Origin of the sequence: Gordonia sp. VNK1 (assembly GCF_040049135.1) — a bacterium.
Classification (GTDB): Bacteria; Actinomycetota; Actinomycetes; order Mycobacteriales; family Mycobacteriaceae; genus Gordonia; species Gordonia oleivorans.
In genome coordinates, this window is record NZ_JBDZDJ010000011.1 from 1 (window position 1) to 57,671 (window position 57,671).

Annotated in this window: 53 protein-coding genes and 1 pseudogene (1 of these 54 running past the window's edge); 33 read left to right on the forward strand and 21 right to left on the reverse strand. The window is 67.4% G+C overall.

All coding sequences use genetic code 11. The features are described from left to right. The first annotated feature begins 565 nt into the window (after positions 1-565). Positions 566-1,612 (forward strand): YdcF family protein, encoded by a 1,047-nt coding sequence (locus ABLE94_RS14810; protein ID WP_348805637.1) that lies wholly within the window; start codon positions 566-568, stop codon positions 1,610-1,612. A gap of 112 nt (positions 1,613-1,724) precedes the next feature. Here the strand turns inward: ABLE94_RS14810 and ABLE94_RS14815 are convergent, their stop codons facing one another. Then, positions 1,725-2,843: an NDMA-dependent alcohol dehydrogenase gene (locus ABLE94_RS14815; protein WP_348805636.1), complete on the reverse strand. Its 1,119-nt coding sequence runs from the start codon at positions 2,841-2,843 to the stop codon at positions 1,725-1,727. Between the two features lie 34 nt (positions 2,844-2,877). Beyond that, positions 2,878-4,371, reverse strand: coding sequence for an aldehyde dehydrogenase family protein (locus ABLE94_RS14820; RefSeq protein ID WP_348805635.1), 1,494 nt, complete (start codon positions 4,369-4,371; stop codon positions 2,878-2,880). A 252-nt stretch (positions 4,372-4,623) separates the two neighbouring features. Between ABLE94_RS14820 and ABLE94_RS14825 the strand changes: the two genes are divergently transcribed. Beyond that, on the forward strand, positions 4,624-5,730 hold the full coding sequence (locus tag ABLE94_RS14825) for an HPP family protein (protein ID WP_348809123.1): 1,107 nt from the start codon (positions 4,624-4,626) through the stop codon (positions 5,728-5,730). Positions 5,731-5,775: 45 nt separating this feature from the next. Here ABLE94_RS14825 and ABLE94_RS14830 read toward each other — a convergent pair. Then, positions 5,776-7,389, reverse strand: a pseudogene (locus tag ABLE94_RS14830) (sigma-54-dependent Fis family transcriptional regulator); the annotation flags it as partial. A 194-nt stretch (positions 7,390-7,583) separates the two neighbouring features. On the opposite strand from ABLE94_RS14830, the gene ABLE94_RS14835 reads away from it, so the two are divergent. Further along, positions 7,584-8,618, forward strand: coding sequence for a linear amide C-N hydrolase (locus ABLE94_RS14835; RefSeq protein ID WP_348805633.1), 1,035 nt, complete (start codon positions 7,584-7,586; stop codon positions 8,616-8,618). Between the two features lie 8 nt (positions 8,619-8,626). On the opposite strand, the gene ABLE94_RS14840 is transcribed toward ABLE94_RS14835, so the two are convergent. Genes ABLE94_RS14840 through ABLE94_RS14850 form a run of 3 tightly spaced genes read right to left on the reverse strand, consistent with a single transcriptional unit; the run spans position 8,627 to position 11,659 of the window. Continuing rightward, positions 8,627-9,148, reverse strand: coding sequence for an Rv2253 family sensor-like surface protein (locus ABLE94_RS14840; RefSeq protein ID WP_348809124.1), 522 nt, complete (start codon positions 9,146-9,148; stop codon positions 8,627-8,629). Between the two features lie 57 nt (positions 9,149-9,205). Then, on the reverse strand, positions 9,206-9,817 hold the full coding sequence (locus ABLE94_RS14845; protein WP_348809125.1) for a Pr6Pr family membrane protein: 612 nt from the start codon (positions 9,815-9,817) through the stop codon (positions 9,206-9,208). Between the two features lie 42 nt (positions 9,818-9,859). Beyond that, positions 9,860-11,659: a serine/threonine-protein kinase gene (locus ABLE94_RS14850; RefSeq protein WP_348805630.1), complete on the reverse strand. Its 1,800-nt coding sequence runs from the start codon at positions 11,657-11,659 to the stop codon at positions 9,860-9,862. A 153-nt stretch (positions 11,660-11,812) separates the two neighbouring features. Between ABLE94_RS14850 and ABLE94_RS14855 the strand changes: the two genes are divergently transcribed. The 7 genes from ABLE94_RS14855 (at position 11,813) to tuf (ending at position 20,150) form a co-directional block, all read left to right on the forward strand. Beyond that, the gene (locus ABLE94_RS14855; protein ID WP_348805629.1) at positions 11,813-12,694 is read left to right on the forward strand and encodes an exodeoxyribonuclease III; all 882 of its coding nucleotides are present in this window, start codon (positions 11,813-11,815) and stop codon (positions 12,692-12,694) included. 93 nt (positions 12,695-12,787) lie between these two features. Then, on the forward strand, positions 12,788-14,662 hold the full coding sequence (locus ABLE94_RS14860; RefSeq protein WP_348809126.1) for a pyruvate kinase: 1,875 nt from the start codon (positions 12,788-12,790) through the stop codon (positions 14,660-14,662). Between the two features lie 70 nt (positions 14,663-14,732). Then, positions 14,733-15,317, forward strand: a complete 585-nt coding sequence (locus ABLE94_RS14865; RefSeq protein WP_348809127.1) for a hypothetical protein — start codon at positions 14,733-14,735, stop codon at positions 15,315-15,317. Between the two features lie 476 nt (positions 15,318-15,793). Continuing rightward, entirely contained in the window at positions 15,794-16,165 is a 372-nt protein-coding gene (gene rpsL, locus ABLE94_RS14870) for a 30S ribosomal protein S12 (protein WP_348805624.1), read from the forward strand. Between the two features lie 6 nt (positions 16,166-16,171). After that, positions 16,172-16,642, forward strand: coding sequence for a 30S ribosomal protein S7 (gene rpsG / locus ABLE94_RS14875; protein WP_348805623.1), 471 nt, complete (start codon positions 16,172-16,174; stop codon positions 16,640-16,642). 88 nt (positions 16,643-16,730) lie between these two features. Further along, entirely contained in the window at positions 16,731-18,836 is a 2,106-nt protein-coding gene (fusA, locus tag ABLE94_RS14880; RefSeq protein WP_348805622.1) for an elongation factor G, read from the forward strand. 123 nt (positions 18,837-18,959) lie between these two features. Next, positions 18,960-20,150 (forward strand): elongation factor Tu, encoded by a 1,191-nt coding sequence (gene tuf, locus ABLE94_RS14885; RefSeq protein WP_348805621.1) that lies wholly within the window; start codon positions 18,960-18,962, stop codon positions 20,148-20,150. Between the two features lie 191 nt (positions 20,151-20,341). Here tuf and ABLE94_RS14890 read toward each other — a convergent pair whose 3' ends face one another. From ABLE94_RS14890 to ABLE94_RS14905, 4 genes are all read right to left on the reverse strand, one after another. Further along, positions 20,342-21,208: a CDP-diacylglycerol diphosphatase gene (locus ABLE94_RS14890; protein WP_348809128.1), complete on the reverse strand. Its 867-nt coding sequence runs from the start codon at positions 21,206-21,208 to the stop codon at positions 20,342-20,344. Positions 21,209-21,319: 111 nt separating this feature from the next. After that, the gene (locus tag ABLE94_RS14895; protein ID WP_348805618.1) at positions 21,320-21,682 is read right to left on the reverse strand and encodes an SCO6045 C-terminal-like domain-containing protein; all 363 of its coding nucleotides are present in this window, start codon (positions 21,680-21,682) and stop codon (positions 21,320-21,322) included. Next, a complete protein-coding gene (locus tag ABLE94_RS14900; RefSeq protein ID WP_348805651.1) occupies positions 21,679-22,515 on the reverse strand; it encodes an MbnB/TglH/ChrH family RiPP precursor modification enzyme in 837 nt (278 codons plus the stop codon). Before ABLE94_RS14900 ends, ABLE94_RS14895 begins: the two co-directional genes overlap by 4 nt. A gap of 16 nt (positions 22,516-22,531) precedes the next feature. Beyond that, positions 22,532-23,512: a TIGR04222 domain-containing membrane protein gene (locus ABLE94_RS14905; RefSeq protein ID WP_348809129.1), complete on the reverse strand. Its 981-nt coding sequence runs from the start codon at positions 23,510-23,512 to the stop codon at positions 22,532-22,534. 426 nt (positions 23,513-23,938) lie between these two features. Here ABLE94_RS14905 and ABLE94_RS14910 point away from each other — a divergent pair, with 426 nt between their 5' ends. Both ABLE94_RS14910 and ABLE94_RS14915 read left to right on the forward strand, forming a co-directional pair. Beyond that, complete coding sequence (locus ABLE94_RS14910) at positions 23,939-24,826, forward strand: SHOCT domain-containing protein (protein WP_348809130.1); 888 nt, start codon at positions 23,939-23,941, stop codon at positions 24,824-24,826. Positions 24,827-25,044: 218 nt separating this feature from the next. Continuing rightward, entirely contained in the window at positions 25,045-25,926 is an 882-nt protein-coding gene (locus ABLE94_RS14915) for an alpha/beta hydrolase (RefSeq protein WP_348809182.1), read from the forward strand. A gap of 144 nt (positions 25,927-26,070) precedes the next feature. Here ABLE94_RS14915 and ABLE94_RS14920 read toward each other — a convergent pair whose 3' ends face one another. After that, positions 26,071-26,334 carry a response regulator transcription factor gene (locus tag ABLE94_RS14920; protein ID WP_348809183.1) on the reverse strand — a complete coding sequence of 88 codons (264 nt, stop codon included), beginning with the start codon at positions 26,332-26,334 and terminating at the stop codon, positions 26,071-26,073. Positions 26,335-26,598: 264 nt separating this feature from the next. Between ABLE94_RS14920 and ABLE94_RS14925 the strand changes: the two genes are divergently transcribed. The 3 genes from ABLE94_RS14925 to ABLE94_RS14935 are packed head-to-tail and all read left to right on the forward strand — an operon-like array spanning position 26,599 to position 31,200. After that, positions 26,599-29,142: an nSTAND1 domain-containing NTPase gene (locus ABLE94_RS14925; RefSeq protein ID WP_348809131.1), complete on the forward strand. Its 2,544-nt coding sequence runs from the start codon at positions 26,599-26,601 to the stop codon at positions 29,140-29,142. A 13-nt stretch (positions 29,143-29,155) separates the two neighbouring features. Further along, the gene (locus ABLE94_RS14930) at positions 29,156-30,385 is read left to right on the forward strand and encodes a WD40 repeat domain-containing protein (protein ID WP_348809132.1); all 1,230 of its coding nucleotides are present in this window, start codon (positions 29,156-29,158) and stop codon (positions 30,383-30,385) included. Positions 30,386-30,429: 44 nt separating this feature from the next. Beyond that, complete coding sequence (locus ABLE94_RS14935) at positions 30,430-31,200, forward strand: alpha/beta fold hydrolase (RefSeq protein ID WP_348805611.1); 771 nt, start codon at positions 30,430-30,432, stop codon at positions 31,198-31,200. Positions 31,201-31,482: 282 nt separating this feature from the next. Here the strand turns inward: ABLE94_RS14935 and ABLE94_RS14940 are convergent, their stop codons facing one another. After that, a complete protein-coding gene (locus ABLE94_RS14940; protein ID WP_348805609.1) occupies positions 31,483-32,415 on the reverse strand; it encodes an oxygenase MpaB family protein in 933 nt (310 codons plus the stop codon). Positions 32,416-32,509: 94 nt separating this feature from the next. Between ABLE94_RS14940 and ABLE94_RS14945 the strand changes: the two genes are divergently transcribed. The 4 genes from ABLE94_RS14945 (at position 32,510) to ABLE94_RS14960 (ending at position 36,494) form a co-directional block, all read left to right on the forward strand. Further along, a complete protein-coding gene (locus tag ABLE94_RS14945) occupies positions 32,510-33,529 on the forward strand; it encodes an o-succinylbenzoate synthase (RefSeq protein ID WP_348805648.1) in 1,020 nt (339 codons plus the stop codon). 73 nt (positions 33,530-33,602) lie between these two features. Further along, positions 33,603-34,955, forward strand: coding sequence for a cytochrome P450 (locus ABLE94_RS14950; RefSeq protein ID WP_348809133.1), 1,353 nt, complete (start codon positions 33,603-33,605; stop codon positions 34,953-34,955). Positions 34,956-34,957: 2 nt separating this feature from the next. After that, the gene (locus ABLE94_RS14955; protein WP_348809134.1) at positions 34,958-35,572 is read left to right on the forward strand and encodes a TetR/AcrR family transcriptional regulator; all 615 of its coding nucleotides are present in this window, start codon (positions 34,958-34,960) and stop codon (positions 35,570-35,572) included. Positions 35,573-35,633: 61 nt separating this feature from the next. Then, positions 35,634-36,494, forward strand: a complete 861-nt coding sequence (locus ABLE94_RS14960) for an SDR family oxidoreductase (RefSeq protein WP_348809135.1) — start codon at positions 35,634-35,636, stop codon at positions 36,492-36,494. 10 nt (positions 36,495-36,504) lie between these two features. Here the strand turns inward: ABLE94_RS14960 and ABLE94_RS14965 are convergent, their stop codons facing one another. Both ABLE94_RS14965 and ABLE94_RS14970 read right to left on the reverse strand, forming a co-directional pair. Continuing rightward, positions 36,505-37,389: a universal stress protein gene (locus tag ABLE94_RS14965; protein WP_348809136.1), complete on the reverse strand. Its 885-nt coding sequence runs from the start codon at positions 37,387-37,389 to the stop codon at positions 36,505-36,507. Then, the gene (locus tag ABLE94_RS14970; protein WP_348809137.1) at positions 37,386-38,843 is read right to left on the reverse strand and encodes an amino acid permease; all 1,458 of its coding nucleotides are present in this window, start codon (positions 38,841-38,843) and stop codon (positions 37,386-37,388) included. The genes ABLE94_RS14965 and ABLE94_RS14970 overlap by 4 nt, the downstream gene beginning before the upstream one ends. Positions 38,844-39,016: 173 nt before the next feature. Between ABLE94_RS14970 and ABLE94_RS14975 the strand changes: the two genes are divergently transcribed. The 6 genes from ABLE94_RS14975 to ABLE94_RS15000 all read left to right on the forward strand — a co-directional run bounded on the left by ABLE94_RS14975 (position 39,017) and on the right by ABLE94_RS15000 (position 43,284). Further along, positions 39,017-39,589 (forward strand): Rv1363c family protein, encoded by a 573-nt coding sequence (locus ABLE94_RS14975; RefSeq protein ID WP_348809138.1) that lies wholly within the window; start codon positions 39,017-39,019, stop codon positions 39,587-39,589. Continuing rightward, positions 39,586-40,104 (forward strand): hypothetical protein, encoded by a 519-nt coding sequence (locus ABLE94_RS14980; RefSeq protein WP_348809139.1) that lies wholly within the window; start codon positions 39,586-39,588, stop codon positions 40,102-40,104. Before ABLE94_RS14975 ends, ABLE94_RS14980 begins: the two co-directional genes overlap by 4 nt. Next, a complete protein-coding gene (locus ABLE94_RS14985) occupies positions 40,101-40,727 on the forward strand; it encodes a hypothetical protein (RefSeq protein WP_348805598.1) in 627 nt (208 codons plus the stop codon). The genes ABLE94_RS14980 and ABLE94_RS14985 overlap by 4 nt, the downstream gene beginning before the upstream one ends. Before the next feature lie 68 nt (positions 40,728-40,795). After that, on the forward strand, positions 40,796-41,308 hold the full coding sequence (locus tag ABLE94_RS14990; RefSeq protein WP_348805596.1) for a hypothetical protein: 513 nt from the start codon (positions 40,796-40,798) through the stop codon (positions 41,306-41,308). Between the two features lie 58 nt (positions 41,309-41,366). After that, positions 41,367-42,560, forward strand: coding sequence for an NAD(P)/FAD-dependent oxidoreductase (locus ABLE94_RS14995; protein WP_348809140.1), 1,194 nt, complete (start codon positions 41,367-41,369; stop codon positions 42,558-42,560). Beyond that, positions 42,544-43,284, forward strand: a complete 741-nt coding sequence (locus ABLE94_RS15000; protein ID WP_425476208.1) for a DNA alkylation repair protein — start codon at positions 42,544-42,546, stop codon at positions 43,282-43,284. The genes ABLE94_RS14995 and ABLE94_RS15000 overlap by 17 nt, the downstream gene beginning before the upstream one ends. Positions 43,285-43,410: 126 nt before the next feature. Here the strand turns inward: ABLE94_RS15000 and ABLE94_RS15005 are convergent, their stop codons facing one another. From ABLE94_RS15005 to mftR, 4 genes are all read right to left on the reverse strand, one after another. Further along, positions 43,411-44,766, reverse strand: coding sequence for a ClC family H(+)/Cl(-) exchange transporter (locus ABLE94_RS15005; protein WP_348809141.1), 1,356 nt, complete (start codon positions 44,764-44,766; stop codon positions 43,411-43,413). Positions 44,767-44,834: 68 nt separating this feature from the next. Beyond that, on the reverse strand, positions 44,835-45,212 hold the full coding sequence (locus ABLE94_RS15010) for a DoxX family protein (RefSeq protein WP_348809142.1): 378 nt from the start codon (positions 45,210-45,212) through the stop codon (positions 44,835-44,837). Positions 45,213-45,215: 3 nt separating this feature from the next. Then, entirely contained in the window at positions 45,216-46,271 is a 1,056-nt protein-coding gene (locus tag ABLE94_RS15015) for a 2Fe-2S iron-sulfur cluster-binding protein (protein WP_348809143.1), read from the reverse strand. Between the two features lie 143 nt (positions 46,272-46,414). Beyond that, positions 46,415-47,011 carry a mycofactocin system transcriptional regulator MftR gene (gene mftR / locus ABLE94_RS15020; RefSeq protein WP_348809144.1) on the reverse strand — a complete coding sequence of 199 codons (597 nt, stop codon included), beginning with the start codon at positions 47,009-47,011 and terminating at the stop codon, positions 46,415-46,417. A 155-nt stretch (positions 47,012-47,166) separates the two neighbouring features. Here mftR and mftA point away from each other — a divergent pair, with 155 nt between their 5' ends. From mftA to mftD, 4 genes are all read left to right on the forward strand, one after another. Continuing rightward, positions 47,167-47,289 carry a mycofactocin precursor MftA gene (mftA, locus tag ABLE94_RS15025; RefSeq protein WP_348805587.1) on the forward strand — a complete coding sequence of 41 codons (123 nt, stop codon included), beginning with the start codon at positions 47,167-47,169 and terminating at the stop codon, positions 47,287-47,289. Next, on the forward strand, positions 47,289-47,660 hold the full coding sequence (gene mftB / locus ABLE94_RS15030) for a mycofactocin biosynthesis chaperone MftB (protein WP_348805586.1): 372 nt from the start codon (positions 47,289-47,291) through the stop codon (positions 47,658-47,660). Before mftA ends, mftB begins: the two co-directional genes overlap by 1 nt. A gap of 54 nt (positions 47,661-47,714) precedes the next feature. Then, positions 47,715-48,992, forward strand: a complete 1,278-nt coding sequence (gene mftC / locus ABLE94_RS15035; RefSeq protein ID WP_348805585.1) for a mycofactocin radical SAM maturase — start codon at positions 47,715-47,717, stop codon at positions 48,990-48,992. A gap of 91 nt (positions 48,993-49,083) precedes the next feature. Then, entirely contained in the window at positions 49,084-50,286 is a 1,203-nt protein-coding gene (gene mftD, locus ABLE94_RS15040) for a pre-mycofactocin synthase MftD (protein ID WP_348805584.1), read from the forward strand. Positions 50,287-50,453: 167 nt separating this feature from the next. Here the strand turns inward: mftD and ABLE94_RS15045 are convergent, their stop codons facing one another. The 3 genes from ABLE94_RS15045 to ABLE94_RS15055 all read right to left on the reverse strand — a co-directional run bounded on the left by ABLE94_RS15045 (position 50,454) and on the right by ABLE94_RS15055 (position 53,178). Then, positions 50,454-50,783, reverse strand: a complete 330-nt coding sequence (locus ABLE94_RS15045; RefSeq protein WP_348805583.1) for a hypothetical protein — start codon at positions 50,781-50,783, stop codon at positions 50,454-50,456. 419 nt (positions 50,784-51,202) lie between these two features. Then, positions 51,203-52,018, reverse strand: a complete 816-nt coding sequence (locus ABLE94_RS15050) for a mycofactocin-coupled SDR family oxidoreductase (protein WP_348809145.1) — start codon at positions 52,016-52,018, stop codon at positions 51,203-51,205. A gap of 47 nt (positions 52,019-52,065) precedes the next feature. Then, positions 52,066-53,178 (reverse strand): CaiB/BaiF CoA transferase family protein, encoded by a 1,113-nt coding sequence (locus ABLE94_RS15055; RefSeq protein WP_348805581.1) that lies wholly within the window; start codon positions 53,176-53,178, stop codon positions 52,066-52,068. A gap of 171 nt (positions 53,179-53,349) precedes the next feature. Between ABLE94_RS15055 and mftE the strand changes: the two genes are divergently transcribed. The 4 genes from mftE to ABLE94_RS15075 form a co-directional block, all read left to right on the forward strand. Further along, a complete protein-coding gene (gene mftE, locus ABLE94_RS15060; protein ID WP_348805580.1) occupies positions 53,350-54,063 on the forward strand; it encodes a mycofactocin biosynthesis peptidyl-dipeptidase MftE in 714 nt (237 codons plus the stop codon). Then, a complete protein-coding gene (gene mftF / locus ABLE94_RS15065; protein WP_348809146.1) occupies positions 54,060-55,514 on the forward strand; it encodes a mycofactocin biosynthesis glycosyltransferase MftF in 1,455 nt (484 codons plus the stop codon). Before mftE ends, mftF begins: the two co-directional genes overlap by 4 nt. A 10-nt stretch (positions 55,515-55,524) precedes the next feature. After that, complete coding sequence (gene mftG, locus ABLE94_RS15070) at positions 55,525-56,847, forward strand: mycofactocin system GMC family oxidoreductase MftG (protein ID WP_348805578.1); 1,323 nt, start codon at positions 55,525-55,527, stop codon at positions 56,845-56,847. Between the two features lie 229 nt (positions 56,848-57,076). Further along, positions 57,077-57,671 carry the 5' end (the start) of an HNH endonuclease signature motif containing protein gene (locus ABLE94_RS15075; protein ID WP_348809147.1) on the forward strand. 1,034 nt of this gene lie beyond the right edge of the window, so the window shows 595 of its 1,629 coding nt (coding positions 1-595); the start codon lies at positions 57,077-57,079; its stop codon lies beyond the right edge, outside the window.

Genomic DNA, 57,671 nt, shown 5'->3' on the forward strand with positions numbered 1-57,671 from the left:
ACTTTTTGCATCCTCGTGGGTGAGGCTGCCGGTGGTGAAGTCGAGTTCCGACAACAAGTCGATGGTGATGTCAAGTTCCCCCGATGTCATGTACACCACAATACGCCTCGTTGGCGGTCGGCGCAAGGGTTAGTTTTCTGAATCCTGTTGCTGTGCATAACGTTTGGTCTGTGGATGACTTGTTGTCGGCGGGATTTTCTTGTCGGTGGGGTGTGGTATGGGGCGGCGAGTTTCGTGGGAGGTGTTGTGGTGGTGGGGGTTCCAGCGTCATGTTGCGAGGTCTCGACTCGACCCTCCGCTATCGCTCCGGGTCGGCTCGACCGGCGGATTGGGGTCGGTTCGACCGGCGGGATGAGGTCCCTCGACCGGCGGGTTGGGGTCGGTTCGACTGGCGGGTTGGGGCCGCCTCAACCGTAATCTGAGCGCTGTCAGTGAGATACCAGGCGCTGTCAACGCGCGGTCGGGCGCTGTCACAGAGCGCGAGGCGCTGTCCACGGCCCCGGGCGCAGTGGGTGGCGGGCCGAGCGCGTTCGGGGAAGGAGTGGGTGCTGGCACACTGGTCGACGTGGATGTCCTTGCTGTGGTGTGTGTTCTTCTGCTGGTGATCGGCGGCCTTCTCGCGTGGCGCGAACCCCGTCGACTGCTGCCCGCGGTGTTCTTGGCGTCTGGTATGGCGGTCCTGGTGGCGGACGTGAGTCTTGACCTCATCTCAGGAACGTCGACTCTGACGGCTGCGTGGTTTCTGCTCGGTGCCGGGATGGTGGCGTTGCTCGCTGTCGCCGCGCTCGGTCTTGCGTTGATCGTCAACGGAGTTCGGCTGATCGGTCGCGAGGGTTTCGGCGTGACGATGTCGCTGTCGGCTGCTCTGGGGACTGTTCTGGTCGGCTACGCCGTATCGGTCGTCGTCGGCGTCATCGCCGGATGGAGTGACTCTTCCTCGAGCAACACGATTCTGCTGATCCTGCTGGCCCTTGCCTTACCGGCCGGCTACCTCGGCTTCGTGTTCGCCATCGTCGTGGGCTGGTCGTATCTCTACGTACGGTGGGGTGCGATCCGTGCGCGGCGGGAGTCGGTGGACGCCATCGTGGTCCTGGGTGCCGGACTGAAGAACGGCACCACCGTCGGTCCACTGCTGGGTGCGCGACTGGACCGCGCGCTCGAGGTGGCGCGGCGCTCACGCGAGCTGGGTGCCGACCCCGTCATCGTCAGTTCGGGTGGACGTGGATCGGATGAGGCGCGCTCCGAGGCGTCGGCGATGACGGAGTACCTGGCCGAGCGGGGTATGCCTGCCGACAGGCTGCTCAGCGAGGACCGTTCGACCGATACCGCAGAGAATCTGCGATTCTCGGCACAGATGCTGGTCGGCAACGACATTCGTGGAACCGCTGCGGTGGTGACGAACGACTACCACGTGTTCCGTGCGGCCACCATGATGAGAGAGGCCGGTATTCGTGGTTTCGGCACCGGCGCACCGACGGCACCCTACTTCATGCCGAATGCCGAGATCCGCGAGTACGTTGCGATCCTGCGTGATCACCGGTGGGTGACCGCGGGTGCCCTGGTGCTCCTCTCGATTCCGTTGGTGCTCGTGCTCGTTGGTCTGATCGCCTGAACGGAAAGTCGGGCGCTGTCAACGAGCAACCGGGCGCTGTCAACGTGCGCATGGAACGGCCCGGGTACGACGGCGGGGCGGCGCGTCGTACCCGGGCCGGGTCTGGGGTCGATCAGCTGTCGTGGATGATGACGCCGCGAATGTTCTTGCCGTCGCGGAGATCCTGATAGCCCTCGTTGACCTGGTCGAGCGTGTAGGTCTGGGTGATCAGTTCATCGAGCTTGAGCTGTCCGGCGTCGTAGAGGCGCAGCAGTTTGACGATGTCGTACTGCGGGTTGGCCGAGCCGAACAGCGAGCCCTTGATGGTCTTCTGGTTCAGCGTGAGGTCGGTTCCCGAAACGTGCACGGTGAGCTTCGTCGGGTCGGCGAGGCCGGTGATGACGACGGTGCCGCCCTTGCCGACCACCGCGGTCGCGCTCTGCACGACCTGCTCGTCGACGGTGCCGACGAGAATCAAGGCCTGATCGGCACCCTGACCCCAGGTGAGTTCGTTGACCTTCGCGGCGGCCTCGTCGGCGTCGGCGAAGGCGTGCGTGGCGCCGAACTTGATCGCGGTATCCCGCTTGAGGGCAACCGGATCGACGACCACGACGTACTTGGCGCCTGCCGATACCGCACCCTGCACGGCGTTGATACCGAGTCCGCCGATGCCGTAGATCACCACGGTGTCACCGGCGCGCACGCCGCCGGCGTAGACCGAGGTGCCCCAACCGGACGGCACGCCGCAACCGACCAGCACGGCCTTGTCCAGCGGCAGCCAGTCGTCGACCTTCACCACCGAATGCTGGCTGATGGTGGCCCGCTCGGAGAATGTGCCGAGCATGCACATCGCGCCGAAATCATCTCCACCGGAATGGAATCGGAACGAGCCGTCGGGCATTGAACCTTCCAGGATGGTGGCGCCCATGTCGCAGAGGTTCTGGCGGCCGGTCGAGCAGTATCGGCAGGTGCCGCAGTTCGGGATGAAGCTGCAGACGACGTGATCGCCGACCTTGACCTTGGTGACGCCGGGTCCGATGGCCTCGATGATGCCGGAGCCCTCATGTCCGCCGACGATGGGATAGCGCGGCGGGAGGTCACCGTCGGTGAGGTGCAGGTCGGAATGGCAGAGACCGGCCGCGGTGTACTTGATCAGGACCTCGCCTTCGCGGGGTTCGTCGAGATCGAGTTCGACGAGTTCGAACGGCTTGCCGGGTCCGGTGAGGACGGCGGCCTTGGTGGTGAGCGTCATGGATGACTCCTTCGTTGGAGGGTGAAAGGGGTTGTCAGAGTGCGATGTTGACGGCTTTTGTCTGGGTGTAGAGGTCGATCGCGGACGAGCCGAGTTCGCGTCCCCACCCGGACTGCTTGTAGCCGCCGAACGGCATCGCGGTGTCGAAGCCGTTGTACTGGTTGACCCACACCGAGCCGGCCTTGATCTGCCGTGCCGTCTTGTGGGCCTTCGACAGGTCCTGGGTCCAGATACCCGCGGCCAGACCGTAGATCGAGTCGTTGGCCGCGGCGGCCACACCGGTGTCGGCGTCGAACGGCATCGCCGCGACGACCGGACCGAAGATCTCCTCCTCGACGATCGAGAAGTGGGGTTCGACGTCGACGAAGACGGTCGGTTCGATGAAGAAACCCTCATCGCCCCAACGCTTTCCGCCGGTCAGGGCGCGGGCGCCGTCGGCCAGGCCGGCCGAGAGGTAGCCGGATACGCGGTCGAACTGTTCCTGGCTGACCAGCGGGCCGAGTTCGGTGGACGGGTCGAGTCCGGGTCCGATCTTCGCCTGCGAGGCGGCCTCGGCGACGGCGGCGGTGAAGTCGTCGAAGATGGGGCGTTCGACGAACAGCCGGGTGCCGGCCACACAGCACTGCCCGTGGTTGAACATCCAGGCGGCCACCGATCCGGCGACGGCCTTCTCGAAGTCGGCGTCGGCGAAGACGATGTTGGGGCTCTTGCCGCCGAGTTCCAGCGACACCTTCTTGAGGTTGCCCTTGGCGGCGTCGACGATCTTCTTGCCGACCTCGGTCGATCCGGTGAAGGCGATCTTGTCGACGTCGTCGTGCGCCGACAGCGCCGCGCCGGCGTCGCCGAATCCGGTCACGATGTTGACGACCCCGGGCGGGAATCCGGCCTCCTGGAAGACCTCGCCGAGCAGCAGTGCCGTGAGCGGGGTCTGCTCGGCCGGCTTGAGGATGACGGTGTTGCCCGCGGCGAGCGCCGGAGCCAGCTTGAACGCGGCCATCAACAACGGGAAGTTCCACGGCACGATCAGGCCGCACACGCCGACCGGCTCACGCAGGGTGTACGCGTGGAACTCGCCGCCGGGCACGAAGGGCATCGACACGTCGACGGTGGAACCGGTGATCTTGGTGGCCAGACCGGCGTTGTAGCGGAAGATGTCGGCCGACCAGGCGGTGTCGACGGCGGTGGCGATGGTCGCGGCCTTGCCGTTGTCGAGGGCCTCGAGCTGACCGAACTCCGCGGCCCGTTCGGTGAGGATGTCACCGACGCGCCACAGCAGCCGCTCGCGTTCGTTGGGCTTCATCCGCGACCACGGTCCGTCGAACGCCTCGCGCGCCGCGCGGACCGCACGGTCGACGTCCGCGGGTCCGCCGTGGGCGACCGAGGTGATGGTGCGGCCGTTGGCCGGATCGATCGTCTCGAAGGTCTGCCCCGACTCGGCCCACACCCACTCACCCCCGATCAGCATCTGACGGTCGGTGGAGATGAAATCCCGAACGCGGGGGAGAAGTTCGGTGGCGACGGCGGTCATGTGGCCTCCTGCTCGAAGCGGACGATCAGTGATCTGGGTCATAGATGCGGACCCGCTTCTATTTCTGCCATCGCATGAGTCCGTCGGCGTGTGCAGAAACTGAACACCCCGGGTGAACAGCACGTCGGTCGATCCCCGTCGCCGACACCTCCCGTGCGGCCGCCGATGGCCGCCTCGTTAGCGTGAGACAGCCCCGAACCGCACACGCGAGGAGATCTCATGTCCCGAACGACTCGACGGGATGAGCGATTCATGAATCGCGTGCTGCGCGGATTGGGGCCCGCCAGTACGGCCGGATCGGTGCGGGAGGCACTGCGAGCCGGTGTCGGCGCCGTGCTCGGCCTCACCGTCGTCGGCGCCGTACTGGTGACCTCCGGCGTCTCCCCGACACTCGGGTTCTTTCTGATCGCACCCTTCGGTGCGACGACCGTGCTGGTCTTCGCGGCACCGAACAGCCCGCTCGCGCAACCGTGGCCGACGGTGGTGGGCAGCTCCCTGTCGGCGCTGGTCGGGGTGGCGATCACCCTGCTGATCGACCCGGTGGTGCCGAGGGTGGCGCTGGCGGTGGGCCTGGCCATCGCGGTGATGATCGTGTGCCGCGCGGTCCATCCGCCGGCCGGGGCGGTGGCGATGAGTGCGGCCCTGGCGCCGGACACGATCCACCAGATCGGATACGAATTCGCCCTGGCGCCGGTGGCTCTCGGCTGTGGACTGCTGGTGGTGGTCGCCGCGGTCTACGGCCGGCTGACCGGCCGCCCCTATCCGTTCCGCCAGTTCGATCCGGTCCACGAATCCGACGAACGCGTCGGCCTCGACGAAGGCGATCTCACCGAGATCCTCGAGCGCTACCAGCAGTCGTTGAACCTCAGCGTCGCCGATCTGGCCCGACTCGTCGGGGCGGCCGAACAGCGGGCCGCCGGGCATCTCGCCGAACCCGTGCACGCTGCCGACGTGATGTCGCGCGACCTGGTGACCGTCGCACCGGAGTCGCCGCACTCCGAACTCGCCGAACTGTTCCGCACGCACCGGTTCACCTCGCTGCCGGTGGTGCGCGCAGACGGCACCTTCGCCGGCGTCGTCTTCCAGATCGACCTCATCGAATCCGTCGGTCTCGACCCGCGCCGGACCGGATCAGCGTTGCCCCCGCGCCGACGCGGTGGCCTCGTCACCGCCGCCGACGTCATGACGACTCACCTGCCGGTGGTCACCGCCGACACGCCGATCGCCGCGCTGCTGCCGCAGTTGTCCGATCACGGGGCGGATGCGGTGCCCGTCGTCGACGGTGACGAGATCGTCGGCATCGTGACCCAGACCGATCTGATCTCGGTGCTCGCCCGCCAGGCGATCGGCAACGGGTAGGCGAGCACCGGGGCGCGCCCAGATCCCGAGGGAGCGCATCCGGGCGTAGAGGGTGGTGCGGCTGATCCCGAGTTCCTTTGCCGCCCTGACCTTGTTGTGCTCACACCGCTCCAGTGCCGCGATGATCGCCTGGCGTTCGGCCTGTTCCAATCCGGCCAGATGGGAAGCGCGACTGATGGTTCGGTATCCCCGCGGCAGGTCGTTGAGTTCGACGGTGCGTGCCGACCGGGCGTGGCAGGCGGCCACCGCCTCGCCGAGAACGGTCACCAGTTCGGTCAGGTTGCCGGGCCACTCCTGGCACAGCAGCGCGTCGGTGGCGGCGCTGGACAGTGTGGTCCCCGGCGCGAGATCGGTGACCATCCCCGACGCGAGGGAGCCGAGTTCGGCGGTGCGTTGCCGCAGCGGTGGCAGCTCGATCCGTCGTGGACATTGGCCGAGCAATGCCGCCGCACCCGCGCCGATCTGCGAGGCGGGCCCGGCCACGACGACGATCGGCGTGAGTGCCCGCCCGACGGCGTGGCGTAGCAGCGACAACGAGCGGTCATCGAGCAACTCTGCACCATCGATGACCAGCGCGGTCCGACGTTCTCGTGCGCGGGCCAGCAGAACCGTGACATCGGGTGCCGCCCCCTCGATGAGCGACTCGGCGATATCGACGACGACCGGTGCGGACGAACCGCCGCCGAGTTCGGTTGCCACCGCGACCGCCTCGGTGCTGCGCCCCGTGCCGGGTTCCCCGGTGACCGCGACGGCGCCGCTCGTGTGCGGGCGGGTGTGCGTGACCCGGGTGGGCGCGTCACCGGCGAGATGCGGCCGCAGGAAGAACAGGGCCGCGCCGCGGGTTCCGGGCACCGGTTCGACCAGGATGTCGACGGCGGTACCGGCGCTCAACGTCAGCGACAGGCTCGTCTCGTGCAGCGCCGGATCCGCCAGAACCGCCCGCAACGCGCCGATGTCGGCGGCCGAGAGTAGCTCGGCGGCAAGGGTGTTGGTGAGTTGCAGGTCGTCGCCGAGGGCCGCGACGGCGATGTCGCGGCGCGGGGCGGCGCGCTGAAATGCATCGAGCACCCGGCGCTGATGGGCGCGGGACCGGTCCAGCAGGCGGTCGGCGATATCGGCGACGATGCCGGTCACGAATGGAACGGCGAGCGGGTTGGCCTTCTCGTTGACCTCGGTCATGCACAGGCTGCCGACGAGGCGTCGGGTCGCCGGATGGATGATCGGCTGACCGAAACAGCTGAGCCGTTTGAACTTCTCCAGATAGTGCTCGGAGCCGTTGATCATCACGCCGCGGCGGATCTCGGCGGGGGTGCCGAGTGCGGTGGTGCCGACCGATGATTCGGCGAACGGCACCCCGTGGGCCGCACCGGCATCGTCGAGCACCCGCTCGATCGTCGAGCCGGCGGTGACCCGGGAGATCATCCGGCACTCGTGGTCGACGAGCAACAGCGACATCTCGCTACCGGCGATCCGTCCCGCGGCCTCGTCGAGGACCGGTCGGGCCGCGTCGAGCAGCGGATCGGCCGAGGAGATGTCGACCGGGGCGGGCAGTGCATCGTTGTCGGGACGGATCCCGGACATGGCCGAACGGCGCCACGATGCGGCGATGACCTGACGTCGTGGGGCGTGCGTGAATCCGGTGGGTGTGTCGATGGTCACACGATGGCACAGATCCGGTGGTCGGCGAAAGTCTGCACACGGAGCCGAGGCCGTTCTTGTGCCGACATGTCACGAACCTGTGCCCAGTTCCCGGTGAGCCGCACGGCGCGACCCGGCATCCGGTGTGTAATCGAATCCGGCGTCCGCTCGGCCGGACACGAGATGCCAAGCAGAACGACGATGGGAGCACGCGGATGTGCACAGGAATCAGGGTCACCGCCACGAACGGGGACATCTTCTTCGGGCGGACGATGGATCTGGACATTCCGATGTTCGGGACGCCGGCCGGGATGCCCGCCGAACTCGACAACCTGGTCACGATCTCGACGTTCCCGGCCAACACCGAGATGCAGAGCCCACTGACGTCGTGGACCAGCAAGTACGCCACCATGGGGACGGGTGTCAAAGGCACGACCGTCCTCTTCGACGGCATCAACGAGAAGGGACTGGCCGGTGACCTCCAGGTCCTGATGGAGTGCACGAAGGCGTCGGCCGACGACATCGCGGCGCGCGGCCAGACCGGCGTCCTCGGTGAGGAATTCGTCAGCTTCATCCTCTCCCAGTACGCCAGCGTGGCGGAGATCCGGGAGGACTACGCGAAGTTCGCGCTCCTCGACCAGCCGTTCGAGGCCTTCGGTCAGAAGATCACCTTCCCGTTGCACTTCAGCTTCGTCGACACCACCGGCGACGGGATCGTGCTCGAGCCGGTCGACGACGGAGCGTTGAAGATCTACGACTACGCGGGCGTCATGACCAACAGTCCCGAATACGACTGGCACCTGGTCAACGTCCGCAACTACCTCGGCCTGTCGAACCTCGACCCCTCGACCGCCACGAAACTGCCCAACGGCTACGAACTGCAGCCCATCGAAGGTGGTACCGGCTTCGGGATGTTCGGTCTGCCCGGCGATTACACGTCACCGTCGCGGATGGTGCGCGCCCTGAACCTCTCCGCCTACCTCAAGCCGTTCGGGCGGGAGAAGGGAATCTCCCAGCTGTACGCCGCCTTCCGCACCGTGATCATTCCGCCCGGACTCGAGCACAAGGGCGACATCAACTCGTGGAGCGACTACTCGCGGTACTGGGCCGGGTACGACCTCGCCGAGCGGACCGTGTTCGTCCAGACCGGGGAGGGCCTGGCCATCACGTCCAAGAAGCTCGATACCTCGGTGACCAGCCCTACGTTTGATGCCATCGACACCTCGGACTACGTGCACACCGTGCACTGAGTTCCCGGTCAGCTGACCCTCACGGCGGTCATGTTCCAGGCGACGGTCCCGTTGCATGGTCCGCCGCTGATGGTCGTCGTCCAGCGGCCGGTCATGCTGGTGGCCGATTGCGGGGTGAAGTATTGCGTCGAGCGTGCGGGCTTCCACACCTTGGCGGCACCGGGCTGGTAGCAGTCCCACTGCCAGGAGAAGTCGCGTTGCCAGCGGGAGCCGGTCCACCGGTACGACGGCGGCCAGGGCACCGTCGGATTCGACGATGCCGGTCCGCTGGTCACCTTCGCGGTGCACCCGAACCACGAGCATGACGTCGACAACGTGTAGGTCGCCGAGAAGTCGGGTTCGGCCTGGCGGGCCGCGAGGCTGGTTCCCGTCTTGCCGGACGCCAGCGAGGTGATCTTCCAGGTGCCGGTCCAGTTCGGTGTGGCGGCGTCGGCGGCCGGGGGCGGCACCGCGAGGGCGAGGAGCGCTGCGGTGGCGATGGCGACGAGGAGCGAAAGCGCGCCGCGGTGAGACCGAATCGAAATGGACATGTGATGAGTATCACACTTTATGAACCGCAATACTCGATATTGTGACGGGTTGTGCCGTCACCAGGGGGAACGCCGGGTGCCCAACCAGAACACCGCGAACGACAACCCGGCCATGCCCACGAACACGATCACCATCGACAGCGTCATCGACAGGTAGCCCTGCGTACGCGGGTCGATGAACGGATACGGATACCAGTCGACGAAGGGCCCGCGGGTCAGTGTGTACACGCCGTAGACGAGGGGAACGAGCAGCCACGTCCACCAACTGTGATCGGGGAGGCGACGCGGCCGGATCACCGCCCAGTCGACGAGGAGAAGTACCGGTAGCAGGCGGTGCAGGACGTCGTTGATCCAGTCGATGTCGAGGTTGACGTCGATGTCGGACAACAAGAGGGCGTAGACGATCCCGGTGATGACCATCGCGGTGGTGACCGCACCGCGAATCCATTGCCATGCAGCGGAATCCGGGGCGGCCAGGGCGCCGACGGCCAGCACGATCACGGCCGCGACATTCGACAGCACCGTGAAGTAACTGAAGTAGTTGGCGAGACTGAAACCGGGCACGTCGGCCTGCTGGACCGGCAGGATGATGAGCGCGGCGGCGCCGAGTCCGGCCGCGGCCAGACGGAGCAGACGAACCCACCAGAGTTGCTCGGAGACACGGGACATGGCGTCGATCCTGCCATGGGTGAGGGCGGGATCCGCGTCGCCTCAGCGTCGCGCGCCGTGCCGCGCCGAGCGCCGCATCACCCCGGCCGCAATCGCCGCGAGGGCCGCGACACCGGCCGCGCCGCCGACGATCCACAGTCCGGGTCCGACGGTTGTGGTGTCCAGCCACTGCGAATACGGCGCGATGTCCGGATCGGTCGAGGCGACCGCGGCCCACGGGTCGCCGACCGCCCGTGCGGTGACGAAGCCCGCCACCGCTGCGACGACCACGCTCGCGATGGAGCCGAACAGGGAGATCGGCCGCACGCAGATCATCACCGCGGTCACGACCAGTGCTGCCCCGCAGATGGCGGTGATCATGCCGGGTGCGGCGTAGTTGGCGGTGGCCAGCTCGTCGAGGTTGCCCGCGCTGTCGCCGACGGTCGCCGCGCCGTGTCCGGAGATCGCGTAGCTGCGGCGTAGCCCGGCCTGGTCGGTGAAGGCGACGCTCACCCACACGAGCCGACTCGCGACGATCATCGCCACACCGGCCAGCGCGACGATCGCGGCGAATACGATCGCGGCGACCGAAGAGCCCGCCGATGACGGGGTGGTCGGGGCCGGTGCATCGGGGACGGCGGGTGTCGGAGCGCTCGGGTTGCTCGACGCGGCGACGGTGTGGGCGTGCGCCGGGTCGCGGCGTGCGTCGGTCAGGGCGCTGTAGGCCTGCGAGGGACCCGACCCCGGACCGGTGCCGAAGGCGCGTGTGGTGCGTTGCGGCGGAATGGGAGTCACCGGCCAGGGCGGGCGCACCGGAGGTCGCGGTGGGCGGTCCGCCGCACGCCGGGTGGGGTCGGGGGTTGACGGACGACCGGCGGCGAACCCGGCCGCGTCGGTGACCGGGAAGGACTCCGGGTGCCGCGGCGCACGGGACCGGTACGGGCCCGGGATCGGTTGTGTGCGTGACCGATTCGCCGGCATGACCGGGTCCGTCGGTGGGGTGGGTGCCAGTGCCGTCGCCGCGGTCTGCGGGTCGGGAACGGCGAGCACCGAGGTGAATTCGTCGGCGAGAGTTCGGCAGTCGGGATAGCGGCCGGCGGGGTCCTTGGCCAGCGCCGTGGCGAACACCTGGTCGAAGGCGGCGAGTTCCGGATGTGTGTCGGCGATGCGTGGAATGGGTTGGCTCACATGGGCGAGCATCAGCGCCGGAATCGATCCGGCCGTGAATGGTGGTGTCCCGGTGAGGAGTTGGTAGGCGGTGCACGCGAGGGAGTACTGGTCGGAGCGGTCGGTGGCGGGAGCGCCCTCGATGATCTCCGGCGCGCAATAGGACAGCGTGCCCACCACCGCATTCGACGCGGTCAGTGAGGTTCCCGGCGAATTCGCCAGTTTCGCGATGCCGAAGTCGAGGACGACGACCCGGTCGATGACGCCGTCGGCGGTGCGGGTGAGCATGATGTTGGCGGGTTTGATGTCGCGGTGGACCACCCCGTGACCGTGTGCGTAGTCCAGGGCGTCGGCCACCCGGGTGACCACCTCGCCGACCTCCGGTGGGGTCAGATCAGCGGTGGTCAGATCGTCGCCGTCGATGTAGCTCATCGAGAACCACGGGGTGTCCTCGGCGATGCCGAAATCGTGGATGGTGATGATGGCCGGATGTTCGAGTGTCGCGGTGGTGCGGGCCTCGTTGGTGAATCGGCGGGCGAATTCCTCGTTGCCGGCTCCGGCCAGCGAGATCACCTTGAGGGCCTGCCGGCGCAGCAGATGCGGGTGTTCGACGAGGTACACCTGCCCCATTCCGCCCGCACCCAAGGTGGAGATGACGGTGTATCCGGCGAAGGTCGATCCGGCCCGCAGTGTCATGGCCACGCCCCTGGCTGTTCGGTGATGGTGGCGTCGGTGTTGGTGGCGTCTGGCCAACCATGGCACATCGCCGATGGCGATGCCATCGACATTCATCTGTTTGACACCGCTCCGGAAACGGCCCGGTCGACACGCTCTACTACCGTGGTGCGCATGCGTGTGGCCACCTGGAACGTGAACTCGGTCAAGCAACGGATCCCGCGGCTGCTGCCGTGGCTCGACGAACGCGCACCCGACGTGGTGTGCCTGCAGGAGACGAAGCTCTCTGACGACGTCTTCGATACCGTCCTCGGACCCGAATTCACCGATCGCGGTTACGAATTCGCGCACGTCGGGCAGGGGCAGTGGAACGGCGTGGCGATCCTGTCGCGGGTCGGTCTCGAGGACGTGCGACGCGGTTTCGACGGTGCCCCCGGCTACCCGGATCCCGGCTCGGCGCCCGAGGCCCGTGCGGTGTCGGCGGTCTGCGGGGGGGTGCGCATCTACTCCCTCTACGTGCCCAACGGCCGCGAACCCGATTCCGATCACTACCACTACAAGCTCGCATGGCTGGCCAGGCTGCGTGCCGTCGTCGGCCCGGAGGCGGCCGGATCGATGCTGTGCGGCGACATCAACATCGCGCCCGCCGACGCCGACGTCTACGACCCCCGGGCGTATGAGGGCCACACCCACGTCACCGTGCCGGAGCGGTCGGCGCTGGCCGATCTCGAGGCGGTCGGCCTCACCGACGTGATCCGCGCGCGCTGGCCGCACGACCGCGTCTTCAGCTACTGGGATTACCGCGCCGGGATGTTCCACAAGGACCTCGGCATGCGGATCGACCTCATCCTCGCCGGCGCCGACACCTCCGGCCGGGTCGCGGCGGCCTGGGTCGACCGCGCGGCCCGCAAGGGCACCAAACCCAGCGACCACGCGCCGGTCATCGTCGATCTCGACGACGCACCCGACGGCGACATCGGTCCGATGGTGCCGCCGCCGTCGAATCCGGCCAAGCGGGGCGCGTCGAAGGTGAAGTTGCCGCAGTCGAAGGACTGACGATCGCCGGAACGGGCCATCGTCGACGCGGTCGCACCAAGAGTTCATCGTCGCCGGATGGCCGGGTTCTCCGCTGGTCAGTACCCTCGCGGCATGACAGTGCGTGAGGGCAGCGACACGACGCCGGACGTCGTTTCCGATGGCGGGGCGCGGCGGCGCGAGTTGGCCCGGCTGCGCGATCGGCTCACCGCGCTTCACCACGACGCGAAAGCCGCCGAAGTGGCTGCCGCCGAATCGATCTCGGCGGTGCATCCGTCCCATCGGGAGAGTGCGGCCAACATCGTGCACTACTGCGCGCTGCGGGCCCACGATCTGCGCGATCTGCAGTTGGACCTGTCGGCCCAGGGCCTGTCGTCGCTGGGGCGGATGGAAGCCGGAGTGCTGCGGAATCTCGACGCGATCATCCGCATCCTCGACGACGCGCTGGGCGATTCGGGCCCGGCCGCCGGCGATCCCGAGCCGGGCGAAGGTCATCCGCTCGCCGAGAACGCGGTGACCCTGCTCGGCCCGTCGCCGGCCCGTCGTCCGACGCGCATCATGGTGACGATGCCGTCGGAGGCCGCGGCCGACGTCGACATCGCGGCGCGGTGCGCGGCCGCCGGAATGGACCTGGCCCGCATCAACTGCGCCCACGACGACCCGGCCGCCTGGCGGTCGATGGCCGCCCACGTGCGCGCCGCGCGCGCCGACATCCGGGTGGCGATGGACCTGGCCGGACCCAAGCTGCGCACCGGGCCCATCGCCGCGGGACCGCAGGTGCTCAAGGTGCGTCCGACGCGCAATCTGCTGGGCGAGGTCCTGGTGCCGGCCCGGGTGTGGGTCGGCGACGCGCCCATCCGGTCGGAGGTACGTGACGCGGTCCCGATCGGTGATCCGGCCTGGCTGGCGGCGCGGTCGGTCGATGACGAGGTGCGACTCATCGACGCCCGCGGCCGGCGCCGGGTGCTGCGGGTCCTGGAGATCACCTCGAGCGGCGTGCTGCTGGGCACCGATCGCACCATGTACCTGACCCCGGGACTGAGACTGTGGTCCGGCGACGGACCGACGACGCAGATCGGGGCGTTGCCCGCGGCGCCGCAGGCCCTGCGGGTCTTCGCCGGCGACACCATCACCCTGACCGCCGATCTGACGCCGGTGACGCCCACCGACGACGGACACCACCGGCTCGGCTGCACCTTGCCGGAGGTGTTCGCGTCGGTGCGCGAGGGGGATCGGATCTTTTTCGACGACGGCAAGATCGGCGGCCTCGTCTCGTCGATCTCGGGTGTCTCGTCGATCTCGGGTGCCTCGGCGCCGGGGGAGGCCGCCGAGATCGTCGTCGAGGTGACGCGTGCCGGACTGAGTGGGACCAAACTGCGCGAGGCCAAGGGAATCAACCTGCCCGACACCGAGCTGCCGACCACCGCCCTGACCGCCGACGATCTCGACGCGCTGACCACCGTCGTCGACATCGCCGACCTGGTGAACCTGTCCTTCGTGCGCAGCGCCGACGACGTCGCCGACATGCAGACGCATCTGGCCGAGCTCGACGCCGACGATCTCGGCCTCGTGGTCAAGATCGAGACGATGGCGTGCGTCAAGGCCCTGCCGTCGGTGCTGCTGCAACTGCTGCGCACCCGGCGGGTGGGCGTGATGATCGCGCGCGGCGACCTGGCCGTGGAGGCCGGTTTCGAGCGGCTCGCCGAGGTGCAGGAGGAGATCCTCTGGTTGTGTGAGGCGGCGCATGTGCCGGTCATCTGGGCCACCGAGGTGCTCGATCATCTCGCCGACACCGGATTGCCCACCCGCGCCGAGATCACCGACGCCGCCACCGGCAATCGGGCCGAATGCGTGATGCTCAACAAGGGGCCGCACATCGTCGAGGCGATCGGGTCGCTGGACCGGATTCTGTCCCGGATGACCCGTCACATCGACAAGAAGCGACCGCTGCTCAGGCGGATGTCGGCGTGGGCGCCGCGGGTCGACTGAACCCGGCCTCGATCGCGAAAGTATCGGTGCGCAGCGCCGTGGTTCCCGCGGCGTGTCACCATTGCCAACTATGCCGAACAGACAACGGCCCGTGCCCGCGTGGTACGGCGTCCTGACCGAACGTCGGGGAGGGCCGCTGTTACCGCGACGAGCGGCGTCGCGGCTGTCGGCCTACGTCTACGGCAACATCCTGGTGTTGGCCGCGGTGGTGCTCGCCTCGTCATCGACCATCGACGAGGGGCACGCTCCGCTGATCGTCCTCGGGACCGGCGTGACCACCTACATCGCGCACGTCTTCGCCGATCTGCTGGCGCACGCGAACGTCCCGGAGGCGCACGAGGAGGAACACGGCGGCGAGTTGAGCCGGGAACAGGTTCGCGGGCTGGCCGTCGACGAACTGCGCGACGCGGTGCCGATCATGTCCTCGGCGGTGTGGCCGGCGATCGCGCTCACCCTCGGCTATCACGAGTTCATTCCCACCGAGGCGGCCCAACTGATCGCCGGGGCGATCGTGGTGGCGCGCATCGCGTCGGTCCCGATCGTCACCGAGCGGGTGCGGGGTAATCAGCTCGACGCCCGCGTGGTGGGCGCCGGGCTCATCGCCGCCGTGGTGGCCGCCGTGATCGTGCTGCTCAAGACGCTGATCGGGCATTGATCATGCGGGATTGCCGCGGGCCCCGACGACGTTGTGTGTGGTCAACAGATCACCTGCCGATCATCTCGGGTTCTCTCCCGGTTGGTTCCCCGGATCCGATTTTTGACCTGTGCAAACCCGATCGGTAGAGTGGATCGTCGGTGCCTGGCGTACGTCGGGCCAGTCCGTGTGCCCTGCCGACGGAGCCGTGACGGTGATGTCGGACAGCGTGTCCCATGGGTACTCCCACCATGTGATGGGGTCACCGGGCTGACAAGCGAGACCGCTGTCGGGTGTCTGACACGCCCGACCTCGGGGTAGCGATAACTGTACTGACCAGGGCGAAAGCCTTGGTGGGGCGAGTTGTGGAGGTCGTCGAAAACCTGGTTTCGGCCGGTTTCGGGGACTTGCCCGGAGCACCAACCACGACGACAACGAAATGAAGCCGACCGCGCTTGTCGCGGCCGGATGTGCCGACAAAGGAAGAACTGAGCTCAGTGCCAACAATCAATCAGCTGGTCCGCAAGGGCCGTCATGACAAGGCTGCGAAGAAGAAGACCGCAGCCCTCAAGGGGAGCCCGCAGCGTCGCGGCGTGTGCACCCGCGTCTACACCACCACCCCGAAGAAGCCGAACTCCGCTCTCCGTAAGGTCGCCCGTGTGCGCCTGACGAGTGCCGTCGAGGTCACCGCGTACATCCCGGGTGAGGGTCACAACCTGCAGGAGCACTCGATGGTGCTCGTGCGTGGAGGCCGTGTGAAGGACCTGCCGGGTGTGCGTTACCGCATCATCCGCGGCTCGCTGGACACCCAGGGTGTCAAGGACCGCAAGCAGGCCCGCAGCCGCTACGGCGCAAAGAAGGGGAACTGATAAGTCATGCCACGTAAAGGCCCCGCACCCAAGCGTCCCCTGATCAACGACCCCGTCTACGGATCGCCGCTGGTCACCCAGCTGGTCAACAAGATCCTGCTGGACGGCAAGAAGTCGACCGCCGAGCGCATCGTCTACGGTGCCCTCGAGCAGGCCCGCGACAAGACCGGCACCGATCCGGTCATCACCCTCAAGCGTGCCCTCGACAACGTCAAGCCGACCCTCGAGGTCAAGAGCCGCCGCGTCGGTGGCGCCACCTACCAGGTGCCGGTCGAGGTCAAGCCCGGCCGCGCCAACACCCTGGCGCTGCGCTGGCTGGTGACCTTCAGTCGGCAGCGTCGCGAGAAGACCATGGTCGAGCGTCTCGCCAACGAGTTGCTCGACGCCTCCAACGGTCTCGGCGCCTCGGTGAAGCGCCGCGAGGACACCCACAAGATGGCCGAGGCCAACCGGGCGTTCGCGCACTACCGCTGGTGACCCCCCGCTGCGCGTGATCGCGGAACCACCACGATCACGCGCGGCGTAAGCCCGCAAGTCTCAACAGCAATTCCCGAAGGGAAACCAAGTGGCACAGGAAGTGCTCAGCGACCTGAAGAAGGTCCGCAACATCGGCATCATGGCCCACATCGATGCCGGTAAGACCACCGCGACCGAGCGAATCCTCTACTACACCGGTGTCAACTACAAGATCGGTGAAACCCACGACGGTGCCTCGACCACCGACTGGATGGAGCAGGAGAAGGAGCGGGGTATCACCATCACCTCCGCTGCGGTGACCTGTTTCTGGAACAAGAACCAGATCAACATCATCGACACCCCCGGCCACGTCGACTTCACCGTCGAGGTGGAGCGCAGCCTGCGCGTGCTCGACGGTGCCGTTGCCGTGTTCGACGGCAAGGAGGGCGTCGAGCCCCAGTCCGAGCAGGTGTGGCGGCAGGCCGAGAAGTACGACGTCCCGCGTATCTGCTTCGTCAACAAGATGGACAAGCTGGGCGCGGACTTCTTCTTCACGGTCAAGACGATCGAGGATCGTCTCGGTGCCAAGCCGCTGGTTCTGCAGCTGCCGATCGGCGCCGAGGACAACTTCGACGGCGTCGTCGACCTGATCGAGCAGAAGGCGATCACCTGGCGTGGCACCGTCGAGATCGGCGCTGCCCCGACCATCGAGGAGATCCCGGCGGATCTGGTCGATCAGGCCGCCGAGTACCGCGAGAAGCTGCTCGAGACCGTCGCCGAGAGCGATGAGGCGCTGCTGGAGAAGTACTTCGGTGGCGAGGAACTCTCCGCCGAGGAGATCAAGGGCGCCATCCGCAAGCTCACCATCGCGCGTGAGTTCTACCCGGTCATCTGCGGTTCGGCCTTCAAGAACAAGGGCGTGCAGCCGATGCTGGACGCGATCATCGACTACCTGCCGTCCCCGCTGGACGTGCCGAGCGTCGAGGGTCACGCGGTGGGCAACGAGGAGGAGATCCTCTCCCGCAAGCCCAGCGCGGATGAGCCGTTCTCGGCTCTGGCGTTCAAGATCGCCGCTCACCCGTTCTTCGGCAAGCTGACCTTCGTGCGTGTGTACTCCGGTCACATCAGCGCGGGCACCCAGGTGCTCAACGCCACCAAGGGCAAGAAGGAACGCATCGGCAAGCTCTTCCAGATGCATGCCAACAAGGAGAACCCGGTCGACGAGGCCTGGGCCGGACACATCTACGCGATGATCGGGCTCAAGGACACCACCACCGGTGACACCCTGTGCGATCCGAGCGCGCCGATCGTGCTCGAGTCGATGAGCTTCCCGGACCCGGTCATCAACGTCTCCATCGAGCCGAAGACCAAGTCCGACCAGGAGAAGCTCGGCACCGCGATCCAGAAGCTCGCCGAAGAGGATCCGACGTTCTCGGTGAAGCTGGACGAGGAGACCGGCCAGACCGTCATCGGCGGTATGGGCGAGCTGCACCTCGACATCCTTGTCGACCGCATGAAGCGGGAGTTCAAGGTGGAGGCCAACGTGGGCAAGCCCCAGGTGGCCTACCGTGAGACGATCCGTCGTCCGGTCGAGAAGCACGAGTACACCCACAAGAAGCAGACCGGTGGTTCCGGCCAGTTCGCGAAGGTCATCATCAAGCTCGAGCCCCTGGTGGACGCCGAGGACGGTGCGACCTACGAGTTCGAGAACGCCGTGACCGGTGGTCGCGTCCCGCGCGAGTACATCCCGTCGGTGGATGCCGGTGCGCAGGACGCCATGCAGTACGGCGTGCTCGCCGGCTATCCGCTGGTGAACCTCAAGGTGACGCTGCTCGACGGTCAGTACCACGACGTCGACTCGTCGGAAATGGCCTTCAAGATCGCCGGTGCGCAGGCTCTCAAGGAGGCTGCCAAGATCGCGAACCCGGTGATCCTGGAACCGATCATGGCCGTCGAGGTCACGACGCCCGAGGATTACATGGGTGACGTGATCGGCGACCTGAACTCCCGCCGTGGCCAGATCCAGGCCATGGAGGAGCGCAGTGGTGCCCGTGTCGTCAAGGCGCAGGTTCCGCTGTCGGAGATGTTCGGCTACATCGGCGACCTCCGGTCGCGGACCCAGGGCCGGGCAAACTACTCCATGGTGTTCGACTCCTACGCCGAGGTTCCGGCGAACGTGTCGAAGGAAATCATCGCGAAGGCCACCGGCGAGTAATTCACTCGCCCAAGGGCTTTCACGACGCACTCCCTGGCCTTTCGGCGGGGCGGGCGAGAAAACCAAAGAAAAATCCCCTGCTGGGATCCGCCCAGCAGGCAACAAGTCCAGGAGGACAATCAAGTGGCGAAGGCGAAGTTCGAGCGGACCAAGCCGCACGTGAACATCGGCACCATCGGTCACGTCGACCACGGCAAGACCACCCTGACCGCGGCGATCACCAAGGTCCTGCACGACAAGTTCCCGGAGCTCAACAAGAGCTTCGCGTTCGATCAGATCGACAAGGCTCCCGAAGAGAAGGCTCGTGGTATCACGATCAACATCTCGCACGTGGAGTACGAGACCGAGAAGCGTCACTACGCTCACGTCGACGCCCCGGGTCACGCGGACTACATCAAGAACATGATCACCGGTGCGGCTCAGATGGACGGCGCGATTCTCGTGGTCGCCGCCACCGACGGTCCGATGCCGCAGACTCGTGAGCACGTGCTGCTGGCCCGCCAGGTCGGTGTGCCCTACATCCTGGTCGCCCTGAACAAGGCCGACATGGTCGACGACGAAGAGATCATCGAACTCGTCGAGATGGAGGTCCGCGAACTGCTGGCCGCCCAGGAGTTCGACGAGGAAGCCCCGGTCGTCAAGGTCTCGGCACTGAAGGCTCTCGAGGGTGACCCGGAGTGGGTCAAGTCCGTCGAAGAGCTCATGGACGCGGTCGACGAGTCGATCCCGGATCCGGTCCGCGAGACCGACAAGCCGTTCCTGATGCCCGTCGAGGACGTCTTCACCATCACCGGCCGCGGCACCGTGGTCACCGGTCGTGTGGAGCGCGGCGAGGTCAACGTGAACGAGGAAGTCGAGATCGTCGGCATCCGCGAGAAGTCGCAGAAGACCACCGTCACCGGTATCGAGATGTTCCACAAGCTCCTCGATTCGGCTCAGGCGGGCGACAACGCCGGTCTGCTGCTCCGCGGCCTCAAGCGTGAGGACGTCGAGCGTGGCCAGGTCATCGTGAAGCCGGGCACCACGACCCCGCACACCGAGTTCGAGGGACAGGCCTACATCCTGTCCAAGGACGAGGGCGGCCGTCACACCCCGTTCTTCAACAACTACCGTCCGCAGTTCTACTTCCGTACCACCGACGTGACCGGCGTCGTGACCCTCCCCGAGGGCACCGAAATGGTCATGCCGGGCGACAACACCGAGATGAGCGTCAAGCTCATCCAGCCGGTCGCCATGGACGAGGGCCTGCGTTTCGCCATCCGCGAGGGTGGCCGCACCGTCGGTGCGGGTCGAGTCACCAAGATCACCAAGTGATCGTCTGACTCACTGAGTCGAAAGGGCGCCCCAACCACGAAAGTGGTTGGGGCGCTTTTTGCTGTGCGTGATTTCTACCGCGACGTTCCCGCGCACTCAATCCCTTCCCGCGCAACGAGATGAGTACGCGGGAAGCGAATGGTTGCGCGGGAAACCGTGTCTGGTGCCGGGCTCTTGCCCGGCCGGTCGGCTCAGGGCTTGTTGGCCGGCCAGTTGTAGATCAGATCCAGCAGGCCGGTGCCGTTGCCCTTCGAGGTCTTGGCCGTGCTGTTGATCAGATAGTAGGTCTGGCCGACACCCGACCACACGGCACCGACCACCTGATGCTCCATGCTCTCGGTGGTCGGGAGGACCTTGTTGAGCTCGTAGAACAGGTTGGGTAGCGCGCCGGTGTACTTGACGACGCGGAACCATGCGTCCTTGCGCAGCGGTGTCTTGTGCCGGTCGTTGATCCGCAGTTTGACGTTGGCCTGCGGACTCATCCAGTCGCTGATCTTGGTGACCGGCTGGATCTGCCGAAGATCCTGGAATGTCGGGTAGTTGACCTGCGCCAGATGGATGTGGAGCTGGTCCTGACCGCGTTTGTCCTTGGAGTTGACGCCCAGCGCGATCGGCGACGACGGCTTCGCCGGGACATTGGCCACCGCCTCGCGCCATGCGGCGGCCCACCAGTTGGGCGGTGAATGCAGCAGGTAGCTGCATTCGATCCCGGAGATGCGGTTGGTCGGGATCAACAGCAGGTCGGTGTTGGAATGCGGATTGTCCCCGCCATGGCGAATTGCGTAGTACCGGTTGGGAGTCGACGAGATCTGCCGGACGTAGTCGTTGCTGCCGGCATTACCGGGGGTGCGTCCCTTCACCTGATCCCACAACCAGAATTCGCTTCTGCCGGTGCTCGCCACCGAGTCGTTGGGGTCTCCGCACCCGGCCGGCGGGGCACCCCACGCGATGCCGGCGGCGCCGGTGCCGGCCACGGCCCCGATGCCGATGGCCGCCGATGTCGTCAGAAAGGTCCGCCGGCTGACGCCGCGTGGCTGGTTGTGGGATGTGTTGTCCATGCTGCTCGGCCCTCTCGCCGATGAGCCACCGGCGTGCTCGTCTGAGCCGATAGTGTGCCACCGTCGCGGTGGCGGGTTGCGGGGATTGGCAAAATCTCCCTCAGCGTTTACTCAGCTTTGACGGCGACGGAGCAGTCGGCTGCGCAGTGATGCAGGCCGGTGATCGGTGACCGGCGGTTCCCACGCGCCGACGGCGATCAGATGCTCGGTGAACGCACCCGCCTCCTCGTCACCCGGCCGTCGGGGCCGGCCACGCGCCCACTCGACGAACAGCTCACCGAACCGGCATCCCAGCTCGGCCCGGGCCAGCGGCAGCCGGCGCGCCACCTCGCCGGCCCGCTTGCGCAGCAACGCCTCCTCGGTGATCAGCAGGCGGTTCGCGTCGACACCCGCTGGTGGGGCGCCGCCCGCCACGAGGGCGCGCACCAACTCCTCCTGGCGTTCGGCGAGCGTACGGCGACCGTCGGTGCTCACGACGCCGCCCACCAGCCGCTGCCCACGGTGACCCGGTCCATCCCGGCGGCATCGGCGATCGCGTCCAGCTCGGCGAGCAGTTCCCGCGCCGGGGGATAGGCGCCGTCACGTTCGAGCATGAACGCCGGGGCACGCCCGGTCGCGGCGAGCCGGGCGACGAGATCGAGGACGGGTGCCGGGACCGGGTCGGTGTGGGTGTCGTGATACACCGTCCCGTCCGACGATCCGCCGGCCACGTGGCAGTATGCGATGCGTTCGGTCGGAATCCGGGCCAGCTCCACCGCCGGGTCGGTACCCGAATTGAGCGCGCACGCATACACATTGGCGACATCCAGGAGGAGATACACCCCGGTGCGTTCGATGATCTCGGACACGAATTCTCCTTCGGTGTATTCGTCCTCGGGCCAGGTGAACAGGGCCGCGATGTTCTCCACCGCCAGCGGCACCGGGAGGCTCGCCTGAGTGCGGATGATGTTGGCGCACAGCACGTCCAGCGCCTCGCGGGTGCGCGGGACGGGCAGCAGGTGCCCGGCCTCGAGGCCACCGGCGCGGACGAAGGCGATGTGCTCGCTCACCAGTGGGGAGCGCAGCCGCATGGCCGCATCGGCCAACACCGCGATGCGCTGATCCGATACCGGTTCGGCACCGCCCAACGACAGGCCCACACCGTGCGGGATCACCGGGACAGCAAGTGCCACAAGCGGATCGATGTCGATGTGGGCGACGGTCTCGGCGATCACCTCGCAGAATCGCAGGCCGGGAAGGTCGGCGACGACGGCGGCGATCTCGGGCCGCCAGCCGATGCCGATGCCGCCGATCGGGCTCGGGTCCATCGGAGGGGTCGGTCGGTCAGCCACCGCAACCACCTCCGCCGCCACCGCAGCTGCTCGAATTGCTGCTGCCGCCACCGCAACTGCTGGAACCGCCGCCGCATCCGAAGAATCCGCCGCCGTCGGAGCCGCCGCCATCGCCGAGGAATCCCCAACTGGTGGTGCGCCGGTGGGTTCTGCGCGGTGCCGGGGCGGTTGCCACGCGGGCGATGGTCGGTCGCGGTGCGGTGGTCGGTAGCGGTGCGGTGGTCGCCGGCAACGCGGCCGGGTTCGCGGCCAGTCGCGCATCCACCAGCGACATCGCCTCGGCACCGAAAAGTGCTGTGGCAAGCGCACAGTGACGTATCCCCATGGTGGTCAGGGCCGGTCGCCACCGCGGCTCGAGAAGGGTGTTCGCCCGCCGGTGTGCCGACAGTGTGGCCGCTCCCCGGGCGGTGAGGCGACGTGGGCGGATCAGGCAGTACACGGCCACCGCGACGAGGCAGGCCACCATCAGCGCGAGGTAGCCGATCGGCTTGCGGTTGGCTGCGCCGGCCACCATCCGCGCCGCGCCGAGAAGGATTGCGGGAGTGAGGATGCCGATCCCGAGCGCGCGTGGCCGGGAGTACAGCAGGCCCTGCTGTGACATGGTGAAACGCAACTCCCGCAGGGCAATCGCCGCGTCGCGCACCGGGGCGGTCGTCGTCCGGGGGAGACGGAGGTGCACCGCGCGGACGAAGGTGTCGTGGACCGCCTTGTCGATCTCGCCGAGCTCGCGGGTCGCTCGCCCGGTGGAGTCGATCAGACCGGCCGCGCGCAGTTGGGTGACGGCGGCGAGGACGGCCCGCTCGTCGGAGATGAGCATGCCGACCTGCGCGGCAGTGAGGTCGTCGGTGTCGATGCGGGTGGCGTCTGCCGGCAGGCGGCGAATCACGACGACGCACACGGCCGTCGCGGCGACGATCGCGTAGATCGCCAGGAAGGTGGGACCGGGGATACCCCAGGTGTCGGGTCGGGTCATGAGAGTGCACCGCCTTTCGGGTAGGGGGCAGGGCCGGGGCGGCGACGCCGCCTCGGGGAGGATCACGGCAATGACGCCATGGGTTCACGCGAGCGAACGGACCTGTCGATCGACGAGGTCGGGGAGATTGATGTGGTTGGTGCGCAGCGTGTTAGGTGACGAGAGGTCAGACGTGGGTGACGCTGCGGGCCGCGACACCGGGGGCCTGATGATGGCTGAACTCGGTGTCGGCGGGTTGGCAATTCATCTTCTGGCCACCTCCTCGGTGTCGTGTGCCGTCTCCGCGTGGGAGACGTTGTCCGTCAGGTGATCTCAGTATCGGGACGATCGGCGGATTCGCCACACCGGGGTGGCCTTCGCGGCCGTTTCGTGACCTTTTGCACCGGAATCTCTCAGAATCGCGGAGCCGGGCGTAGGCTGGGCCGCATGTCGATGTTCGGCGTCGAGGGGACCGGGCCGAGATTTCCGAGCTATCTGCGCACGTTCCTGCCGACCTTTCTGTTCGTCATGGTGTGCGGCATCGTCGGGCCGATCTTTCTGCTCATGTACTTCGTGATCGACGAACCGGATACCGAATGGATGCTGTGGTCGGGTCTGGGCATCACCATCCTCGACGTCGTCATCGCGGTCGTGGTGTCCACGGCGGTATCGCGGTCGCGGGTCCGGGCCACCCGGCTCCGGGCGACCGGCGTCGTCGCGGTGGCCTACATCCGGTCCATCGAGCAGACCAACGTCACGGTCAACGATCAGCCGCTGATGCGGCTGGGATTACGCGTTGAGGGCCGCGGCGTGGTGCCGTTCGACAAGGTCATCACCGCGCGGGTTCCGATGTACCAGCAACCGATGCTGCACGCGCGTCGCCTCGCGGTGCTCGTCGACCCCGAGACCCAGGACATCGAGGTCGACTGGCAGGGATCGGCACTGCTCGCCGGAACGGTACCCGCGGTGTTCTCCTCCAGCGCCGACGGTCGCACTTACGATCTCACCGGCAACGTCGATGCGCTGACCGAGATCATCACGATCCTGCACCGCCACGGCATCACGGTGCAGGGCTCGGTCGACCTGCGGAGCGATCCGGTGGCACGCCGGGAGGTGATGGACGTGGTGATGCGATCGTCGGGGGCCGTGACGCCCGTCGGTGTCGTCGGCCCGGCGCGCTCCGCGGTCACTCCGCCGCTCTCCGTGGTCACTTCGACGGCATCGGCGCGCGGTCCCGAGCAGCGTCTCGCCGAACTCGACGATCTGCGCCGCCGCGGCGTGATCACCGAGGCGGAGTACATGGCGGCCCGAAAACGGGTCATTGACGCACTCTGAGAGACCTCAGGAGTCACATTAGTAACATCCAGTCGCAATTGCCACTTGGGTAACTGACCGATCTCAATGTCGGCGCCGCATGGTCACAGCCCTGGTCGCCGGGGTTAGGGGCGGCTTACTGTTCGGCGGTGCGTTCAGTTCTGAGGCGGTCGGTCCACAAACGTCGGGGCCGACGAATAGTGGCTGCGGTCATCGCTCTTGCGGCCGTGGCGGTGACCATGGCCGGCGGTGTCGGCGACGCGGAGGCGTCGACCTTCAACCGGATCAGCGTCGGCGGATGCGGCATGCCCGCGAGTCCCGTCGACATCCGGAGCCGGGCCGGCAACTACAAGACGGTCATCGCCCTGGACGGTCTGCGCGCGACCAGCGACATGAGCGGGTGGCGGCACGAGACCCGGATTCAGCGCCTGGCCAATTCCGGCGTCAACGTCGTGGAACCGGTCGGCGGTCTGGCCAGCTTCTACACCAACTGGGAGAAGGCCAGCCCCGGCAACAAGGTCCGCTACCGCTACATGTGGACCTGCCGGCTGGACCGGATCGTGGCGGCCCTCGACGCGCGTGGCCTGGCGGTCGGTCCGTGGCACAAGTACGCGATCATGGGCATCTCCATGGGCGGCGGATCGGCGATGATCTACGGCGCCTACCACCGGGCCCGCATCTCCCACGTCTTCTCGATGTCGGGATATGTGAACCTGTCCGCGCCGACGATGCGGGAGGCCATCCGGCTGGCGCTGATCGACGCCGGCGTCGAGGCCGGGGTCGGTCCGTTCGACGCCGACTCGATGTGGGGACCGCCGTGGAACGAGCGGTGGGGCAAGAACGACGCCCTGGTGCAGTTGCCGCGGATGCGTGGCATGAAGATCCGGGTGGCCGCCGGATCGGCGACCTGGGGGCCCTACAACACCGATGCGGTCAACTCGGTGAAGGGCACACCCCTGGAGATGGTGTCCCTCGCGCAGTCGCGGGCCTTCGAGGTGGCCGCGAGCCTGCAGGGTATTCCGATCACGACGGACTTCCCCAACGTGGGGACACACACGTGGGGTTATTGGGAAGACATGGTCTGGCGGGCGAAGAACGCCGGATGGTTCAGGGACCGCTGATCGTGGACAGGTGCCGACAGGGGATGCGGCACCTGACCGCCAAACGATGAGCGGCTGCGTTGCGGCACACCGTCGACGACGCGGCACCGGACCTCGTACCACGAGGGTCGGTACCGCGTCGTCGACGGTGCCGTGTGGAGCGGTTCACCAGTCGTCGAGGGAGGCGTAGCCGTCCTGGATCGCGCGGGCGAACAACGCCGACTTGGTGGTGGCGGCCCGCCCGACACTTTCGTACTTCGTCCGGATGCGTGCGACGTGGGTGCTGACCGTCGAGACACTGATGAACAGTTCCGCGGCGGCCTCCTGTTTCGACTCGGCGCGCAGCCAGGCGGTCAGCACCTCGATCTCCCGGCGGGACAGCTGCGGGCGGACCGGTGCGGCCCGATCGACCGCGTAGAGGTGGCGGATGTGGACGTCACGTCCGGGTCGGTCGGTGGATCGGGGGGTGTCGTTCTGGATGGTGATCTCGAGCTCCTTGTGATGCGACGTGCCTGACCCGACCCAAGCGGCAACGACGTGAGGTGTGGTAGTTCCTGTTGTAGGTGATCCTCACCTTGGTCACCGACAACCGGCGCCGCGTAACCGCCGTTCGCGGTAAGTCGATACATTTGTCGATACGTTGACCTGCGCGAATACGACGAGCGCCGACGATGAGAGGACGTTTCGCACGCGATGGGCCCGGACGCCGTTTCGACCCGCGACGAGCTGGGCCGGGCGTTGACGGGGCTGCGTGAGCAGTCCGGACTCAGCGTCCGCGACGTCGCCGCCGAGGCCGACGCCCTGCTGGGAACGGTCGCCGGCTGGTTCGCCGGGCAACATGCACCGACGCGCGCCAGCCGGGACATGTTCGAGCGGGTGCTGGCGGCCTGCGGGGTCACCGATCCCGACGATGTGGCGCGGTGGTGGGCCGCCGCCGAACGATCGTCGCGACGGCAGCGGCGTAAGGCGTCGACGGTCGCGCCGTATCGGGGATTCGCGTCGTTCACCGCCGAGGACGGTGCGTGGTACTTCGGCCGTGGTGCACTCGTCGACAGGTTGGTGGCCATGGTGCGTGCTCGACTGCCCGACACCGCGCCTGCCGGGTCGGGCCAGTGGTTGTCGGTGGTCGTCGTCGTCGGTGCCTCCGGTGTCGGCAAGTCGTCTCTGGTGCGCGCCGGGCTGCTGCCGTGGGTCGGGGCCGACGGGGAGCTGACCCAGTGGCATGCGGCGCTGATGGTCCCGGGCAACGATCCCGTCGCCGCGCTCGACGAGGCTCTCGCCGAGTTGCCGCCGGCCACCGACGGCGGGCCGGTCCTGCTGGTCGTCGATCAGCTCGAGGAACTCTGGACACAGAGCAGCATCGAGGTCCGTCGCCACTTCGTCGAGCGACTGGATTCATCCTTCCGCGACCGCCGCTCGGTGATGGTCGGCGTGCTGCGTGCCGACTTCTACGGTCGCGCGGCGGCCAGTCCGTCGCTCGCCCCGGTTCTCGCCGACTCGCAGATCCTGGTACCTCCGATGACCCTCGACGAGCTCCGCGAGGCGATCGTGGCGCCGGCCGAGATCGCCGGTCTGGCCATCGACGACGACCTCGTGACGATGCTCCTCGACGACGTCGCACCGACCGGTGATGCCGGTGCGGGTGTGCTGCCCCTGATGTCGCACGCCTTGCGTTCGACGTGGGAGAAATCCGACAAGCGCAGGCTCACCGTCGGCGACTACCTGTCGACCGGGCGGATCTCCGGCGCGGTGGAGCAGACCGCGGAGTCGGTGTACGACTCCCTGAGCGAGACCGATCGGATTCATGCGCGGCACGTCCTGCTGGAGATGATCAACGTCGACGAGGACACGGTGACGCGGCGGACCGTCACGCTCTGCGGGCTCGGTGCCGATGGGGATGACCCGGATCCGGCGACCGCGCGGGTCCTCGACACCTTCGCCGCGGCCCGGCTGGTGACCGTCTCTTCGACGCACGCGCAGGTCGCCCACGAGGCGTTGTTGACGGCGTGGCCTCGCCTGCTGGGCTGGATCGACGCCGACCGTGAACGGCTGCTGTTGCGGCGTCGGCTGCGGTCGCTGGTGGAGCCGTGGGAGGCCCACGGTCGTCCCGATGATCTGCTTCCGGTGCGTGCACGCCTGGAACTCTTCCGTCCGCTGGCCGACGACGCGGTGTCACTGGACAGGTCGAGCCGGGACTTCCTGGAGGCCGGTGCCGCCCGCCTCGCGGCCCAGGAGCGTCGGGAGTTCCGGCGCACCCGGCAGTTGCGCCGATTCGCGGTGGCCGCCGGTGTCTTCGGTGTCGTCGCCGTCCTGGCCGCCGTCGCGGCGGCCGCCGCGGGCCTGCACATTCGTGATCAGCGGGAGCAGGCGCAACTGGCCACCAACCAGGCGTTGAGCCGTCAACTCGCGGTGCAATCAACCGTCCTCGCCGAGCGGGATCCGTCCCTGTCCGCGCAGCTGGCCATGGTGGCGTACCAGACCTCCCCGACGCTGGAGGCGCGATCGCGGCTCATCGATGCGTCCGCTCATCCGGTGCCGGCGCGGTTCCTCGGTGAGGCCGGGTCGGTGTTGCTGGCGCGGTCGGGGACACTGCTGGCCGCCGCCGGCGGTGGTGGCCAGGTTCGGATCTTCAGCGTGTCCGACGCGGGGATCGAGCACCAGCTCGCCGACTTCCGGGCACCCGGCGGAGGCGGGCGGCTCGGCGGTGTGGCATTCCTGCCGGGCACCTCGACGCTGCTCCTCGGCGGGCGGGGCACGCTGACCGCGTGGGACGTGTCCGATCCGCAACATCCGTTGCGGGGCATCGACTTTCCTGGGGTCCGCGGCGACGTCAACGCGCTCACCGTCAGCCCCGACGGCCGGTTCGTGGTGGCCTCGGTCCGCGATGTCGGAGTGCAGGCATGGGTGCGTGCGGCCGACCGCTGGCAACCGGTGACGTTGCCGGACAAAGTCTCCGGGGTTGCCAGGTGCGGCGGCATTCCGCCCCGACGGGCGGGTGCTCGCGACCAGCAGCGCCAACAAACGGATCGACCTGTGGCGCATCGACGGGGATTCCCTCCTGCCGACCGGCGAGATTGCGTTGGACGCGTGGCGGGACAACGAACTCGCGCAGGGGATCACCTTCACCCCGGACGGATCGAGACTGCTTGCCGCGCTGCGAAGTCGGGTCATCGAGGTCATCGACGTCACCGATCTCGCCGCACCGAGAGATGTCGCATCGCTCGGCGGGTTCGATAGCTATGTCACCGCGGTGGCCGTCAACGCCGCGGGCACCCGGGTTGCCGGTGCGGGTGCCGACAACACCGTTCGCGTCTTCGACCTGACCAATCCGACGCTGCCGCCCCAGATCTTGAACGGATCGTCGAACCCGGTGTCGGTGAGTTATGCCGGTGACCACATCATCTCCTCCAGTGATGATGGGCGCGTGCAGGATTGGCCACCGACCTCGAATGCCACGCTCGTCGGCACCAACAGCGTGTATCAGATCCCGGTGAACGGGAATGCCACCCGGTTGCTCGCCGCCGACACCGGGATCGACGGCCGGATCACCCAGTGGCGCGTCGGTGCGGGCGGCCTGGAACGGGCCGGACCCGACCTCGTTCCGCCCGCGGGAGTGGTCTACTCGGGGGCCGTGACGATGTCGCCCTCGGGTCAGATCGCGACGATGGGAACCGTCACCGGGACGGTGCAGTTCGCCGACATGTCGGATCCGGCGCATGCACGGATCGTCGGTTCCGTCGACGCGCAGCAGACCCTCAACGAGACCGTCGACTACAGCGAGGTCTCCGGAGTGGCCGTCACCGGCGGCACCGACAGCACCTTCCTGACCGTCATCGACGCGTCGAACCGGTCGGCTCCCACCGTCGCCGCGCGGATCGACATCGGCGGTGGCGTGTGGTGGACGTCGCTGAGCCCGGACGGACGCACCCTGGCGGTGGCCACGTCCACCGGGGCGGTGAAGACCTACGACGTCACCAATCCCCGAGCGCCCCACGCCCATCCCGATCCGATCACCTTCGACGGGGCCGCGCTGGCGGTGCGGTTCAGTCCCGATGGCAGGAGGCTGGTCGCCACCTCGGAGGAACGTGACGTCGTCGTCGCCGACATCTCCGACCCGAACTCACCGCACACGGTGGCCCGGCTGTCGGGGCCGGCCGGGCAGCTCTACAGCGCCGGATTCTCCTCCGACGGCAACCGCGTGATCGCCGGTGGCGGGAACTCGGAGATCTGGGTGTGGAATCTCGACGACGGGGGTACAACCGAGGTGGTTCTGCGGTCCTTTCCCGGTCGGGTGTACGACGTCCGGTTCGTCTCCGGGAACCGGATCCTGGCAGCCGGGGAGGGCGGCGTGATCGAGTCGTGGACACTGGGTCCCGATCAGCTCATCGGCGCGCAATGTGCCCGCGAGGGTGCCCAGATCACCCCGGACGAGTGGGAGATCAACGTCCCGGGGATGGCGTACCGGGCCCCGTGTGACTGAAGGGGTGTGCGCGGTGGTTCGCACTCGCTGGTAGCTTGGGCGCGATGCGACTGCTGCACCGTGCCACGCAATCCGGTGACCTGGCGTTGGCTGTGGCCGCGGCCGGGGGCACGGCCGATCGCCGTCCGCCGGTCCTGCTGGTCCACGGGATGGGCGGTGATCACGGCACCTGGCGGTCATTCGCGGCGGCGTTGCGGCGAGCGGGACGGTCGGTCGTGGCGGTGGATCTGCGCGGGCACGGTCGCAGTGGGCGGGCCGACCAGTACGGTCTCGACACCTTCGCCGACGATCTCGGATTCATCCTCGACGAACTCGATGTGCCGCGCGTCGACGTGGTGGCCCATTCACTGGGTGCGCAGACGGCGCTGCGGCTGGCGATGGCGCAGCCGGATCGCGTCGGGTCGATGGTCCTCGAGGAATTGCCGCCGATGCCGCGCGATCAGGCCGATCTCGACGAGAAGATCGTCGTCGGCGCGGGCCTCGGGGAACGGCTGCGTGGCATCGGTTCGTTGTTGCTCAATCCGATGCCGGTGGTGCGGTTCGACCGCGCCGTCGGCGAGCAGGTCGGTGCCGAATTCGCGGTGGCACAACCCCGATGGTGGGATCGGCTGCCGGGGGTCTCGGCTCGCACGTTGATCATCTCTGGCGGAACCCGTAGTTTCCTTCCGCCGCAGCATCTTCGGACGGTCGCCGACACCCTGCCGAATGCGCGGTTCGAGGTGATCGATGCCGGGCACAGTGTGCATCGCGACCGTAAGGCCGACTTCGCCCGGGTGGCAGGGGGATTCCTCGACGCAGGGGCGACGCACCGATGAGTTCGGGCGAGCGCTGGGATGCTGCGTCCCGGAGCGTGGGGGAGTTCGCCGAGTGCGTGGCCGAGATCGGCCTGGGAGACCACGCCGCCGCGCCGAGTGCCCTGGCGCGTCCCGTCGGTCAGACTGATTCCTGCGCAAGGAGTCCCGGGCGTCGCGTCGCGGCTGGGCGGGCTGCCCGGCCTGCCCGACGGCCGAATGGACCCCGCCCTGGGAAACGTTCCGGCGGCCGGGCATCCCGATCCCCTACGGCCCAGCCGTGTGAATACCGCCGGCCGGCGAGGTCTACGCAGCCGGCTTGTTGTGTAGTGGCCGCGGATCCACACCCACCTGCTGCCACGCCTCATACGCCCACGGCACGTACAGCGACTTCAGTGGCAGCCGGTTGACCACCGGATTGGCCGCCCGCATGAGTGCGGCGAATCGCTGGAAGCGCTTCTCTCGCTTGTCATCCCATTCGAGATCGCACACCTCGCGCATCTGCTGGGGCAGTGTGCCGACGATGACGGTGCGGATAAAGGCGTTCAGCGGCGCCGAGATCACCTTCCACACCGGTTTCGGGATGCGCTTGGGTGCCGGGAGTCCCTGGCGGATGTAGCCGGTCGCGTAGACGATGGTCTTGTGCGGAACGAACCGCTCGAGCATGTCGTCCCAGTACGCACAGAATTCGGCGTAGGTCTGTGGTTGACTGCGGGCGCTGACACCATACAACTCGTACCAGACCTTGCTCTCCTCGAAGATCTGTTCCTTCTCGGCCTGCGAGAGTCGTCGGATGAAGGTGTCGGTGATGTAGAGGACCTGGTCGACGAAGGTGGCGTGCGCCCAGTAGAACAGCTCCGGATTCAGTGCGTGATACCGCGATCCGTCGCTGATGGTGCCCTTGATGTCGCGGTGGAAGTCGCGGACCGTGCGGCCCCACTTGGCAGGTTCGAGGCTGTAGACGGTGCGCATCACCGGCGGGCCGGTCCGCCGCGCGCGACCAAGGAAATCGTTGAAGATCACCGAATGGTCCAACACGGCCTGCCCGAGCTGTTCGATGCAGTTCTCGGTGCCGGCGAGGCGTTGGAAGCCCAGGATGCCGCGGCTGTCGCCGTAGAACTTCCAGATGAGTGAGTCCGCGCCGAGACGCGGGGTGGGCAGCGCGTCGTCCAGGTCTGTCTCGTCGATGACGGGCTCCGCCTCGCGGATCGCCTCGTCGAAGCCCTGGTTGACTGTCATGACAGGACGATAACCCATGAAGAGACGGTTTTCCAGATCTGTTTCAAAGTCGTTCTTGTCGTCCACGTCCCGAGAGGAGAGTCCGGTGAGTCCCATGTCGTCGCCGACGTCGCTGCCGCCGGTGGCCGAACTGCTCGAATCGGCGATGGTGGTGCGTCTGCCGATGCGCACCCGGTTCCGGGGCATCACCGCACGCGAGGTGCTGATCTTCTGCGGGCCGGCCGGCTGGGGTGAGTTCGCACCGTTCGTCGAATACGACGACGTCGAGTCGGCCGCGTGGCTGGCCGCCGGGATCGAGGCCGCCTACCTCGGCCCGCCCGAACAGGTCCGGGATCGCGTGCCGGTGAACGCGACGGTGCCGGCCGTCGCCGCCGACGAGGTGGCCGCCATCCTGGCCCGATATCCCGGAGCCACCACCGCGAAGGTGAAGGTGGCCGAACCCGGGCAATCGCTGGACGACGACGTCGCCCGGGTGGCCGCGACGCGGGCGGTGGTCCCACGAGTCCGCGTCGACGCCAACGGGAAGTGGTCGGTGGATGAGGCGATCCGCGCCCTGCGCGCGATCGGCGACCTGGAATACGCCGAGCAACCCTGCGCGACGGTGGAGGAACTGGCCGCAGTACGCCGCGCCGTCGACGTACCCATCGCCGCCGACGAGTCGATCCGCAGGGCCTCCGACCCGATGCGGGTGCGTGCCGCCGACGCCGCCGACGTCGCCGTCATGAAGGTGGCGCCGCTGGGCGGGATGCGATCGGTGCTGCGCCTCGCGCAGCAGATCGGATTACCCGTCGTCATCTCCAGCGCTCTGGATTCCGCGGTCGGGATGACGGCCGGGGTCGCGGCGGCGGCGGCCCTGCGGCGGCTCGATCTGGCCTGCGGGCTCGGCACGGGATCCCTGTTCACCCATGACGTCGCGCCGCCGTTCACGCCCGTTGCCGGCGCGTTGACGCCGACGTGGTTCGGCCCCGACGACCTCGTTCGCGGCGACCTCGAGAACCCCGATGCCGCGACACTCGCCGACGACGAACGCCGCGCGTGGTGGTGTGCGCGTCTGAGGCGGTGTCATGCCGTTCTGAGCGCGGCGCGGTCCCGGCCCGATGATTCCGTTTCCTAGGAACACATGAGATGATCTGTTCCAATTGGCTGTGTGTCGACCCACATCGGCATCGTCGACGAAAGGGAAAACCGTGAGCGCGATCGTTGCACCGGCGCCCGCCGGAAGTGGGCTCACCGCCGTTCCGCGCGTGCAGCGCAACGGCATCCTGGAGATCATGGCGATGCGCCGCGATCCGTTCGCCTACGGTGCGGCCCGACGTGCCGAACTCGGACCGGTGTCCGGCCTGAACGCCTTCGGTATCCAGACGGTGACCGCCGCCGGAGCCGATGCCGCCGGTGAGGTCCTGATGAACTCCGACCGCGCCTTCGCCAACGGCCCGGCATGGAGTTACTTCATCGGCCCGTTCTTCAATCGCGGTGTGATGCTGCTCGACTTCGAGGAACATCGCCACCATCGGCACATCATGCAGGAGGCGTTCACGCCTGCCGCGCTCAAGGGCTACATGCAGGAGATGTCCCCGCTGATCGCCGACGCGATGGGCCGGTTTCCGACCGGCCGGGTGTTGATGCTCGACGAATTCAAGTCTCTGACACTCGATGTCGCGCTCGAGGTGTTCCTCGGCGTCGAACTGTCCCGGGATCGCGCCGATCGCCTGAACAAGGCCTTCATCGACACCGTGCGCGCCGGGGTCGCCTATGTGCGCGCACCGGTTCCGGGTGGCCGATGGTGGAAAGGGTTGCGCAGCAGGAAGGTTCTCGAGGAGTTCTTCTTCGAGCAGATCCCGGCCAAGCGGGCGCGGGCCACCCCGGACCTCTTCTCGGTGCTCTGTCACGCCGAAAGCGATGAGGGACACCGGTTCACCGACGAGGACGTCGTCAATCACATGATCTTCGTGTTGATGGCCGCCCACGACACCTCGACGATCACGATGTCGCAGATGGCCTACCGGATGGCGGCCGCGCCGACATGGCAGCAGGCCGCGCGAGCGCAATCGCAGGAACTCGGCGGCCACCTCGGCTACGACGACCTCGCCCGACTCGACGTGCTGGACCGGGTGATGAAGGAGTCGCTGCGGCTGTGCCCGCCGGTTCCGGCACAGCCCCGGATGGCGGTCAAGGACACCTCGGTGCAGGGCTTCTTCGTCCCCAAGGGCACCATCGTCTCCATTCCGCAACTGACCAATCACCGTGACCCGGAACTGTATTCCGATCCCGACACCTTCGACCCGGATCGGTTCGGTCCGGACCGGGCCGAGGACAAGTCCCATCGGATGGCCTGGATCCCGTTCGGAGCGGGTGTCCACAAGTGCATCGGTCTGTACTTTGGGCAGATGGAGATCAAGACGATCATGCATCACCTGCTGCGGGGGTATGAGTGGTCGGTGCCCGACGGCTATGAGATGCCGATGGATTACAGCGCGTTACCCGTGCCCAAGGACAAACTGCCGGTGACGATGCGACGACTCTCGGCGGCGGGACGATGACGATGGATGCCGACGTCGCAGCGGAGTCCGTGCGCCGGCGCAAGGTCCGCAACACCGACAGTCCCGCCGATCAGAATGCGGCCATCCTCGCCGCCGCTGCCGCCGAGTTCACCGAGGTGGGAGTGCGGCGGGCCAACGTCGACGAGGTCGCGCGCCGGGCCGGTGTCTCCCGCTCCACCCTCTACCGGCGGTTCCCCAACAAGGAAGCCCTGCTGATCGGCGTGGCCGAGGAACTGTACGAGAACGGGATGGTGCAGCTGGACTCCGCGGTGCGCGGACTGGGACCGAAGGAGGCGGTCGTCGAGGCCTTCGCGGCGGGTGCGGCGATGATCTCCGACGACCCGCTGATGCGGCGGCTGGTGTTGACCGACCACGACATGGCCCCGATCACCGGAACGGTGACGGCGCTGTTCATCGACATCGCGACCGGCCGGGTCGCGTCGACGCTCCGCTCGGCGGGGGCGCAGATGCCCGACGAGGATCTCCTCGAGGCGGTGGAAATCCATGTGCGCCTGGTCATTTCGTTCCTCGAGACACCTGCGACCGATGAGTCCCGCCGCGAACCGGACCGGGTGCGGGCCTTCGCCGAGAAGTTCCTGGCACCGATGATCTGGTGATCCGGCCCCGTGCCGATCACGTTCGACCACGACACACTGACCGCACCGAGGGGGACTCCGCATGACCAGCCGCACCCGACCATTCGGCAAGACCGATCCGCAGGCGACCCGGGATCGATTGTCCGACAAGGTCATCGCGATCACCGGCGGTGCCCGGGGGATCGGCTTCGAAACCGCCACACAGCTTCTCGCCGCCGGTGCACGGGTGGCCATCGGTGACATCGACGGCGAGGTGCTCGGCAAGGCCGCCGCCGACCTCGGCGTCGAGGGCATCGAGGTGGACGTGACCGACCGGGCGAGTTTCACCGCCTTCCTCGACGAGGTGGAACAGCGACTCGGACCCGTCGACGTCCTGGTGAACAACGCCGGCATCATGCCGGTCGGCTCCTTCCTGGGCTTCGACGAGGCTCTCATCCGGCGGACCTTCGACATCGACCTGGTCGGGGTGATCCTCGGCAGCCAGATCGCGGCGGCACGGATGGTGACCCGACGCTCCGGGCAGATCGTCAACATCGCCTCCGTCGCGGGTCGCCTGCCGATGCCCGGGCTGGCCGTCTACAACGCCGCGAAATCCGGCGTCATCGAATTCTCCGAGGCCCTCGACGCCGAACTCTCCGGTGACGGCGTCCGGGTGAGCACGGTGATGCCGACGTTCACCCGCACCGGACTCATCTCCGGCCTGCAGACCAACCGCTACATCCAAACCGTCGAGCCGGGCGTGGTGGCCGCGGCGGTCGTCGGGGTGATCGCCGAACCGAGAACCCGCGTCGCCGCGCCGCGTTCGATGCGCTGGGTCGACGCCAATCCCGTGTTCCCCCAGGCACTCAAGCGCCTGACCCGGCGACGCACCGGACTCGACCGCGTCTTCATCGACATCGACACCGCCGGCCGCGCCGACTACGACGCACGCATGCGTCGGTAGAGCCGGGCCACTATCGGGGCAGCACCACCACCGGCACCGACGAGTGGCGGATCAGCTTGGCCGACCGCGACCCGATGAACACCTGCGCCAGAACGCCTTCGCGGGTGGAGCCGACCACCAGTACTTCGCCGTCGAGCCAGGGGATCGAGTCGACGGCCTCACGCCACCCGCGTCCCGCCGCCACCACGCAGTCGATGCCGGCGGGGATCGTGCCGTCGTCGATCAGGGTCTGGTGATCGGTGGCCGCCTGCTCCTTCCACTGATCCAACACCGTGCCCTCGGTGGACAGGCCCACCAACGGTGGATACATCGCGCCGCCGCGGACCGCGAAGGTGACCACCCGCAACGGAACCCGGGTGGATTCCCAGGCCTCCCGGGCGCGGGTGAGCACCGCCCGCGCCTCGGGACCGGACCCGGCCACGGCCACCGTGATCCGGGTGAGTTGCCCGTCCTTGGGGGAGCGGTACCCGCGGGGCGCGATGGCCACCGGAATCGGGGATTTGTGCAGCAGCGCGTCGCCGGTGGAACCGATGACGATCTGGCCGAGCTGACCCTCGCTGGTGGAGCTGATCACCAACACGTCCGCCGACGACTCCTGTGCCCGGTCGATCAGCGCCGCCGACGCCGTCCGGTGATCGAGTCGGGTGAACGTCCACCGCAGGTCCGGCGGATAGATCTCCATGTACTCGGCGACCTCGTTGCGCGCCGCGGTGACGATCTGATCGGTCCACGCCGCGAACTCGGCGTCTACCTTCGCCATCGACGGTGTGGTCCACGGTCTGGGCACGACGGTCGCCACCTCGAGGTCGGTGCCGGCGGCCTCGGCGAGCATCGCGCCGAGTTGCACACCGCCGGTACCGCCTTCGCCCTGGGCGTAGCCGACGAGGATGGTCACCGGTTCACCTCACCGGTGGTGAGGTCGGGGAACTGGTTGAGGCGACTGTGCTGACGGCCCCACAGGAAGTAGAACAACAGGGCCGCGAGAATCCACAGACCGAAGAACAGGAACGTGACGGGTGCCAGGCCGCTGAGAATCCACACGCATGCGGCCACCGAGAGGACCGGGGTCACCGGATAGCCGGGCACCTTGAACGGCCGCGGCAGGTCCGGCATGGTGCGGCGCAGGATGATCACGCCGATGGAGACCACGATGAACGCGGCGAGGGTACCCACCGACACCAGATCCCAGAGCTTGTCGATCGGCACGAATCCGCCGAGCAATGCGATGATCACGCACACGATGATCGTGTTGTTCACCGGCACCATCGTCTTGCTGCTGACCTTCTCGAACGTCTTGGGCAGCAAACCGTCTCGGCCCATGGCGAACAGAATGCGGGTCTGGCCGTAGATGACGACCAGCGTGACGGAGAAGATCGAGATGACCGCACCGACGGCGATCAGGGTGCCCACCCATGTCCCTCCGGTCACCTTGTTGGCCAGCGCGGACAGGCTTGCCTCGTCGTCGGGATTGAACTCCGTCCACACCTGCGCACCCAGGGCCGCGACGGCCGTGAGCAGGTAGATCGAGATGACGGTGATCAGTGCTCCGACGATGGCGCGGGGCATCGCCTTCTGCGGATTCTTCACCTCGTCACCGGCCGTGGACACCGCGTCGAGGCCGATGAAGGTGAAGAAGATGACCGCCGAGGCCGAGGTCACTCCCGCGATGCCCTCCGGCATGAACGGCGAGAAGTGGCTGGAGGTGAAGGCCGTCAGGCAGACGGCCGCGAACAGCAGCAGCACACCGAGCTTGATCAGGACCATGATCGTGTTGACCACCGCCGATTCACTGGCACCCCGGATCAGCAGCAGACCGCACAGGATGACGAGAATGATCGAGGGCAGGTTGATCCACCCCGGATCGTCGACACCCCAGGGGGCCGCGGACAGATTGTGTGGGATCGTCCAGCCGAAGAGGTTGTTGAGCAACTCGTTGAGGTACTGTCCCCAGCCGATGGAGGTGGCCGCCGCGGACACGCCGTACTCGAGCATCAGGCAGGCGCCGATTCCCACCGCGACCACCTCACCGAGGGTGGCGTAGGCGTAGGAATAACTCGACCCGGACACCGGTACCGCAGAGGCCATCTCGGCGTAGCAGACCGCTGCCAGACCGGCGGCCACACCGGCGATGATGAAGGACAGCAGCACCGCGGGACCGGCCTTGCTGATCGCCTCGGGGACGACGATGAAGATACCGGTACCGACGGTGGCGCCGACCCCGAACATCGTCAACTGAAAGGTGCCGATGGACCGTTCGAGATGCGGCTCCCCCTTTTCCGCCGAGGACTCGGCCGTGTGCACCGGCTTGCGTCGAAACGCCGTTGTCAACAGCGATGGGGATGTGGTCATCGATGTGCCTCCTCGGGTCGGGGAATCGACCGTGGTCGCGGCGCAACCAATTACGGTGGGTGCTGTGCCGTAGGGAAGATTGTGCGCGCACTCCGCCCGCTGTGCAGCGCGTTTGTCGATTCGCCGGGACCGCATGGCTATGGTGGTTGAGCGCCGGACGAGGAGGACGGGCCATGGCAACGACGCATATTCGGCGTGACCGCGAGGCACGCCGGGAACTGCGCCGTGCGCTCGACGATCTCGCCGATGCCCAGCGGGACGCCGGTGTGCGTGACCCGGCGCCGCGGTGGTGGTGGATCGGCACGGGACTCGTCGTGATCACCGCGCTGATCGCCGCAACACTCGGTGTGGTGGCCTGGATTCGGGCCGCCGACGCCTACACCGACGACGATTTCGAGGCCGCGGCATCGCGAGTGGTGGGTCTGCTGCTCAGCCCCGATGCCACTGCACCACAACGGGTTCGTGAGATTCTCGAAGACGCCACCGGTGGCTTCTACGACGAGTTCGCGCAATCGGCGGATGCCTACACCGCCTTCGTACGGCGCAGCGGCACCGTCGCCGCCGCCACGATCGACGGCACCGGGGTGGCCACCCGGACCGCGTCCTCGGCGACGGTGCTGGTGGCGGCGACGGTGGGATACCGCAGCGACGGGCAGACCGACGCCGATCGCCGTTTCCGGCTGCGGGTCGGCGTCGCCGAGGACGCCGGACGGATCAAAGTGGCGGCGGTGCAATACCTTCCATGACGTGGATTTCGGCAGTCCGATCACGCGGCGACGGTGTCGTCTCGCCGGCCGTCGCCCTGGTGTCGGGCGGGGTGGCACTGGCGATCCTGCTGCTGTTGACCGCGTCGGTGATCTGGGGGGTACGCGCCCACACCGAGGACGCGGCCGTCGCCGACAACCGCACCACCCTGCGTGCCCAGGCCGGCGACATCGTCGCCGCGGTGTTCTCCGTCGACGCCGCACACTGGCAATCCGATCGGGCCCGGGCCCGATCGATGATCGCCGGGGACTTCGCGAATTCCTATGCTGCGCAACTACAACGGCCACCGGCGTCGGGTGTTGCCGCCGTGCGCTGGCGGGCCGAGGCCGTCGCACTGGTCGACGTCGGTACCGAGCGCGGAGCAACCCTGATCCGTGCGAGCGTGACCACACGCCCCGATCAGGGTGTCGAGATCACCGAACACAGCAGTGTCCGTGCCGATTTCGCATCGCGTGACGGGCGTTGGCTGCTCACGTCGGTGGAGGTGGTGCAGTGACCCCGAAGGATACGACGCAGTCCGTGCGGGTCTCCCGGGCCGCCGACCGGGTCGTCGCGGCCACCCGCACCGCGCGCCTCGCACGCATCGCGGCGGCCGACGACCTGCGCGCCCGCGCGCGCCGGCGATCGCGGATGTTCCGATACGGCATGATTCTCGCCGTGCTTGTCGCGGTGGCGCTGGCGATCACGACCATCGTGTATGCGACCCTCGATCATCGTGCCGATGGCCGCGCGGCCACCGATGACGCGGTGCTGACCGCGGCCGGCTCGGCGACGACCACCATGCTCAGCGCCGATCCGGCGCACGCGGAGACCTACGTGAATGCGGTGCTCGCGCTGAGTTCGGGCCCGCAGCGCGACCGGGTCGAGCGGTCGGCGAGAGCCCTCGCGGCGGCGGTGGCCGCGCAGCCGGTGGCGAGCACGGGCCGGGTGATCTCGTCGGGCCTGGTCACCGATCCCGACTCGGACGACACCGGGACACGGGCCGAGGTCCTGCTGGTGGCGCAGGCCTCCGATCCGCAACTCGTCGGCGGTGACCCCGACGCCGATCGGGTCACTCTGCGGTTGAGCATGATTCGCGGTGCGGATGGTTGGCTGGTGGATTCGGCGGTGGTGGCGTGATCGGCCGGCGGGGACGGATACGACCCCTGGTGCGCACCACACGACTGTCCCGGCGAGGCAGGCGGATCATGACGGGCTGCGTGGTCACCGTCGTGATCGCGCTCGTCGTCGCCGCGGTGAGCGCGGTCGTCGCCGTGAGCACCGCGCCGCGACCCGACGACGCCCAGCGCGACGACATCCGGCGGGCCGCAGCGGCGGCACTCACCGCGCTGATGACCGTCACCGACGGGGTGGCGTCCGATGTCCCGGCGGTGCGTCGGCAGCTCGCCGATCCGCTTCTCGGGCGCTACGACGCCGTCGGTGTCGACGTCGTTCTGCCCGGTGCCCTCGCCGCGTCGGTGACGATGTCGGTGACCGTCGTCGGTGTCGCGGTCAGCAGCTATGAGCGTGACCGGGCCCGAGTGCTCGCCTTCGTCGATCAGGTCGTGACCGTGCCCGATTCGTCGTCGGGGACGCCCACACCCGGCTCGACGACACCGTACGGCGGGCATACACCTTCCGAATATTGGATGGTCATGTCTAAGGTGGACGGAACCTGGCGGATGGCCGACCTGCACTCCGTCGGTGACATCACCCGTTGATCCTGTGTGAACCCGAACAGATGAAGGATGTGGCCGCATTGAGAGGACATCGACGACGATGAGTGCACAGACCAATGGCGTGGTCGTGGTGGGTGCGGGTTTGGGTGCGATCCGGTTGGCGGAGAACCTGCGTAACGACGGCTACGAGGGCCCCATCACCCTCATCGGTGCCGAACCGTATGCGCCCTATGATCGTCCGCCGCTGTCGAAGTCGGTGCTGCTGGGCAAGGACGACCGCGTCGACCTCAAACCCGACGAGTTCTACGAATCCGCGAACATCACGTTACGGCTCGGCGCGCCGGTGACCGCGGTCGACCCGGGGGCCAAGACGGTCACCGTGGACGGTGAAACCGTCGGATACGACACGCTGGTGCTGGCCACGGGGCTGATTCCCCGGGCGTTCCCGGGTGCGGAGAACCTGGCGGGTGTCCACACGTTGCGAACCGTCGACGATGCCCACGCCCTGCGCGGTGAGATCGATGCCGCGACCACGGCGGTGGTGATCGGTGCCGGATTCATCGGATGTGAGGTGGCGGCGAGTCTGACCGATCGGGGTGTCGCCGTCGCGCTCGTCGAGCCTGCACCGACACCGCTCGCGGCGTCGCTGGGCACCGAGATCGGTGATCTGGTGACCCGAATGCACGCGGCCAACGGCGTCGACGTGCACCTCGGAGTGGGCGTCGCGGAGATCCTCGCCGACGACGGCCGGGTGCGCGGGGTTCGCCTGGCCGATGGCACCGAACTGCCCGCCGACATCGTTGTCGTGGGTATCGGGTCGATTCCGGTCACCGACTTCCTCGAGGGTTCGGGTATCGCGCTCGCCGGACGTTCGGACGGCGGCGGAATCGCCTGTGACGAGAACGGGCGGACCAGTGCACCCGATGTCTGGGCGATCGGTGACGTCGCCAATTGGCTTGATGCGCACGGGAAGCCGACACGAGTCGAGCATTGGAACAACACGGTGGAACAGGCGTCGGTGGCGGCCCGTGACATCACCGGAACACCCGGTGAACCGATCACCAGCGCGGTGCCGTACTTCTGGAGCGACCAGTTCGCGGTGAAGTTCCAGGTTCTCGGGCATCCACGTGCCGACGACACCGTGCACATCGTCAGCGACGACGGCACCAAATTCCTCGCCTACTACAGCCGCGACGGCATCCTGACCGCCGTGGTGGGGGCCGGCAAGGCCGGACCGGTGATGAAGTCGCGGCCCAGGCTGCAGACGCCGACACCTGTTGCCGACCTCCTCTGAACCGGGCGAGCTGACCGCGTCGGCCGCCGTCGACGCGGTGACCCGGATTGCCGATCCGCAACGTGCGCAACAGATGTCGAAGTACCTGCAGGCCGGGCCCGGCGGTTACGCCGAGGGCGACGAGTTCCTCGGAGTGTCGGTACCGGACCTGCGTGCGATCGCCCGGCGCTTCCGGGGGATCGCACGCGGCGAGGTTGCCGAACTCCTCACCTCGACGACCCACGAGATCCGGCACCTGGCCCTGATCATGATGGGTGACGCCTGCGCCCGTGCCGATGCGGCCGAGCACCGGGCGTGGGTCACCGACTATCTCGAGGCGCTGCACGCCGGCCGGATCGACAACTGGGATCTGGTCGACGTCGCGGCCGGACCGGTGCTCGGCCACTGGTGCCTGCGCATCGGTGACATCTCCCTGCTGACGGATACCGCGGCAGCGCAACCGCTCTGGGTGCGCCGCGCCGGCATCGTCGGCGGTCAGGCCTTCCTGCGACACGGGGATGCAGTGGCGACCCTGGCGGTCGCGCCGCTGGTGGTCGGCGATCGGCGTGATCTGATCCAGAAGGCCTTCGGCTGGATGCTGCGGGAGATGGGAAAACGCGTCGACCCGCACCTGCTCAGCGAGTACCTGGACACGCACGCAGCCCAAATGGGCCGCACCGCACTGGGTTACGCGATCGAGCATCTCGATCGACCGACTCGTGTCCACTACCGCGGGCTTCGGTAGGGCGCTGTGCCCACTGGTCGAGTCGGGTCCCGATCGCCGGTTGAGCTGGGTTCCGACCGACGGGACGTGGGGTGCGGCCGGTGGAACGGGTGGCGCGGCAGACGGGACGGTCGGCGCGGCCGTCGTTCACACACCTTCGCCCTCACGGCCTTTCCACTGTGCCAGCATGCGTTCCCGCAGATCGTCGTAGATGGGCGGCGAGTTCAGCAGTTGCGACACGATCATCGCGGCGGCGCCACCGGCGAGCAGGGCCACCGCGATATTGGTGGTGGAGGTCATCTCCATCACCAGCACGGCGCCGGTGAACGGGGCGCGCACCACCGCGGTGAACAGCGTCGACATTCCGACGATCATCAGAGGAATCATCAGGTCGTGTCCGTAACCGGGGGCGAACAGGTCGATGATGCGGGCGGCGAGCAGGCCGCTGAGTCCGCCGAGGGCGATCATCGGGGCGAAGATGCCGCCGGGGGTGCCCGCCGAATAGGAGACGGGGCCGGCGAAGAACCGCACCGCGAGGTAGAGGACGATCACGCCGATCGCGAGTCGGTGACCACCGAACAGCGCCTGGGTCAGATCGTCACCACCGCCGCCGAGGTCGGGGTTGATCATGAGCATCGCACCGACGACGCCACCGACCACCGCGGCCTTGGCCGGTCCGGGAACCCGGTCGATGGCCTGAAATGTGGTGAGGCAGGCGCGAATCAGCCAGTTGTAGGCAACTCCGAGGACTCCGACGATCGCGCCGAAGACGACGAACACCGGGATCGACGCCAACGCCGGCGTGCTGATCGCCGGAACCGTGAAATCGGGGTGATTGCCGACGACGACGCGGCTGCACGCCGTGCCGACCGCCACCGATGCCATCGTCCACAGGACGTAGCGCAGTTTGACGGTCTTGGCGATCTCCTCGATGCAGAACAGGGCGCCACTGATGGGGGCGTTGAAGGCCACCGCGAGGCCGGTACCGGACAACACCGTCTGCAACACCCGGATCTCGTCGCGGGTGCACCGTGTGACTCGTCCCATGATCGTGCCGATCGCGGCACCCATGTGCACCGTCGGGCCCTCCCGGCCGAGCACCAGGCCACCGCAGCCGATGGCGATCAGGCCGCCGACGAACCGTGCGGGCACCACCCGCGGCGACGGCGGTTCCGCCTCGCCCCGCTCTACGGCCTCCACATGCTGGATACCGCTGCCAGCGGCCCGCGGTTCCCACCGGGTGATCGCGGTGGCGACGGCGGCCGCCGCCGCCGAGATCGCCACCGGCACCAGCAGGGCCGCGAAACCGTGATGATGAGCCCAGTCGCCGATGTCGAGGCGCATCTCGTCGGCGCGCACCAGCAACCAGCGGAAGGCTCCGCCGACGAATCCGGTGATGGCGCCGGCCACCGACGCCACGATCGTCAACCAGACGAGCACCCGCGCGCCGGCATGGGCGTCGTCATCGGCCGGCGTGAGGTCGGGATCGTCGGCGGAACTCATCGTCGAGAATCGGCAGGGGTCAGATCGTTACGGTTCCAGAACACCCTCCGACCCTAACGCCGTCGGGGTCAGGAGTTCCGATAGACCTTCAGCGCCGCCACGATCATCGGGAACTGCAGCGGCAGACGCGCGATGGCGATCGCCTTGTAGATCGCCGGCTTGTCCCACCACAGCCGCACCATGTTGATGTTCGCCGGGTAGACCGCGACGAACAGTGCCGCAGCGCCCGCCGCGGCCGGTTTGCGGGTCGCCGGCGCCAGCAATGCCGCGCCGAGTGCGACCTCGGCGACGCCGGAGGCGTAGGTCAGCATGCGTGGATCGGCGGGGATCTCCTCGGGGATGATCTCGTCGAAAGGCTTGGGCGCCAGAAAATGCAGCGTGCCGATGGTCAACAGCATCCCGGCAAGTGCGCGGGCGAGCTGCGTGGGGGAGAGGCGAGAAAGCATGTGTCAGAACTCGATTCGCAGTCGGTCGGAGGTGGGATGGGCCTGACAGCCGAGGATGTAACCGTCCTCGATGTCCTCGGGATCGAGGGCCCCGTCGTTGTCCATCTCGACCGTACCCTCGATGAGAGTGCAGGCGCACGAACCGCATTCACCCTCCTGGCAGGAATAGGGGGCGTCGATCCCGGCCTCGAGCATGATGTCGATGAGAGTGCGTTTGCGTGGCCAGGACAGTTCGTGGGTGTCGCCGTCGAGTTCCACCTCCACCGTCGCGGCGTCGGCCTGCTCCTCGTCGCTGACCTCGTCGAGGACGACGTCTGCGAACGGATCGCCCGACAGCGAGTTGTAGACCTCCGCGTGGACGTCGTGATGGGCGAATCCGGCGGTGTGCAGGCCCGCGTGCACCGCATCCATGAACGGGCCGGGCCCGCACATGTACGCGCTGTGACCGTGGAACGCGCCGAACACGGTGGCCAGGGTCTGCGCCGAGGGCAGGCCCTGCAGTGACTCGAGCCAATGGATGATCAGCAGGCGGTCGGGGTGAGTGGTCTGCAGTGCGCGCAGTTCGTCGGCGAAGATGACGTCGTCGGCGCTGCGATTGGCATAGAAGAACACCACCGGCTCCGAGCCGCGCTGCAGTGCGGTCTTGAGGATCGACATCACCGGGGTCACGCCGCTGCCCGCGGCGATCAGCAGCAGGGGTTCGTCGAAGGAACGGGGGGTGAACACCCCCGAGGGTGGGAGCACCTCGACCTGGGAACCGGCGGAGAGGTTGTCGCACACCCAGTTCGAGCCGTATCCGTCGGCGGTGCGCTTGACGGTCACCTTGGGCGGCTCACCGCCGACCGGGGAGGAGGCCAGTGAGTAGCATCGCGCCACGGACCCGGTCCGGTCGCTGGGGATGCGCAGGGTCAGGAACTGGCCCGCCTTGTACTCGGTGAACGCTTCCTTGGCGGTGTCGGGGATCTCGAAGACGATCGATCGGGAATCGTGCGTCTCGTCGATGACCTCGGCCACGGTGAGGATCACGCTGCGGGAGCCGTGGGGCGTCAGTTCGGTCATATCCGAGCCTCTCCTGGCGTCGTCAGGGGTGTTCCATCTGGAAAAATAGAACACGTTCTAATTTGAGCCTAGCCTAGATGCCGGGCCGTCGACACCGGCACCGGCGATAGGGTTTCAGGGTAGTGGGGGTGACGGCGTTCGCATCAGTGCAGCGCCGCGACGCCGTTCGCAAGGACCTCGCAGCCTGCGCGGATCAGCGATTCCAGGTCGGAATCCGGATCGTTGAGCCACTGCTCGTACGCGGCCAGAGCGGTGCCCAGGCACATCCAGCCGATCGTCTGCGGTAGGTGGTCGTCCTCGTCGAGTCCGAGTCGATGCGCACAGAACTCGGCGATGACGTGCCGCCAATCGGCGTACATGAGCATCGAATGTGCCTGCAGGCTGGGCACTCCGAGGAGTAACTGCATGCGCCGACGGTGACCGTCGGCGCCCTGTGGGGGCACCGTGTTGAAGGCGACGAGGGCGCGTGTCACCGCGTCGGCGATGGGCAGATCGTCGGGGATGTCGGCGAGGAGATGACGCAACTCGTCGAGGTGGGCGTCGAAGTCACCCCAGGCGATCGCGTTCTTCGACGGGAAGTAGCGGAAGAGGGTGCGACGGGCGATGCCGGCGGCGTCGGCGATGTCCTCGACGCTGGTCTCCTCGAATCCGATGGTGGTGAACAGATCGATGGCGGTGGCGCTGATCTGCGCGCGACTCGTCGACGGTCGTCGACCCGGTGCCGTCGCGTCGGTCGTCATCGGGGCGAATTCGTGCTGGTCATGGGCGCCCTTTCGTTCCGGGTTGCACCTGTCCACCTGGCTAGCTTTTCGCCAGGGGGTGCAATTCTGCACTCGGTGCCATTATAGTGATCGGTGATCCACATCACTACCCGATCAACTAGGAGGTTTGGATCATGGCCGATCAGGCAGCCAAGGCAGCTCAGGACTTGTCGGTTCCCGCCGACGTCGACACCGAGCTCGTGGGTGAGTCCCTCGTCGAAGAGGTGTCGATCGACGGGATGTGCGGGGTCTACTGATGTCCACCCCGACATCGGCTCCGGTTGCCGGCGATCGCTCCGATGCGATCGCCGGTGACCGGCGCGACTCCCCGGCCCCCACTTCCACCACCATCCGCAAGGCACTGTCCTTCGACGTCGGCGCCGCCTGGGAGCTCAATCCCAAGGTGGCGCTGCGCCCGGAACCGTTCGGTGCGCTCCTCTACCACTTCGGAACGCGCAAGCTGTCGTTCCTGAAAAACCTCACGGTCGTCGGGATCGTGCAGTCGCTGTCCGCGCACGAGTCCGCCGAAGCGGCATTCGTCGCCGCCGGTATCGGTACCGCCGAACGCCCGCTGTATCTGCAGGCGCTGTCGGCCCTCGCCGACTCCGGGATGATCGTCCGGCGCTGATCTCCCCTCCTCGTCCGTCCACATATCGCTCCTGAAAAGCCCAAGGAGACCCGCATGACCACACTCGAGATGCCGCCCACCGCAACCGGACTCGCCAGCGTCGCCCCGGTGGCGCAGACGGCGCCGCCCAAAGTCGGGCGCCTCGTCGACCAGTTCGAGAAGGGTCTCGACGCCCCGATCTGCCTGACCTGGGAGCTCACCTACGCGTGCAACCTCGCGTGTGTGCACTGCCTGTCGTCGTCGGGTAAACGTGACCCGCGGGAACTGTCGACCGAGCAGTGCAAGGCCATTATCGATGAGCTGCAGCGGATGCAGGTCTTCTACGTCAACATCGGTGGCGGCGAGCCGACCGTGCGGCCGGACTTCTGGGAACTGGTCGACTATGCGACCAGTCATCAGGTGGGAGTCAAGTTCTCCACCAACGGTTTACGGATCAACAAAGAGGTCGCGGCACGCCTGGCGGCCTCGGATTACGTCGACGTACAGATCTCGCTGGATGGTGCCACCGCCGAGGTGAACGACGCGGTGCGCGGACCGGGCTCCTTCGACATGGCCGTCCGCGCGCTGGAGAACCTGTCCGAGGCAGGCTTCCGCGACGCGAAGATATCGGTGGTGATGACGCGTCAGAACGTCGCCCAGCTCGACGAGTTCAAAGCGCTCGCCGACCGCTACAACGCCACCCTGCGGATCACCCGGCTGCGTCCGTCGGGGCGCGGCGCCGACGTGTGGGACGATCTGCATCCGCTGCCCGAGCAGCAGCTCGAACTCTACAATTGGCTTGTCGCACACGGGGACAACGTGCTCACCGGCGACTCCTTCTTCCATCTGTCGGCCTTCGGTGGGTCCGGAGGCGGTGGACTGCCGGGACTGAACCTGTGCGGTGCCGGTCGCGTGGTGTGCCTGATCGATCCGGTCGGCGACGTCTACGCCTGCCCGTTCGCCATCCACGAGAACTTCCTGGCCGGCAACATCACCACCGGCGGTGGATTCCAGCAGATCTGGCAGCAATCGGATCTGTTCCTCGAACTGCGTGAACCGCAGAACGCCGGAGCATGCACCAAATGCGCACACTTCGACGCCTGCCGTGGCGGCTGCATGGCCGCGAAGTTCTTCACCGGTCTGCCCCTGGCCGGCCCCGATCCGGAGTGCGTGCAGGGCTACGGCGAGCAATTGCTCGCCGGTGAACGCACCAAACCGACTGCAAACAAGGATCATTCGCGAGGGACACCTCTCACCTTGATGACCCGGCGGCCGGACGGGGAGATGACCCCGATCGGTGGCCCGCCCTCGAAGAGCTGTGATGAGAACCCCTTGGCGGGCTTCTCGCTGTAGTACCCACGCGGTGGATCACCGACGCTCGGCGTGTATGCCGGGCGGTTCGGTGGTGCCCGCACATGAGATGAAATAGGTAGGAACAAGAACAATGGTCACCAATCCCTGGGCCCGTAATCCCTGGTTCGAAACCGTCACCGAGGCGCAGCGCCGCGCGAAGAAGCGGCTGCCCAAGTCGGTGTACTCGTCACTGGTCGCCGGCACCCAGGCCGGGGTGACCGTCAACGACAACACCGACGCCTTCAAGGAACTCGGGTTCGCACCGCACGTCGTCGGTGTCCAGCCCGACCGTGAGATGACGACAACCGTGATGGGGCAAGAGCTCTCGTTTCCGGTGATGATCTCGCCGACCGGCGTGCAGGCCGTCGACCCCGACGGTGAGGTGGCCGTCGCCCGCGCCGCGGCCGCTCGCGGAACCGCGATGGGACTGTCGAGTTTCGCCAGCCATCCCATCGAGGAGGTGACGGCGGTCAACGACAAGATCTTCTTCCAGATCTACTGGCTCGGTAGCCGCGACGACATCCTCGCCCGCGTGGAGCGCGCCAAGGCGGCCGGTGCCAAGGGACTCATCGTCACCACCGACTGGGTGTTCAACATCGGTCGTGACTGGGGCAGCCCGGAGATCCCGGAGAAGGTCGACTTCAAGGCGCTGCTGCGGCTCGCCCCGGAGATCGCGACGAAGCCGCGGTATGCGCTGGACTGGATTCGCGACGGCAAGATCATCATTCCCGATCTGACCGCACCCAACCTGCCGCCGACCGTCGGCACCGCCGGACCGACCTTCTTCGGTGCGTACTACGAATGGATGAACACCGCACCGCCCACCTGGGAGGACCTGAAGTGGTTGCGGGAGCAGTGGGATGGCCCGTTCATGGTCAAGGGCATCACGCGCCTCGACGACGCCAAGCGTGCGGTCGACATCGGCGCCTCGGCGCTGTCGGTGTCCAATCACGGCGGCAACAACCTGGATGGCACACCGGCCACCATCCGGGTGCTCGGCCCGATCGCCGACGCCGTCGGCCATGACATCGAAGTGCTGCTCGACGGTGGTATCCGCCGCGGTAGCGACGTCGCCAAGGCGCTCGCCCTCGGCGCTCGTGCGGTGATGATCGGACGCGCCTACCTGTGGGGTCTGGCCGCGAACGGACAGCCGGGCGTCGAGAACGTGCTCGACCTGCTGCGCATGGGACTCGACGGAGTCCTGATGGGCTTGGGACGCAAGAGTGTTCACGAGCTGTCGCGCGATGATCTGATCATCCCGGAGGGCTTCGAACGGTCCTACGGCGAGGCCTGAGATCCGTTCGGAGAGCCCTGGCTCTCAGTGAGATGCCCACAACCGTCCCCGACAGGGATTCTGTTCGGAACTGTCCGTTCAGGGTCGCTGACGGGGACGTTTGTGGTCATTGAGCGCTTCGTCCCCTTGCTCGGGATGGTGCCGAGTACTGTTGGGCGGCAGCGTATTCAGTCGAGATCGATCAGACACCACGATCCGTCGGGCAGTTGGCGTGCTTCGCTGTCGGCTTCGACTCGTTCTCCGTTGTAGTCCCGTTCGATCACGCTGTAGGCGTGATCGGATCGGATGTCCACGCTGAGAACCTCGACGTCCAGGTCGAGCCCATCGAGTCCCTCCGCCTCGTACTCCCGGTGTTGCGCACGGAATGCCGACTCCTCGGGGCACGAGCGTTCGGCCGCATCGATGAAGTGCCCTCGCGCGAGGTCGTCGTAGTACCCGGTGATGAGTTCTTCGACGGCCTCTTCGTCGCTGATTCCGCCCGGTCGTACCACGATCACAACAGCGACGACACAACAGATCGCGATGGTGACCAGGCCTGCCGCGAGGAGGATCAGTCCTGTGCGGCCGAATCCATGGGGTGGCGGGGGAGGTCCCGGCGGAAGAGACGTGCTGGGCTGAGTCCACGCAGGCTGCGGCGCCGGGCTCAAGGGTGGCAGTCCCGCACCGGGATTCATGAACTGTTGTGGCCCAGGGTATCCGGGCATCTGGTGGAGCCCCGGTCGGGGTGGGGGTGGAGGCGGCGGCGATGACGGGCGCCACGGCGCTGCGGGCGGTGCCGGTACCGCCCGCTGATGTGGTTCGGGTCGACCGGCGGGCCCGGGGGAGGTCATGCGGCGATCGTAAGGTGCGAATCAGCCGTGGGCGTGCCCGTTTCGCGGTGGTCGCAGCGATTTCAGCCGACCGGACTACACCGTGGTCAGACCTTGGAATTACCCATGTCGATCTGAAATTGGGAGCCGGTGACGGCGCGGGCCTGGGGCGAGGTCAGGTAGAGCACGGCGTCGGAGATGTCGTCGAGGGAGGCCACCGGGAAGTGGTCCATCATCGAGACGAAATACCGTGTGTACTCACCCATGTCGAAGATCTTCATCGCCGAGCTGTCGGCGACTCCCATCGGCGTGTTCACCGCGTAGGGGTGGATCGAGTTGACGCGGATCCGTCGCGGTGCGAGTTCCTTCGCGGTCGTCTGAGCCAGTCCGGTGAGGGCGTACTTCGACGCCGAGTAGGCCGCCTGCACCGGCATCGCCTTGAGGCCCGCGACCGAGGCGATGATGACGATGGAGCGGTTGTCGGCGTCGGTGTCGAGGAGGGCGGGGATGGTGGCGCGCAACGTCTTCCAGGTGCCGGTCACGTTGACGTCGAGGACATCGGTGAATTCCTGCTCGGACAGTTCCCAGGTGAGTCCCCAGGAGAGGATGCCGGCGTTGGCGATCACGTGGTCGAGGCCGCCGAACTGCCGGACGCCGTCGGCGACCAACTCCTGCTGGAAGGCCAGGTCACGGGTATCGCCTTGGCGGGCAAGGATTTTACCGCCGGCCTCTTCGACGAGGCGGATGGTCTCGGCGAGGTCGTCGGCGGTGGCCGGCGGGTAGGTGATGTGATCGGCGACCGGTGCGGCGATGTCGAGGCCGATGATCGAGGCACCTTCGCGTGCAAATCGCAGTGCGTGGTTGCGTCCCTGACCACGTGCGATCCCGGTGATGTAGACGACCTTGCCGTCGAACTGTCCCATGCAAAAACTGTAACACGTTCTAGTTCGACGGCAGGGTCGGTATTCTCTCAGTCGTTCCAGACCGTCGCCGGGTCGGTGGCCTCGCGGGCCGGACCGGTCGGCGTCTCGGGGGAGGTGCGGGAGAAGCGCGGGGCGACCTGCGCCTGGGTGACGCCGTCGATCTCGACGAGGTTCGCGCGCGCGGCCATGTGCGGATCGTCGGGCGCTTCGGTGAAGGTCAGCACCGGGGACACGCAGGCATCGGTGCCCTCGAAGACCTTGGTCCATTCGTCGCGGGTGCGCGATGCGAAGGCGGCGGTGAAGGTCTTGCGGAGAGTGTCCCAGTGGGAGATGTCGCTCTGGGCCGGAAGATCGGCGTCGGCCAGGCCGAGACCGTTGATGAACGCGGCATAGAACTGCGGTTCGAGCGCACCGACCGCCATGTACTTGCCGTCGGAGGTCTCATACACGTCGTAGTACGGCGCGCCGGTGTCGAGCATGTTCACGCCGCGCTCATCCGACCATAGTCCGGTGCCACGGAACGCCCACATCATCTGTCCGAGAACGGAAGCGCCGTCGACCATGGCGGCGTCGACGACCTGTCCCTTACCGGAGGTCTGGCGTTCGATGAGTGCCGAGAGCACCCCGAGGACGAGGAACATCGACCCGCCGCCGAAGTCGCCGACGAGGTTCAGCGGGGGAACCGGACGTTCCCCGCGACGGCCGACGGCGTGCAGCATGCCGGTCAGCGAGATGTAGTTGATGTCGTGGCCGGCGAGTTCGGCGCGCGGCCCGTCCTGCCCCCAGCCGGTCATGCGGCCATAGACCAGGCCGGGATTGACCTCTGCGAGGGCGTCCGGTCCGAAGCCGAGGCGTTCCATCACGCCGGGGCGGAAGCCCTCGAGGATCACATCGGCCTTGCGGATGAGATTCAGGATGGTCTCGTGGTCGGCGGAGTCCTTGAGGTTGGCCTCGACGACCCGACGGCCGCGCAGCAGTGCGTCGGCCGAGGCTCCCTCACGCGGCAGGGAGCCGGGGCGTTGCACGCGGATCACGTCTGCACCGAGGTCCGACAGCAGCATCGCGGCATGCGGGCCGGGCCCGATGCCCGCGAATTCGATCACGCGAACACGGCTGAGCGGTCCGCTCTTACCGCTGGTGGATGCGGATTCTCCGGTCATGGTGGTCCTCCCTGATCTGGCACCCATATGTGGCGGGTGTCACGGCGATGCCGTCCAGGATTCCACAACCGACCGATCGCTCGGCAAGCGGGTCGGCGGCGTCGGGAATCGGTGAGGGAAATACCTGCCGACCGGTTACCCCTGGGCGCTTTGCGCACTAAACTTGGCCGAATGGTGCGACCGGCGACGTTGGGGCGATACGTGTGGCCGGAACTGACCGACTCGGCGATGACCGTACTGGTACCGGTGGGCTCATTCGAGCAACACGGACCGCATCTTCCGCTCGACACCGACACCCGCATCGCGGTGGCGGTGGCATCCGGTGCGCACGGGCGTCTGGCAACCGACGCTCCCTACTCCTGTGCTCCGGCAATTCCCTACGGGGCCAGCGGTGAGCACGAGGGATTCGCCGGCACCATCTCGCTGGGCGCGGAGGCGCTGGGCGCAGTGCTGCTGGAGTACGGGCGCAGCGCATGCCGGTGGGCGCAGCGGATCGCCTTCGTCAACGGACACGGAGGGAATGTGCCCACATTGACCACGGCGGTCGCACGGTTACGGTACGAGGCCCGGGATGTGGCGTGGTATCCGTGTATGTTCCCGGACGCTGACGCGCATGCGGGTCACACCGAAACCTCGGTCCTGCTTCATCTTTCACCCGATGTGGTGCGCTCGGATCGGCTCGAGGTGGGCAATCGGGAACCGATGGCCACCCTGATGGGCGCGCTGCGCACCGGCGGGGTCTCGGCGGTGAGTGCCAACGGGATTCTCGGCGACGCGTCGTCGTCGTCGGCCGAGGCGGGCGCGCTTCTGCTCGATCACGCGATCGGCGACCTCGCCCGGGCGTTGACCGAATGGACCGTCGATGACGGGGGGCGGCTGCGGTGACCACCGTCGAATCGACCACGGCCACAATCCGGGCGCAGGATTCCGGTCTGCCGGATGGATTCCAGGTGCAGATCGACATGCGTTGCGCCAGGGGCGGTGACCTTCGTTTCCTGGTCGGCGGATCGCCCACACGGATGATGCGGCTCAGCGACGCCGCGTTGGGGATGACCTCCGGCTACGGCCGCATCGAGGTCTGTGACCCGGCCACCCGTCGCCTCTCCCGCACCCTGCTCGAGGCGGGGATCGCTCATCCACGGCCGATGGCGGGTCCGTGCGTCGACGATGTCACCATCGTGATCCCGGTGCGCGACAACCAGTCCGGTGTGGACAGACTGGTAGCGGCGGTGGACGGTCGGCGCGTGATCGTCGTTGACGACGGGTCGGCCGAACCGATTGTCGCGTCCGGTCCGCTCGTGCAGGTCATCCGGTTCGACCGCAATCGTGGTCCGGCCGCGGCGCGCAATGCCGGAGCGGCCGCGGCGCAGACCGAGTTCGTCGCCTTCCTCGATTCGGATGTCGTGCCCGAACCCGAGTGGCTGATGATGCTGATGGCGCATTTCTCCGATCCGCTGGTGGCGCTGGCGGCACCACGCATCGTCGGGCTGTCCGGGCGTGAGGACGGGCCGACGATGCGTCGGCGTCCGTCGCTGGCCGAACGCTACGAGAACCGATATTCGTCACTCGACATGGGTCCCGGTGAGGCCGCGGTGGTTCCCGGAACCCCGGTGCCCTACGTTCCGAGTGCGGCGATGATCGTGCGGCGCAACGCTTTCTGCGGATTCGACGAGAAGCTGCGGGTGGCTGAGGACGTCGACCTGTGCTGGCGACTACACGAGGCGGGCTGGCGCATCCGATACGATCCCGTCGCGCGGGTTGCGCATGATCACCGGACGAGTATGCGGCAGGTCCTGTCGCGTCGCCGGTTCTACGGAACGGGAGCGGCGTTCCTCGCGCAGCGGCACGGAAGCACCGCGGCTCCGATGGTGATGACCGCCTCGATGGCGGTGGCCGTCGGTGCGCTGCTGTCCCGGACCAAGGTGGGTCTGGCGATCGCGTTCCTGGTGTTGACCCGGGTGGCCTACCGGCTGCGGACGCGGCTCGGCGATCTTCCCGATGCGCCGGTGGCCGCCGCGCAGATGACCGGCCGCGCCGCCGGGTTCGGGCTCTTGCAGGCCGCGGGTGCGATCTGTCGCCACTACTGGCCGGTGGCGCTGGTGCTGGCGTTGATCTCCAAGCGTTTCCGGGCTCTCGTCATCGAGGTGGCCGTCGTCGAGGGGGTCGTCGAGTGGATTCGGTCGGTGATTGCCGAACCCGGGGCCGCGCCGGCGATGGGTCCGATCGGTTACCTGGTGTGCCGTCGTCTCGACGACCTCGCGTATGGCACCGGTTTGTGGGAAGGCGTTGTGCGCGAGCGGGATCTGGGAGCGTTGCGGCCCATCGTCACCCGGTGAGGTGACCGGGGTGACCGAGCGCGTGCCCTCGACCGTCGACGTCGTCATCGTCGGTGCGGGCAGCGCGGGTTGCGTGTTGGCCGACAAACTCAGTCGCGACGGAGCCCGCTCGGTGCTGCTTCTCGAGCAGGGGCCCGGTTGGCCCGATGACTCCATCCGGGATCTGCGGCGACTGCCCATCGGGGCCGACTCGATCTACGCGACAACACTTCCGGAGGCATTGGGCCACGTGGTGGTGCGCGGGCGTGGGCTCGGCGGGTCGTCGGTGGTCAACGGGGGCTACTTTCTGCGGTGGCACGACACCGATTTCGCGTCCTGGCCGAGCGGATGGGGCCTCGCCGAGGTGGAAGCGGCCTACCGGGAACTCGATGATCCCGGTGGCAGAATGTCGGTCCGTCCGGCCGCCGACGGGGAGCTCAGTGCGGCGGCACGGGCTTTCGAGCGATATTGGGCATCGCGGGTACCGACGCGAGATCCGGTGCAGCGCTGGCCGATCGTCGGCCTGAACCGGGTACTCGGCAATCAGGTCGACGGGCTGAGGATGACAGCGGCGGAGGCGTACCTGCGTGCCGCGATCGGCCGGCCGAACCTGACTGTCCGGACGGATGCGCATGTCGAGGACCTCGCGGTCAGTGGTCGACGAATCATCGGCGTCCGCGTCGGTGGGGAGGCGGTGCGATGTGACGAAGTGATCCTGTGCGCCGGTACGTTGGGTACTGCCGGGCTGCTGCTGCGATCGCAACCGCAGGTGTTCGGTGTCGGCGACAGCGCGCGGATCGGTGAGCACCGCGAGGTGCTCGTCGGCTACGGGCGCACCGATGCCGAGGACCTGACACCGCTGCTACAGACCGTCGTTCATACCGAATCCGGAATCGAAATCCGCTGTTATTCTGACGATTTTGATCGCTATGTGACCGGTGGTCGGGGTGGGCGACCGGTGGTCGGAGTCTGCTCCATGCTTCACAGCGGTACCGGTTCGGTGGTCACCGCGTCCGGCGGCGGCGTCGAGGTGATCCTCGACCCGCCGTTGACCGACGACGCGGCCCGGATGTGGTCGGTCGCCGACGACGTGGTGGATATGTTGTCCTCCAAGGAGTTCGACGATCTCGTCGACCCTGGGTCGATCGTCATCGACCCGGTGGTCCGTACCTCCCAACACGCCTGGGGGAGTATGCCTATGGGCGATGCGGTCGACTGGTTGGGCGGTGTGCAGGGCGTGAAGGGCCTGCGCATCGTCGACGGTTCGATCCTGCCGAGTCCCGGACGCAGTGGCCCGCACGCCACGATCATGATGATGGCTTGCCGGATCGGTGATCTGCTCGCAGCGGGCTGACGCTCTCGCCGACCCGCCAGCTGGTCGAGCCGGTCCGGAGCGATAGCGGAGGACCGTGTCGAGACCTCCGCAGGCCGACGACGAAACCTGGCCACCACCAACCGAACCCACGCGCGATATAGCCGACAGCGTTCACCCCCACCAGATTCCGCGCGGAGAAGGTTGTCGGTGGTCGTCGTTACACTTGAGTCAGTTCAGTTGGAGCGACCGAGCAGAGGGGGTGAACATCATGGCCGACACCACAATTCGCACGACTACCGCGCCGGAACTGTCGATGACCGCCGCCGACGCCGCCATGATCGATCACCTCCCCGCCGAGCAGGCCACCGCCCTGGCCCGATCGTTGCAACGCCAAGAACGACAACTGATCGCCCGGAAGGTGCTCTCCGCAGCCCGGATCGGGCACACCGTGTACGACGAGATGCTGCTCTCGGGCCACATGACCAACGCGCACACCACCGGTGCCGTCGACAAAGCCGCCACCGGCAAGGTCTCGACCGCGCTGGGTGTGTCGGTACCGCACGCCACCGCGTGGATGACGCTGAGCTTCCTGCTGTCGACGCTCCCGACGGTGACCGCCGCCTTCTTGGCCGGTGACCAGTCGTTGGAGCGTATCCGCATCATCGCCGACGAGATCGTCGTGCTGTCCGATGACGATGTGCGCGCGTTCGCCGAAACCCGCGCACTGCAACTCGCTGGACGTAATCAGGCGGATACGACATTGCGGGATCAGGTCGCCGAGATGGTGATCGCGCTGGATCCCGACGGTGCCGCCGACCGTCGGGAGGAGGCCGCCGCGCGTGATCAGAACGTGCGGGTCCGTC

Coding starts and splice junctions, on each gene's coding strand:
- ABLE94_RS14850 (WP_348805630.1), bottom strand. CDS start 11,659: ATGACACTGCGGGCCGGATCGACCTTCGCCGGATACACCGTCATCTCC.
- mftR (WP_348809144.1), bottom strand. CDS start 47,011: ATGACGACCGACGCGACGGCACCGGGTCGACGACCGTCGACGAGTCGC.
- ABLE94_RS15010 (WP_348809142.1), bottom strand. CDS start 45,212: ATGCTTTCTCGCCTCTCCCCCACGCAGCTCGCCCGCGCACTTGCCGGG.
- ABLE94_RS14960 (WP_348809135.1), top strand. CDS start 35,634: ATGACCAGCCGCACCCGACCATTCGGCAAGACCGATCCGCAGGCGACC.
- rpsG (WP_348805623.1), top strand. CDS start 16,172: ATGCCACGTAAAGGCCCCGCACCCAAGCGTCCCCTGATCAACGACCCC.
- ABLE94_RS14940 (WP_348805609.1), bottom strand. CDS start 32,415: ATGACAGTCAACCAGGGCTTCGACGAGGCGATCCGCGAGGCGGAGCCC.
- ABLE94_RS14945 (WP_348805648.1), top strand. CDS start 32,510: ATGTCGTCGCCGACGTCGCTGCCGCCGGTGGCCGAACTGCTCGAATCG.
- ABLE94_RS14915 (WP_348809182.1), top strand. CDS start 25,045: ATGGCCGGCGGTGTCGGCGACGCGGAGGCGTCGACCTTCAACCGGATC.
- ABLE94_RS14845 (WP_348809125.1), bottom strand. CDS start 9,817: ATGTCCCGTGTCTCCGAGCAACTCTGGTGGGTTCGTCTGCTCCGTCTG.
- ABLE94_RS14980 (WP_348809139.1), top strand. CDS start 39,586: ATGACGTGGATTTCGGCAGTCCGATCACGCGGCGACGGTGTCGTCTCG.
- ABLE94_RS14835 (WP_348805633.1), top strand. CDS start 7,584: ATGTGCACAGGAATCAGGGTCACCGCCACGAACGGGGACATCTTCTTC.
- ABLE94_RS14910 (WP_348809130.1), top strand. CDS start 23,939: ATGTCGATGTTCGGCGTCGAGGGGACCGGGCCGAGATTTCCGAGCTAT.
- mftA (WP_348805587.1), top strand. CDS start 47,167: ATGGCCGATCAGGCAGCCAAGGCAGCTCAGGACTTGTCGGTTCCCGCC.
- ABLE94_RS14995 (WP_348809140.1), top strand. CDS start 41,367: ATGAGTGCACAGACCAATGGCGTGGTCGTGGTGGGTGCGGGTTTGGGT.
- ABLE94_RS14840 (WP_348809124.1), bottom strand. CDS start 9,148: ATGTCCATTTCGATTCGGTCTCACCGCGGCGCGCTTTCGCTCCTCGTC.
- mftD (WP_348805584.1), top strand. CDS start 49,084: ATGGTCACCAATCCCTGGGCCCGTAATCCCTGGTTCGAAACCGTCACC.
- ABLE94_RS15015 (WP_348809143.1), bottom strand. CDS start 46,271: ATGACCGAACTGACGCCCCACGGCTCCCGCAGCGTGATCCTCACCGTG.
- ABLE94_RS15050 (WP_348809145.1), bottom strand. CDS start 52,018: ATGGGACAGTTCGACGGCAAGGTCGTCTACATCACCGGGATCGCACGT.
- mftE (WP_348805580.1), top strand. CDS start 53,350: ATGGTGCGACCGGCGACGTTGGGGCGATACGTGTGGCCGGAACTGACC.
- ABLE94_RS14975 (WP_348809138.1), top strand. CDS start 39,017: ATGGCAACGACGCATATTCGGCGTGACCGCGAGGCACGCCGGGAACTG.
- ABLE94_RS14890 (WP_348809128.1), bottom strand. CDS start 21,208: ATGGACAACACATCCCACAACCAGCCACGCGGCGTCAGCCGGCGGACC.
- ABLE94_RS14925 (WP_348809131.1), top strand. CDS start 26,599: ATGGGCCCGGACGCCGTTTCGACCCGCGACGAGCTGGGCCGGGCGTTG.
- mftC (WP_348805585.1), top strand. CDS start 47,715: ATGACCACACTCGAGATGCCGCCCACCGCAACCGGACTCGCCAGCGTC.
- ABLE94_RS14955 (WP_348809134.1), top strand. CDS start 34,958: ATGGATGCCGACGTCGCAGCGGAGTCCGTGCGCCGGCGCAAGGTCCGC.
- ABLE94_RS14905 (WP_348809129.1), bottom strand. CDS start 23,512: ATGACCCGACCCGACACCTGGGGTATCCCCGGTCCCACCTTCCTGGCG.
- ABLE94_RS14900 (WP_348805651.1), bottom strand. CDS start 22,515: ATGGACCCGAGCCCGATCGGCGGCATCGGCATCGGCTGGCGGCCCGAG.
- ABLE94_RS14990 (WP_348805596.1), top strand. CDS start 40,796: ATGACGGGCTGCGTGGTCACCGTCGTGATCGCGCTCGTCGTCGCCGCG.
- ABLE94_RS14855 (WP_348805629.1), top strand. CDS start 11,813: ATGCGTGTGGCCACCTGGAACGTGAACTCGGTCAAGCAACGGATCCCG.
- ABLE94_RS14935 (WP_348805611.1), top strand. CDS start 30,430: ATGCGACTGCTGCACCGTGCCACGCAATCCGGTGACCTGGCGTTGGCT.
- ABLE94_RS14825 (WP_348809123.1), top strand. CDS start 4,624: ATGAATCGCGTGCTGCGCGGATTGGGGCCCGCCAGTACGGCCGGATCG.
- ABLE94_RS14860 (WP_348809126.1), top strand. CDS start 12,788: ATGACAGTGCGTGAGGGCAGCGACACGACGCCGGACGTCGTTTCCGAT.
- ABLE94_RS14815 (WP_348805636.1), bottom strand. CDS start 2,843: ATGACGCTCACCACCAAGGCCGCCGTCCTCACCGGACCCGGCAAGCCG.
- ABLE94_RS14865 (WP_348809127.1), top strand. CDS start 14,733: ATGCCGAACAGACAACGGCCCGTGCCCGCGTGGTACGGCGTCCTGACC.
- ABLE94_RS14970 (WP_348809137.1), bottom strand. CDS start 38,843: ATGACCACATCCCCATCGCTGTTGACAACGGCGTTTCGACGCAAGCCG.
- ABLE94_RS15055 (WP_348805581.1), bottom strand. CDS start 53,178: ATGACCGGAGAATCCGCATCCACCAGCGGTAAGAGCGGACCGCTCAGC.
- ABLE94_RS15005 (WP_348809141.1), bottom strand. CDS start 44,766: ATGAGTTCCGCCGACGATCCCGACCTCACGCCGGCCGATGACGACGCC.
- mftB (WP_348805586.1), top strand. CDS start 47,289: ATGTCCACCCCGACATCGGCTCCGGTTGCCGGCGATCGCTCCGATGCG.
- ABLE94_RS14820 (WP_348805635.1), bottom strand. CDS start 4,371: ATGACCGCCGTCGCCACCGAACTTCTCCCCCGCGTTCGGGATTTCATC.